The sequence below is a fragment of the Rhodococcus sp. 14-2496-1d genome, assembly GCF_002259365.1.
GTDB lineage: Bacteria > Actinomycetota > Actinomycetes > Mycobacteriales > Mycobacteriaceae > Rhodococcoides.
This window is the reverse complement of sequence record NZ_NPFV01000028.1, coordinates 1-55,580: the sequence shown is the minus strand read 5'-3', so window position 1 is coordinate 55,580 and position 55,580 is coordinate 1. Positions and strand designations below refer to the sequence as shown.

The 55,580-nt window shown below is 64.5% G+C and carries 63 protein-coding genes and 2 tRNA genes; 28 read left to right on the top strand and 37 right to left on the bottom strand.

From position 1 onward, the window contains the following. Positions 1-53 precede the first annotated feature (53 nt). The gene (locus tag CH296_RS20415; protein ID WP_094685646.1) at positions 54-578 is read left to right on the top strand and encodes a DUF1697 domain-containing protein; all 525 of its coding nucleotides are present in this window, start codon (positions 54-56) and stop codon (positions 576-578) included. Beyond that, a complete protein-coding gene (locus CH296_RS20410; protein WP_094685645.1) occupies positions 575-1,825 on the top strand; it encodes an SLC13 family permease in 1,251 nt (416 codons plus the stop codon). Before CH296_RS20415 ends, CH296_RS20410 begins: the two co-directional genes overlap by 4 nt. 7 nt (positions 1,826-1,832) lie before the next feature. On the opposite strand, the gene CH296_RS20405 is transcribed toward CH296_RS20410, so the two are convergent. Continuing rightward, positions 1,833-2,393, bottom strand: coding sequence for a hypothetical protein (locus tag CH296_RS20405; protein ID WP_179277789.1), 561 nt, complete (start codon positions 2,391-2,393; stop codon positions 1,833-1,835). Positions 2,394-2,525: 132 nt separating this feature from the next. After that, the gene (locus CH296_RS20400; protein WP_176459220.1) at positions 2,526-3,224 is read right to left on the bottom strand and encodes an SDR family NAD(P)-dependent oxidoreductase; all 699 of its coding nucleotides are present in this window, start codon (positions 3,222-3,224) and stop codon (positions 2,526-2,528) included. Here CH296_RS20400 and CH296_RS29615 point away from each other — a divergent pair. Both CH296_RS29615 and CH296_RS20395 read left to right on the top strand, forming a co-directional pair. Beyond that, complete coding sequence (locus CH296_RS29615; RefSeq protein ID WP_256980521.1) at positions 3,223-3,345, top strand: hypothetical protein; 123 nt, start codon at positions 3,223-3,225, stop codon at positions 3,343-3,345. The genes CH296_RS20400 and CH296_RS29615 overlap by 2 nt on opposite strands. Then, entirely contained in the window at positions 3,342-4,184 is an 843-nt protein-coding gene (locus CH296_RS20395) for a helix-turn-helix domain-containing protein (protein WP_094657665.1), read from the top strand. Before CH296_RS29615 ends, CH296_RS20395 begins: the two co-directional genes overlap by 4 nt. 17 nt (positions 4,185-4,201) lie before the next feature. Here the strand turns inward: CH296_RS20395 and CH296_RS20390 are convergent, their stop codons facing one another. The 4 genes from CH296_RS20390 to cobC form a co-directional block, all read right to left on the bottom strand. Then, positions 4,202-5,311 (bottom strand): bifunctional RNase H/acid phosphatase, encoded by a 1,110-nt coding sequence (locus CH296_RS20390; protein ID WP_094685642.1) that lies wholly within the window; start codon positions 5,309-5,311, stop codon positions 4,202-4,204. A gap of 5 nt (positions 5,312-5,316) precedes the next feature. Then, positions 5,317-6,054, bottom strand: a complete 738-nt coding sequence (locus CH296_RS20385) for a zinc ribbon domain-containing protein (RefSeq protein WP_094685641.1) — start codon at positions 6,052-6,054, stop codon at positions 5,317-5,319. Between the two features lie 104 nt (positions 6,055-6,158). Then, positions 6,159-7,280 (bottom strand): Nif3-like dinuclear metal center hexameric protein, encoded by a 1,122-nt coding sequence (locus CH296_RS20380; protein WP_094685712.1) that lies wholly within the window; start codon positions 7,278-7,280, stop codon positions 6,159-6,161. Positions 7,281-7,294: 14 nt separating this feature from the next. After that, entirely contained in the window at positions 7,295-8,332 is a 1,038-nt protein-coding gene (gene cobC / locus CH296_RS20375) for an Rv2231c family pyridoxal phosphate-dependent protein CobC (protein ID WP_094685711.1), read from the bottom strand. 55 nt (positions 8,333-8,387) lie between these two features. On the opposite strand from cobC, the gene CH296_RS20370 reads away from it, so the two are divergent. Genes CH296_RS20370 through CH296_RS20360 form a run of 3 tightly spaced genes read left to right on the top strand, consistent with a single transcriptional unit; the run spans position 8,388 to position 10,495 of the window. Further along, positions 8,388-9,080, top strand: a complete 693-nt coding sequence (locus CH296_RS20370; protein WP_094631646.1) for an HAD-IA family hydrolase — start codon at positions 8,388-8,390, stop codon at positions 9,078-9,080. Beyond that, positions 9,077-9,550: a low molecular weight protein-tyrosine-phosphatase gene (locus CH296_RS20365; protein ID WP_176459219.1), complete on the top strand. Its 474-nt coding sequence runs from the start codon at positions 9,077-9,079 to the stop codon at positions 9,548-9,550. The genes CH296_RS20370 and CH296_RS20365 overlap by 4 nt, the downstream gene beginning before the upstream one ends. Positions 9,551-9,568: 18 nt before the next feature. After that, entirely contained in the window at positions 9,569-10,495 is a 927-nt protein-coding gene (locus tag CH296_RS20360) for an SURF1 family protein (protein ID WP_094685640.1), read from the top strand. On the opposite strand, the gene CH296_RS20355 is transcribed toward CH296_RS20360, so the two are convergent. The 3 genes from CH296_RS20355 to CH296_RS20345 form a co-directional block, all read right to left on the bottom strand. After that, complete coding sequence (locus CH296_RS20355; protein WP_094685639.1) at positions 10,436-11,404, bottom strand: cobalamin biosynthesis protein; 969 nt, start codon at positions 11,402-11,404, stop codon at positions 10,436-10,438. The genes CH296_RS20360 and CH296_RS20355 overlap by 60 nt on opposite strands. Before the next feature lie 46 nt (positions 11,405-11,450). Continuing rightward, on the bottom strand, positions 11,451-11,576 hold the full coding sequence (locus tag CH296_RS29610) for a hypothetical protein (protein WP_256978899.1): 126 nt from the start codon (positions 11,574-11,576) through the stop codon (positions 11,451-11,453). A 191-nt stretch (positions 11,577-11,767) separates the two neighbouring features. Continuing rightward, positions 11,768-12,664, bottom strand: coding sequence for a LysR family transcriptional regulator (locus CH296_RS20345; RefSeq protein WP_094685638.1), 897 nt, complete (start codon positions 12,662-12,664; stop codon positions 11,768-11,770). Positions 12,665-12,776: 112 nt separating this feature from the next. Here CH296_RS20345 and CH296_RS20340 point away from each other — a divergent pair, with 112 nt between their 5' ends. Both CH296_RS20340 and CH296_RS20335 read left to right on the top strand, forming a co-directional pair. Further along, on the top strand, positions 12,777-14,270 hold the full coding sequence (locus CH296_RS20340) for a CoA-acylating methylmalonate-semialdehyde dehydrogenase (RefSeq protein ID WP_032394722.1): 1,494 nt from the start codon (positions 12,777-12,779) through the stop codon (positions 14,268-14,270). Positions 14,271-14,358: 88 nt separating this feature from the next. Next, complete coding sequence (locus tag CH296_RS20335) at positions 14,359-15,525, top strand: iron-containing alcohol dehydrogenase (protein ID WP_094685637.1); 1,167 nt, start codon at positions 14,359-14,361, stop codon at positions 15,523-15,525. Here CH296_RS20335 and CH296_RS20330 read toward each other — a convergent pair. Next, a complete protein-coding gene (locus tag CH296_RS20330; RefSeq protein WP_094682267.1) occupies positions 15,522-16,931 on the bottom strand; it encodes an amino acid permease in 1,410 nt (469 codons plus the stop codon). The two genes, CH296_RS20335 and CH296_RS20330, sit on opposite strands and share 4 nt — an antisense overlap. Before the next feature lie 104 nt (positions 16,932-17,035). Between CH296_RS20330 and CH296_RS20325 the strand changes: the two genes are divergently transcribed. Next, positions 17,036-17,977: an NAD(P)/FAD-dependent oxidoreductase gene (locus tag CH296_RS20325; RefSeq protein ID WP_094685636.1), complete on the top strand. Its 942-nt coding sequence runs from the start codon at positions 17,036-17,038 to the stop codon at positions 17,975-17,977. 44 nt (positions 17,978-18,021) lie between these two features. Continuing rightward, positions 18,022-18,450 (top strand): hypothetical protein, encoded by a 429-nt coding sequence (locus CH296_RS20320; protein WP_032394455.1) that lies wholly within the window; start codon positions 18,022-18,024, stop codon positions 18,448-18,450. Here CH296_RS20320 and CH296_RS20315 read toward each other — a convergent pair. The 4 genes from CH296_RS20315 to CH296_RS20300 all read right to left on the bottom strand — a co-directional run bounded on the left by CH296_RS20315 (position 18,447) and on the right by CH296_RS20300 (position 21,841). Then, positions 18,447-19,121: a nitroreductase gene (locus CH296_RS20315; RefSeq protein ID WP_094685635.1), complete on the bottom strand. Its 675-nt coding sequence runs from the start codon at positions 19,119-19,121 to the stop codon at positions 18,447-18,449. The two genes, CH296_RS20320 and CH296_RS20315, sit on opposite strands and share 4 nt — an antisense overlap. Positions 19,122-19,218: 97 nt before the next feature. Next, positions 19,219-20,106: a MetQ/NlpA family ABC transporter substrate-binding protein gene (locus CH296_RS20310; protein ID WP_094685634.1), complete on the bottom strand. Its 888-nt coding sequence runs from the start codon at positions 20,104-20,106 to the stop codon at positions 19,219-19,221. A 26-nt stretch (positions 20,107-20,132) separates the two neighbouring features. Then, positions 20,133-20,837: a methionine ABC transporter permease gene (locus tag CH296_RS20305; RefSeq protein WP_032394457.1), complete on the bottom strand. Its 705-nt coding sequence runs from the start codon at positions 20,835-20,837 to the stop codon at positions 20,133-20,135. Next, a complete protein-coding gene (locus CH296_RS20300) occupies positions 20,834-21,841 on the bottom strand; it encodes a methionine ABC transporter ATP-binding protein (protein WP_094631634.1) in 1,008 nt (335 codons plus the stop codon). Before CH296_RS20300 ends, CH296_RS20305 begins: the two co-directional genes overlap by 4 nt. Before the next feature lie 170 nt (positions 21,842-22,011). On the opposite strand from CH296_RS20300, the gene CH296_RS20295 reads away from it, so the two are divergent. The 3 genes from CH296_RS20295 to CH296_RS20285 all read left to right on the top strand — a co-directional run bounded on the left by CH296_RS20295 (position 22,012) and on the right by CH296_RS20285 (position 24,849). Beyond that, complete coding sequence (locus CH296_RS20295; protein WP_094685633.1) at positions 22,012-23,403, top strand: LLM class flavin-dependent oxidoreductase; 1,392 nt, start codon at positions 22,012-22,014, stop codon at positions 23,401-23,403. A 216-nt stretch (positions 23,404-23,619) separates the two neighbouring features. Next, positions 23,620-24,051 (top strand): nuclear transport factor 2 family protein, encoded by a 432-nt coding sequence (locus CH296_RS20290; RefSeq protein WP_094647608.1) that lies wholly within the window; start codon positions 23,620-23,622, stop codon positions 24,049-24,051. 27 nt (positions 24,052-24,078) lie between these two features. After that, positions 24,079-24,849 (top strand): SDR family NAD(P)-dependent oxidoreductase, encoded by a 771-nt coding sequence (locus CH296_RS20285; RefSeq protein ID WP_094685632.1) that lies wholly within the window; start codon positions 24,079-24,081, stop codon positions 24,847-24,849. Between the two features lie 62 nt (positions 24,850-24,911). Here CH296_RS20285 and CH296_RS20280 read toward each other — a convergent pair whose 3' ends face one another. The 4 genes from CH296_RS20280 to CH296_RS20265 form a co-directional block, all read right to left on the bottom strand. Then, complete coding sequence (locus CH296_RS20280; RefSeq protein WP_256980528.1) at positions 24,912-25,892, bottom strand: helix-turn-helix domain-containing protein; 981 nt, start codon at positions 25,890-25,892, stop codon at positions 24,912-24,914. A 256-nt stretch (positions 25,893-26,148) separates the two neighbouring features. After that, positions 26,149-26,220: transfer RNA gene (locus CH296_RS20275), tRNA-Val, on the bottom strand. A gap of 87 nt (positions 26,221-26,307) precedes the next feature. Further along, on the bottom strand, positions 26,308-26,769 hold the full coding sequence (locus CH296_RS20270) for a peroxiredoxin (RefSeq protein ID WP_032394459.1): 462 nt from the start codon (positions 26,767-26,769) through the stop codon (positions 26,308-26,310). A gap of 31 nt (positions 26,770-26,800) precedes the next feature. Beyond that, positions 26,801-27,223: a DUF3052 domain-containing protein gene (locus tag CH296_RS20265; protein WP_032394460.1), complete on the bottom strand. Its 423-nt coding sequence runs from the start codon at positions 27,221-27,223 to the stop codon at positions 26,801-26,803. Positions 27,224-27,478: 255 nt separating this feature from the next. On the opposite strand from CH296_RS20265, the gene aceE reads away from it, so the two are divergent. From aceE to CH296_RS20235, 6 genes are all read left to right on the top strand, one after another. Further along, a complete protein-coding gene (gene aceE / locus CH296_RS20260) occupies positions 27,479-30,298 on the top strand; it encodes a pyruvate dehydrogenase (acetyl-transferring), homodimeric type (protein ID WP_032394725.1) in 2,820 nt (939 codons plus the stop codon). Positions 30,299-30,385: 87 nt separating this feature from the next. Further along, positions 30,386-31,765, top strand: coding sequence for a CdaR family transcriptional regulator (locus tag CH296_RS20255; protein WP_230596653.1), 1,380 nt, complete (start codon positions 30,386-30,388; stop codon positions 31,763-31,765). A gap of 128 nt (positions 31,766-31,893) precedes the next feature. After that, positions 31,894-32,802 carry an ACP S-malonyltransferase gene (locus CH296_RS20250; RefSeq protein WP_094629931.1) on the top strand — a complete coding sequence of 303 codons (909 nt, stop codon included), beginning with the start codon at positions 31,894-31,896 and terminating at the stop codon, positions 32,800-32,802. Positions 32,803-32,889: 87 nt separating this feature from the next. Then, a complete protein-coding gene (gene acpM, locus CH296_RS20245) occupies positions 32,890-33,234 on the top strand; it encodes a meromycolate extension acyl carrier protein AcpM (RefSeq protein WP_045199610.1) in 345 nt (114 codons plus the stop codon). 8 nt (positions 33,235-33,242) lie between these two features. After that, positions 33,243-34,493 carry a KasA/KasB family beta-ketoacyl-ACP synthase gene (locus tag CH296_RS20240; RefSeq protein WP_094685630.1) on the top strand — a complete coding sequence of 417 codons (1,251 nt, stop codon included), beginning with the start codon at positions 33,243-33,245 and terminating at the stop codon, positions 34,491-34,493. A gap of 129 nt (positions 34,494-34,622) precedes the next feature. Then, positions 34,623-36,056: an acyl-CoA carboxylase subunit beta gene (locus CH296_RS20235; RefSeq protein WP_094685629.1), complete on the top strand. Its 1,434-nt coding sequence runs from the start codon at positions 34,623-34,625 to the stop codon at positions 36,054-36,056. Positions 36,057-36,252: 196 nt separating this feature from the next. Here CH296_RS20235 and CH296_RS20230 read toward each other — a convergent pair whose 3' ends face one another. The 3 genes from CH296_RS20230 to CH296_RS20220 all read right to left on the bottom strand — a co-directional run bounded on the left by CH296_RS20230 (position 36,253) and on the right by CH296_RS20220 (position 38,254). Beyond that, the gene (locus CH296_RS20230; protein WP_094629932.1) at positions 36,253-36,702 is read right to left on the bottom strand and encodes a cold-shock protein; all 450 of its coding nucleotides are present in this window, start codon (positions 36,700-36,702) and stop codon (positions 36,253-36,255) included. 91 nt (positions 36,703-36,793) lie between these two features. Next, complete coding sequence (locus CH296_RS20225) at positions 36,794-37,306, bottom strand: DUF3145 domain-containing protein (RefSeq protein ID WP_032394465.1); 513 nt, start codon at positions 37,304-37,306, stop codon at positions 36,794-36,796. A 144-nt stretch (positions 37,307-37,450) separates the two neighbouring features. Beyond that, positions 37,451-38,254 carry a serine hydrolase gene (locus tag CH296_RS20220; protein WP_094657773.1) on the bottom strand — a complete coding sequence of 268 codons (804 nt, stop codon included), beginning with the start codon at positions 38,252-38,254 and terminating at the stop codon, positions 37,451-37,453. An 85-nt stretch (positions 38,255-38,339) separates the two neighbouring features. Here CH296_RS20220 and CH296_RS20215 point away from each other — a divergent pair, with 85 nt between their 5' ends. The 3 genes from CH296_RS20215 to CH296_RS20205 all read left to right on the top strand — a co-directional run bounded on the left by CH296_RS20215 (position 38,340) and on the right by CH296_RS20205 (position 41,361). Beyond that, positions 38,340-40,475: a molybdopterin-dependent oxidoreductase gene (locus CH296_RS20215; protein ID WP_094685628.1), complete on the top strand. Its 2,136-nt coding sequence runs from the start codon at positions 38,340-38,342 to the stop codon at positions 40,473-40,475. A gap of 68 nt (positions 40,476-40,543) precedes the next feature. Further along, positions 40,544-40,617: transfer RNA gene (locus tag CH296_RS20210), tRNA-Ile, on the top strand. A gap of 126 nt (positions 40,618-40,743) precedes the next feature. Next, entirely contained in the window at positions 40,744-41,361 is a 618-nt protein-coding gene (locus CH296_RS20205; RefSeq protein ID WP_094658025.1) for a YdeI family protein, read from the top strand. Here the strand turns inward: CH296_RS20205 and CH296_RS20200 are convergent. From CH296_RS20200 to CH296_RS20185, 4 genes are all read right to left on the bottom strand, one after another. Further along, positions 41,302-41,940, bottom strand: a complete 639-nt coding sequence (locus CH296_RS20200; RefSeq protein ID WP_094685627.1) for an EI24 domain-containing protein — start codon at positions 41,938-41,940, stop codon at positions 41,302-41,304. The two genes, CH296_RS20205 and CH296_RS20200, sit on opposite strands and share 60 nt — an antisense overlap. 8 nt (positions 41,941-41,948) lie before the next feature. Next, positions 41,949-42,299 (bottom strand): hypothetical protein, encoded by a 351-nt coding sequence (locus tag CH296_RS20195; RefSeq protein WP_094685626.1) that lies wholly within the window; start codon positions 42,297-42,299, stop codon positions 41,949-41,951. Further along, the gene (locus tag CH296_RS20190) at positions 42,296-44,086 is read right to left on the bottom strand and encodes a TIGR03767 family metallophosphoesterase (protein WP_094685710.1); all 1,791 of its coding nucleotides are present in this window, start codon (positions 44,084-44,086) and stop codon (positions 42,296-42,298) included. Before CH296_RS20190 ends, CH296_RS20195 begins: the two co-directional genes overlap by 4 nt. 106 nt (positions 44,087-44,192) lie before the next feature. After that, positions 44,193-44,660, bottom strand: a complete 468-nt coding sequence (locus CH296_RS20185; RefSeq protein WP_032394471.1) for a universal stress protein — start codon at positions 44,658-44,660, stop codon at positions 44,193-44,195. A gap of 114 nt (positions 44,661-44,774) precedes the next feature. Between CH296_RS20185 and CH296_RS20180 the strand changes: the two genes are divergently transcribed. Beyond that, on the top strand, positions 44,775-45,530 hold the full coding sequence (locus CH296_RS20180) for a GAF and ANTAR domain-containing protein (RefSeq protein WP_032394472.1): 756 nt from the start codon (positions 44,775-44,777) through the stop codon (positions 45,528-45,530). Between the two features lie 9 nt (positions 45,531-45,539). Here CH296_RS20180 and CH296_RS20175 read toward each other — a convergent pair whose 3' ends face one another. The 3 genes from CH296_RS20175 to CH296_RS20165 all read right to left on the bottom strand — a co-directional run bounded on the left by CH296_RS20175 (position 45,540) and on the right by CH296_RS20165 (position 47,798). Beyond that, the gene (locus CH296_RS20175) at positions 45,540-47,006 is read right to left on the bottom strand and encodes an MFS transporter (protein ID WP_094685625.1); all 1,467 of its coding nucleotides are present in this window, start codon (positions 47,004-47,006) and stop codon (positions 45,540-45,542) included. Between the two features lie 52 nt (positions 47,007-47,058). Continuing rightward, positions 47,059-47,256 (bottom strand): hypothetical protein, encoded by a 198-nt coding sequence (locus tag CH296_RS20170; protein ID WP_032394474.1) that lies wholly within the window; start codon positions 47,254-47,256, stop codon positions 47,059-47,061. Positions 47,257-47,330: 74 nt separating this feature from the next. Continuing rightward, on the bottom strand, positions 47,331-47,798 hold the full coding sequence (locus CH296_RS20165; protein WP_094685624.1) for an NUDIX domain-containing protein: 468 nt from the start codon (positions 47,796-47,798) through the stop codon (positions 47,331-47,333). 82 nt (positions 47,799-47,880) lie between these two features. Here CH296_RS20165 and CH296_RS20160 point away from each other — a divergent pair, with 82 nt between their 5' ends. Further along, positions 47,881-48,522, top strand: coding sequence for a ScbR family autoregulator-binding transcription factor (locus CH296_RS20160; RefSeq protein WP_032394476.1), 642 nt, complete (start codon positions 47,881-47,883; stop codon positions 48,520-48,522). On the opposite strand, the gene CH296_RS20155 is transcribed toward CH296_RS20160, so the two are convergent. Further along, positions 48,500-49,414, bottom strand: coding sequence for a ScbA/BarX family gamma-butyrolactone biosynthesis protein (locus CH296_RS20155; RefSeq protein WP_045194788.1), 915 nt, complete (start codon positions 49,412-49,414; stop codon positions 48,500-48,502). The two genes, CH296_RS20160 and CH296_RS20155, sit on opposite strands and share 23 nt — an antisense overlap. A gap of 463 nt (positions 49,415-49,877) precedes the next feature. Between CH296_RS20155 and CH296_RS20150 the strand changes: the two genes are divergently transcribed. Next, the gene (locus CH296_RS20150; protein WP_256980520.1) at positions 49,878-50,744 is read left to right on the top strand and encodes a tyrosine-type recombinase/integrase; all 867 of its coding nucleotides are present in this window, start codon (positions 49,878-49,880) and stop codon (positions 50,742-50,744) included. Positions 50,745-50,756: 12 nt separating this feature from the next. Continuing rightward, positions 50,757-51,287 (top strand): DUF2637 domain-containing protein, encoded by a 531-nt coding sequence (locus CH296_RS20145; RefSeq protein WP_094685623.1) that lies wholly within the window; start codon positions 50,757-50,759, stop codon positions 51,285-51,287. 34 nt (positions 51,288-51,321) lie between these two features. Here the strand turns inward: CH296_RS20145 and CH296_RS20140 are convergent, their stop codons facing one another. The 3 genes from CH296_RS20140 to CH296_RS20130 form a co-directional block, all read right to left on the bottom strand. After that, positions 51,322-51,606 carry a hypothetical protein gene (locus CH296_RS20140; protein ID WP_143546405.1) on the bottom strand — a complete coding sequence of 95 codons (285 nt, stop codon included), beginning with the start codon at positions 51,604-51,606 and terminating at the stop codon, positions 51,322-51,324. A 206-nt stretch (positions 51,607-51,812) separates the two neighbouring features. Next, positions 51,813-52,730 carry a tyrosine-type recombinase/integrase gene (locus CH296_RS20135; protein ID WP_143546404.1) on the bottom strand — a complete coding sequence of 306 codons (918 nt, stop codon included), beginning with the start codon at positions 52,728-52,730 and terminating at the stop codon, positions 51,813-51,815. A 191-nt stretch (positions 52,731-52,921) separates the two neighbouring features. Then, positions 52,922-53,203 (bottom strand): hypothetical protein, encoded by a 282-nt coding sequence (locus CH296_RS20130; protein ID WP_143546403.1) that lies wholly within the window; start codon positions 53,201-53,203, stop codon positions 52,922-52,924. A 692-nt stretch (positions 53,204-53,895) separates the two neighbouring features. Between CH296_RS20130 and CH296_RS20125 the strand changes: the two genes are divergently transcribed. Then, positions 53,896-54,114 (top strand): hypothetical protein, encoded by a 219-nt coding sequence (locus tag CH296_RS20125; RefSeq protein ID WP_143546402.1) that lies wholly within the window; start codon positions 53,896-53,898, stop codon positions 54,112-54,114. Here the strand turns inward: CH296_RS20125 and CH296_RS20120 are convergent, their stop codons facing one another. From CH296_RS20120 to CH296_RS20105, 5 genes are read right to left on the bottom strand one after another with little or no spacing between them, the layout of a single operon-like run. Next, positions 54,115-54,405 (bottom strand): hypothetical protein, encoded by a 291-nt coding sequence (locus CH296_RS20120; RefSeq protein ID WP_143546401.1) that lies wholly within the window; start codon positions 54,403-54,405, stop codon positions 54,115-54,117. After that, on the bottom strand, positions 54,402-54,551 hold the full coding sequence (locus CH296_RS29040; protein WP_179277786.1) for a hypothetical protein: 150 nt from the start codon (positions 54,549-54,551) through the stop codon (positions 54,402-54,404). Before CH296_RS29040 ends, CH296_RS20120 begins: the two co-directional genes overlap by 4 nt. Beyond that, positions 54,548-54,964 carry a hypothetical protein gene (locus tag CH296_RS20115; RefSeq protein ID WP_094685617.1) on the bottom strand — a complete coding sequence of 139 codons (417 nt, stop codon included), beginning with the start codon at positions 54,962-54,964 and terminating at the stop codon, positions 54,548-54,550. The genes CH296_RS29040 and CH296_RS20115 overlap by 4 nt, the downstream gene beginning before the upstream one ends. A 20-nt stretch (positions 54,965-54,984) precedes the next feature. Next, a complete protein-coding gene (locus CH296_RS20110) occupies positions 54,985-55,182 on the bottom strand; it encodes a hypothetical protein (RefSeq protein ID WP_094649980.1) in 198 nt (65 codons plus the stop codon). Further along, the gene (locus CH296_RS20105; RefSeq protein ID WP_094685616.1) at positions 55,179-55,376 is read right to left on the bottom strand and encodes a hypothetical protein; all 198 of its coding nucleotides are present in this window, start codon (positions 55,374-55,376) and stop codon (positions 55,179-55,181) included. The genes CH296_RS20110 and CH296_RS20105 overlap by 4 nt, the downstream gene beginning before the upstream one ends. Positions 55,377-55,580: the final 204 nt, after the last annotated feature.

Sequence of the window (55,580 nt, the reverse complement as noted above, 5' to 3'; positions counted from 1 at the left end):
CGTACTCTACTCGGCGCTCCGCGGTCGCCGGAAACCGAACTACAGTTCCCTTCATGAGTGAGTGGGTCGTGTTGCTGCGTGGCATCAATGTCGGTGGCATCAACATCAAGATGGCCGATCTTCGTGCGGCCCTGACGTCGGCCGGCTTCACCGATGTCCGCACTGTTCTCGCGACCGGCAATGTCCTGCTGAACTCCCCGCTGACTTCCGTCGTCGTGAAGGAACAGGTGGAGAACACGCTTGCCCAGGCGTTCGGCTATCAGGCCTGGGTTGTCGTCCTGGACGTGCCGACACTTCGGGCGATCGTGGAGTGCTACCCGTTCGACGCCGAACGGCAAGGGTGGCATCCTTACGTGGTGTTCGGAACCGACTCCACCCATCTGACCGAATTGTCCGCTCTCGCAGACGAACTCGATGTCGAGCTCGAACGTGTCGCTGCCGGACGCGATGTCGTGTACTGGGAGGTCCGCGCGGGGAGCACGACGACGAGTCGCTTCGGGAAAGCGACGGCCAAGGCGAAATTCAAGCCGACGACCACCACTCGAAATCTGCGCACTCTCGTGAAGATTCTCGCGTGACCGTTCTCGCCGCGGCACTGGTCGCAGCTGTGCTCGTTTTCGCGATCGTCCGACCCCGGGGTCTGCCCGAGATCGTCGCCGCGCTGCCGGCTGCCGCGATCGTCCTGGTCGTCGGCCTCGTCAGCCTCGACGCCGCACGCGAGCAGGTACTCGAACTCGCTCCGACCGTCGTGTTTCTGGCGTTCATCCTGATCCTGGCGCATCTGTCGGACGCGCTCGGAGTGTTCACCTGGATCGCGGCGAAGCTGCGAGGAGGTGCGAAGGGCAGCCCCCGCAGACTGTTGACACTCGTGTTCGCAGCAGCCGCATCGACCACGGCAGTACTGAGCCTCGACGCCACCGTGGTGCTGTTGACGCCGGCCATCATCGGTGCTGCTCGCGTCCTGAGAATGTCGCCGCGTCCACACAGTTACGCCACGGCGCACCTGTCCAATTCGGCGTCGACGCTGCTGCCGGTATCGAACCTGACCAACCTGCTCGCATTCGCCGCGACCGGACTCACCTTCCTGCACTTCACCGCTCTGATGGCATTGCCCTGGATATTCGCGGTGGCCATCGAGTTGGCGGTGTTCCTGATCTTCTTCCGCAAGGATCTGACTCGCACCGCCACACCGCCGAAGAGCTCGACCCTGCAGAGCGCCGAGAACGTCCCTGCACCCCGGACCACGCTGGTCATCCTCGCCGCGACACTCGTCGGTTTCGCCGTGGCAGGGCTGTTCGACGTCGAACCGTTCTGGGTGGCCGCGGTGGGATCGGCGGCACTGGCCATCCCCGCGCTTCGAGGACGTCACACCAGTGCTCGCGCCATTCTGCGCGGTGCCGATCTACCGTTCTGTGGCTTCGTCTTCTTGCTCGGCATCGTCGTTCTCGGTGTCACCACAGGCCCGATCGGCGACTGGCTGTCCCGAATTCTGCCGTCCGACACCAGCTTCGCCTCGCTGCTGGCCGCGGCCGCCATCGCGGCGGTGGCGTCGAACATCGTCAACAACCTGCCCGCGACGCTGCTGCTGCTGGCCGCATTCGGGGCCGACGCTCCCCCGGCACTGTTGTTGGCCATGGTGATCGGGGTGAACCTCGGCCCCAATCTCACCTACGTCGGATCGCTGGCGATCATGCTCTGGCGACGCGTCGCATCGGCCAACGACGAGCCGGCCGATCTGAAGACGTTCACCATTCTTGGCGTCATCACGACTCCCCTAACCATCGTCGGTGCAGTGGCGGGCCTGTGGCTTGCATTGCAGGTTTGAGCCTCGGTCAGATCGAGCGCCGTACGCGGAGTGTCGTGACCGCCACACCCACAGCGAAGACCACGGTACCGACCACCGCCCCCACGACCGGCAAGAGCAGCCCGGCATGCACGGTGTCGAACAGGGGCGGTCCGCCGTAGATCTCCTGGCGTGCAGCGCCGGTCGGCCCGAGGTCATCGAAGTAAGGATCCGCGACCATCCTGATGCGGATCTCGGGAGGTCGACGTCGTGCCCACCATGCTGCCCCCGCGCCTACGAGGCCTCCCGCCACGAGTGGGGCCGCCATATGCAGTGCCCGGCCGTGAGATCGGCCGCGCAGAATCCATCCGACCGTGATCGAGACGACGGTCCCGACCAGAAGTGCCGCGACTGGAGCGACCAACGTTATCGGCCACCACGGCGGTCCCGACACGTACTGCACGTAGTCGTACACGCGAAAGTACCCGGAGTCGATCGGATTCACAGGTGGTGGGGCGTCGGCATCGATCCACATCCGGGGCACGCAGTATCGCCAGGTGAAGGCAACTGCCAGCCCGGCGGCGGCCGATGCCGGCGATGCGATTACCATCCAGCGCGCCGCCATGGGCTCGCGCACGGCGTCAGTGACCACGCAACGCATCATCCCCCACTCGACCCGAGCGACATGCCGGTCCGACGCCCCACCTGTCGGAAGGCGCTCAGTGCCTTCTCGGTCGATGACTCACCAGCGAAGCAGACCCTGACTGTTTCCTACGGTGCCGGTCGGTCCGTCCTCGGCAATCGTGGCGAGTCGAACGATCTCGTCGGTGCCCTGCGCGACGTCGTGTGCTCCCTTGCCGCCGTTCAGATCGGTACGGGTGTAGCCGGGGTCGGCAGCGTTGACTCGCATCGTGGGGAGTGCGTGCGCGTACTTCACCGTGAGCATGTTGAGTGCCGTCTTGGACGACGCGTAGATCGGCGGCACCACCTGCCAGTCGAACCAGCCCTGCTCGATGGTGTCGTGGATGGATCCGACACCCGAGGAGACGTTGACGATTCGTGCATTCTTCGAGATCTGCAGCAGTGGCACGAATGCGTTGGTCACTCGAACGACGCCGAAGACGTTGGTGTCGAAGACATCTCGGGCGTCGTCCGCCGATCCTTCCTCGAGCGGCACGAAGGCCCCGGTGATGCCGGCGTTGTTGATCAGGACGTCGAGCCGTCCGTGGTCCACACGCACCTGGTGTGCGGCAGCGTCGACGCTGCCCTGATCGGTGACGTCGAGTTGGACGAAGGTGACGCCGAGGTCGGCGGCAGCAGCACGACCGAGCTCACGGTTGCGGGCACCGATGATCACGGTGTGGCCGGCACGCTGCAGGCGCCGTGCTGTCTCGTGGCCGATTCCCTTGTTGCCGCCGGTGATCATCGTGATTGTGCTCATGACGTCGACGCTAGGGCTCGGCGATCCGATCGAGAAGATGCCGATTGTCGGTAGGTCTGCCGGTACCACCCACGTCGTCGTCGAGGAGACGAAGTGGCCGAGTGGCACAGTGGGGAGATGACCGTAGAGCAGCAGGGACGCCGACCGGCGGGTTTCTCGTCGGTGCTCCGTGGCTGGCGTGACCGCAGCGCACCCGTTCCGTCCGACTCGACCGTCAGACCTCGGCGTTCGTCGGGTCTGCGCCGCGAAGAACTCGCCACCCTCGCCGGAATCTCCGTGGACTATCTGGTTCAACTCGAGCAGGGCCGTGCGTCGAATCCGTCGGCGGCGGTGGTCGCTGCTCTGGCTCGGGCCTTGGGTCTCGACCTCGCCGATGCCGGGGTGTTGTATCGAGCTGCCGGACTCGCGGCACCGTCGTCGGCTGTCGATCGATCGGTACCGGACAGTGTCGATCGACTGCTGGCCCGAGCCGACCACTGGCCTTCGGCGGTGTACGCGGCGGATTGGTGGCTGCTGAGATGGAACGCGGCGTGGTCCGCGCTGATGGGCGATCCGATGGACCTGTCCGGACATTCACGCAACCAGGTCTGGTTCGAGATGACCGAGGACACGTCGTCGATGTGGGTCGATCCCGCACAACGAGAGCAGTATCGGGACGCTCTGGTCGGGGACCTCCGTGTGGCACAGATATCGCATCCCGACGACGCCGAGCTCGACAGTCTGGTCCGTGACCTTCGGGCCCGCAGCAACGAATTCTCCGATCGTTGGCGCTCTGCACGTCCGACCGTCTACCGGGGAGCACGCAAGAGCATCGACCATCCCCTGGTTGGGTCGATGGTCCTCGATGGGGACGTGTTTGAGCCTGCCGGCTCCGACGTGCGAGTGATCGTCTACACCGCAGCACCTGGTTCGCGAGACGAGTCGAGACTGTTGTCGCTGTTGTCGCCCGGATCCCGTTAACGGAACCGAGCCGCGATTCAGGCCGACGAGGCCAAGTGCGAGGTGTCGTTCACCAAGCGCACCGAGGCCCCGCCGTCGGGGTAGAACTCCGCGATGCTCAGCGACGCGAGGTCGAGGTGCAGTCGATACAGCAGCGACGGGCCGACGTCGAGTGCAAGTTGCAGCAGCATCTTGATCGGGGTGACATGGGTGACCACCAGGAGCGTTTTGCCGGCGTACTCGGTGAGCAACTGGTCGCGGGTCGCTTCGATGCGCACGCGCACCGCGTCGAAGCTCTCCCCGTTCGGCGGTGCGACGGAGGTGTCGCCGCGCCACGCCTTGTGGACCTCGGGGTGACGTTCCATGGCCTCGGTGAAGGTGAGCCCTTCCCAGTCGCCGAAGTCGGTTTCGATGAGACCGTCGACCGTGGTGACAGGCAAACCGAGACGGTCGGCTGTCGCCGCAGCAGTCTGTTGGGCGCGCGCGAGCGGCGAGGCAACGATGGCGTCGATATCCGTCCGTGCACCGAGAACCGTTGCGGCAGAATCTGCTTGGCGTCGACCCAGTTCGGTCAGGTCGGGATTGCCCCGGCCGGAGTATCGACGGTCGACCGACATGGGGGTCTGGCCGTGTCGCAACAGCAGCAGGCGGGTCGGCTCCCCCATCGCACCGGTCCATCCAGGCGACGCGGGCTTCGCTGCTACCGGCTCGGCGTCGGGCCGATCCGACAGGTCCACGCCCTCGGCCGCCGCGTCCATCGCCTCGTTGGCCAGCGCATCCGCGTGCGAGTTCTGTGCACGCGGAATCCACTCGTAGGTGACGGAATCGAAGCCGCGGGCGAGTTCGGCCGCTTGTCGCTGAAGCGGAATCATGTCCGGGTGCTTCACTTTCCAGCGTCCGGACATCTGTTCGACGACGAGTTTGGAGTCCATGCGGACGGCAACCTCACGGGCCCCGACATCGCGGGCCGCGGTCAGTGCGGCGATCAGTCCGTTGTACTCGGCCACGTTGTTGGTCGCCACGCCCAGCGACGCCCGACGCTCGGCGAGCACCTGCGAGCGATCTGCACTGAGCACCACCGCGCCGTAGCCGGCGGGCCCAGGATTTCCACGCGATCCACCGTCGGCCTCGGCAACGACTCTCGACACCTGACTCAAATTCCGGATTCCTTGGTGCGCACCAGGATTGCGTTGCACTCGGAGCAACGAATCAGAGCATCCGCGGGCTTGTTGGCAATGCTCGCGATCTCGTTGCGATCGAGTTCGATCCGGCACGCTCCACATCGACGAGCCTGCAGCAGTGCCGCACCGCGGCCGGTGAGCGCTCGCTGCTTCTCGTAGAGCGCAAGCAGATCCGCGGGCAATCCCGCGGCCAACGATTCGCGGCGCTCGGCGCTGCGCTTCTCGGCGACATCGAGGTCTGCGACGGCGTCGTCACGGCGGCGGCCGGCGTCGACCAACTCGTCCTCGATCTGCGTCAGTTGCGCACCGGCGTGCTCGTAGTCGCGCTCGCTGGCCTCACGCTGCTCCATGACCTCGAGCAGTTCCTCTTCGAGGATGCCCTGACGACGTTCGAGGCTGCCGAGCTCGTGCTGCAGTTCGGTCATCTGCTTCGGTGCGATGGTGCCGCTCTCGAGCATCTTCTTGTCGCGGGCTTCGCGTTGCCGAACCGCGTCGACCTCGCCTTCGAGTTTGCGAATGTCCCGGTCGAGGTCGTCCATCGAGATCTGCACCGTCACCGCGGCATCCTTGCGCGTGGTGCGCTCGGTCTCGAGCTTGTCCACCTCCTGCTGTTCGGGGAGGCTCTTGCGGCGGTGGGCGATCTGCGAGAGTTCGGTATCCACACCGGCCAATTCGAGCAGCGAGGCCTGGACTTTGGGATCGACGTTCACGCTTGATGACTCCTGCGACTATGGAAGTTGATTCGGATTACCCTACCGGCTGCAGGAAAATGAGTGAGCCGGATCCACTCGATGGCAGGTCGCGGGTTCGATGATCACAGTGTCCACGGGTCGGTACGCACCTCGGTGACCCAGCTGTTCCATCCCTCGGTGTCACCGAACGCGGCGTCGACGATGCCTCGCGCCTGTGCGCACCACGGGAACTCCGAGGCCCAGTGTGCGGTGTCGATCACCGCGGGGCCGCCGGCGCGCAGGTGCTCGTCGACCGGGTGGTGCCGCAGATCGGAGGTGACGTACACATCGGCGTCGGTGCGCGCCACCGCGGAGAGGAACGAGTCACCCGCTCCCCCGCACATCGCAACCACCGAAACCATGGCGGCGGGGTTTCCCGCTGCGCGTACTCCCCACGTCGTGGCGGGCAACGCCTCGCGGACGACCTCGGTGAACTCGGCCAATGTCATCGGATTCGGTAGTTTTCCGATGCGGCCCAGGCCGGTGCACGACGGTAGAGCCGCGGATTCGAATACGTCGAACGCGGGCTCCTCGTACGGGTGCGCCCGACGCATCGCCGAAAGTACCTGAGCACGTAGCCCTTTGGGGGCCACGACCTCGATGCGATCCTCCGCCTCGGTGTGCACCTCGCCGAGAACGCCGAGTGTCGGGTGTGCGTTCGGGCCCGGACGGAATCGGCCGAGACCCGCACTCTGCCAGCTCGCTTCGCTGTACTCGCCGATCTGCCCGGCTCCGGCGTCGAACAGGGCCTGTCGCACCGCCGCCGAGTCGGCGGTGGGCACGAAGACCACCCACTTGTCGTGTGCGGGAGACGGAATGGGATCGAGTGGCCGGGTGTCGATCACCCCGAGCGCGGATGCGAGTGCGTCGGAGACTCCGGGATCTGCGGAGTCGGCGTTGGTGTGGGCGGTGAACAGCGCGCAGTCGGCCTTGATCAGGCGGTGGATCACCGATCCTTTCGCGGTGTCGGCCGCGACGGTGTCGACGCCTTTGAGCAGCAAGGGATGGTGGGCGACGATGAGATCGGCACCGCGGGCGATGGCGTCGTCGACCACGGCGTCGGTGACGTCGACGGTGTACACGACTTGCTGCACAACAGCTTTCGGATCTCCGCACACCAGGCCCGCCGAGTCCCAGCTCTCCGCAAGACGGGGTGGGTACGCGTCGTCGAGCACCTCGATGACGTCGGCCAGTGTCACTGCCATGTTCGCTGCTCTCCTCACAGAACGGTCTTCAACGCGTCCACCAGTATGTCGACCCGCTGCGAGTCCCGTACCGCGACGCGCAGGTAGTGCCGGTCGAGCCCCGGGAACGTGTCCGCGCGCCGCACCGCGATACCCATCGTGCGCAGGCGTTCTCGAACGACGTCGGCTCCGTCGACGCGCAGCAGCAGAAACGGCGCACGGGCCGGGCCGGTGATGTCCAGGCCCAGCGCCTCGAGGCGCTGGGTCATCGTGGTGCGTTCGCGGTGGATGCGCTCCGATTCGACGCGTGCCCGATCGACGGCGAACGGTTCGGTGCAGGCGCGGATCGCTTCGATCTGCAGGCTCCCCAGGGGCCAGTGCGCACGGCCGTACTGCAGTCGCGCGAGGACGTCGGGGTGCCCCAGCGCGTATCCACACCGCAATCCCGCCAACGCCCACGTCTTGGTCAGACTGCGCAGAACCAGCACATCGTCCAGGCTCTGCGACGCCACCGATTCCCCCTCCCCGAGCACTGCGTCGGCGAAGGCCTCGTCGATCACCAGCATGCGTCCGGATCCACGCAGACTCAGGACCGCCTCACGGGGGTGCAGAACCGATGTGGGGTTGGTCGGGTTGCCGAGGATCACCATGTCGGCGGTGTCGGGTACGAGCGTCGGGTCGAGCTCGAAGGATGGCGGCAGGATCACTCGGTGCACCGCAATGCCTGCCTGCTCCAGCACCCAGTCGGGCTCGGTGAACGACGGGTGGATCGTCGCCACGAGCTGGGGCCGAAGCCGCGGCAGCATCGAGAAACCCTCGGCCCCGCCGCTGAGCAGCAGTACCTCGTCCGGTGAGCGGCCGTGGTGTTCGGCCACCTGTTCTCGCGCGGCCGTCTCGGCGGCCGTGCTCGGGTACGAACCCAACGAACTCAGTGCCGCGCCGAGCCGATCGCGAAGCCATGCCGGCGGTCCGTCGCCGCGTACGTTGACGGCGAAGTCGACGAATCCGGAATCGACCTCGACGTCTCCGTGGTGACGGAGGAGCGCATCGGGATCGGCAGCTGTGTCGGACATCGCGACGAGCGTAGCCGCGCCGTCACCGAACAGCCCGCACCGATAGGCTCCGACCATGTCTGTCGATGCTCCCGCGTCCGTTGTCCTGTTCGATCTCGATGGGACGTTGACCGATTCCGCACCGGGAATTCACGCCGGTTTTCGCCACGCACTGGCGTCGGTGGATGCACCCGAACCGACCGAGGAACAGCTGTCGATGGTCGTCGGACCACCCCTGATCGACACGTTGCGCGGCCTCGGCCTGGACGAGGATGCGGCGCAGCGTGCCCTGGCGGCGTACTTCCAGCGTTACGACGAGCGGGGCTGGGCCGAGAACACCGCGTTCGACGGCATCGAGTCGGTGTTGACGCGATTGCAGGATCGCGGCGTCCGACTCGGTGTGGCGACGTCGAAGTCGGAGCGATTCGCGGTCCGGATTCTGGACCACTTCGGTCTGTCGCGGTACTTCGAGTTCATCGGCGGTGCCAGCAACGACGGCACCCGACGGGCGAAGTCCGACGTGATCGCGCATTCGCTGACCAACCTCGGCATCGACCCGGTGGAGTCCGCGGACGGCGGCACCGCCGGGGTGATCATGATCGGTGATCGTGATCACGACGTGCACGGCGCCGCCCGATTCGGCATTCCCACGGTGTACGTCGAGTGGGGCTACGGCGTCGACGGCGAGAGCGACGACGCCGCGTTCACCGCGTCGAGCATGGACGAGCTGGCCGCCGTGCTCGAGCAGAACACGGCGGCCGTGCGATGACCGAGCCACTGCACGTGACGTTCGTGTGCACCGGCAACATCTGCCGATCGCCCATGGCCGAGAAGGTCTTCGCTGGTCATTTGCGCGACGCCGGCCTGAGCGAGGCGGTGCGCGTCTCGAGCGCCGGGACCGGCGGTTGGCATGTGGGCGACGGCGCGGATCCTCGAACCGTCGCCGAGCTCGATGCCCACGGATACGACAGCGAGCACGCGGCGGCGCAGGTCGGGCCGGATCATCTGGCAGCGGATCTGATCGTCGCACTCGATACCGGCCATGCTCGCGCCCTGCTGCAGCTCGGTGCTCCGGCCGATCGTGTCGCCTTGCTGCGGTCGTTCGACCCCGATGCCGACGACTCGTCGGTGGCCGATCCGTACTACTCATCCGATTCGGCATTCACCGAGGTGCGCGAGCAGATCGAAGGTGCCGTGCCCGGCTTGCTGGACTGGGCACGGTCTCGGCTCCCTCGCTGACCCGGCTACCGTGGTGGCGTGGACAAGTTAGCGTTCTTGCTGCGACCCAAGTGGTTGGTGCTGGCTGCGGTGGTGCTGGCCTTCGCGTTCCTGTGCTTCAGCGTGCTCGCTCCGTGGCAGTTGGGAAAGAACACCTCGACGTCCGAGCGCAACGATCTGATCACCCGATCCGTCGACGCGGATCCGGTACCGATCTCGGACGTTCTCACCGCTGACGGGTTTCCGGCCGAGGACGAGTGGCGTCGGGTCATCGCCCCCGGGTCCTACGTCGCAGATTCCGACGTGCTGGTGCGGCTGCGCAGCATCCGTGATCAGCCCGCATACGAGGTCATCACCCCGTTCGTGATCGACGGCGGGCCCACCGTGCTCGTCAACCGCGGATACGTACTGCCGGTGGAAGGAACCAGAGCGCCCGAGTTCGAGGCGGCCCCCACCGGTGACGTGACACTGAACGCGCGGGTACGACAAGCCGAGGGCACCTCGCGCGAGCCCGTCGAGGACGACGGTCGACTGCAGGTCTACAACATCAACCCGGAACAGATCGGCGCGGCGGTAGGAGTCGACGCCATCGACGGATACCTCCAGCTCGACGACGGTCAGCCGGGCGGTCTCGGCTTGATCGAACTGCCGCAGACCGACGCAGGCCCCTATCTGTCCTACGGTCTGCAGTGGCTGGCGTTCGGCATCATGGCACCGTTGGGTCTGGCGTATTTCGCTCGCGCGGAGATACGGGAACGCCGCAATGCACGTGCACAACTCGCGGACGCGATGTCCGGCGAGCCGGATACCGAGGGCGAGGCCGGTCCGGATCAGGCCGGTCCGGACGAGGAAGAAGAGTTCACGCTGCCCACGCGTCGCGAGAAGCGAGCGAGGGCACGCGCGGCGTCACGCCCGACGACGCCGTCGAATCCTCGCCTGGCCGATCGCTACGGAAAGAATCGCTGACGCGACCGCAGACAGTTCTTGCACTCGGCTCGACAGTGCGACCGATCGGCGAAGATCACGTGCGGTCGGCGCGTGTCCGTCACCGAGTGTCGGCCTGATCTCGACGCCGTGTCGGTACTGCGTTCTACCGCCGAGCTGCAGCCCCAGTGCCCCGGCAGCCGACGCCTCCGCGACACCTGCGTTGGGGCTGGGGTGCTGCGCGGCGTCGCGTCGCCACATCTTCAGGGCTCGGGTGGGCGAACCCTGCACCGACGGAGCTGCGACGACCGTCGCCAGGCCGGTGACGCGGGCCGGCAGCAGGTTAAGAACGTCGTCGATTCGCGCTGCGGCCCAACCGAAGCGCAGATACTTCGGCGAGCGGTAGCCGACCATCGCGTCGAGCGTGTTGCTCGCTCGGTAGGCCAGAATTCCCGGCACCCCGGCCAGCGCTCCCCACACCAACACGCCGACCGTCGCATCGGAGGTGTTCTCCGCGATGGACTCGAGGGCGGCGCGTGCGAGGCCGTCGGAGTCGAGTGGTTCCGGATCTCGACCGCACAGTGACGGCAGCAGTGCGCGTGCACTCTCGAGGTCGTCGTTGTCGAGATGGTCGGCCATCTGCCGGCCCACCTTCGACAGTGACGTGCCTCCGAGCGCGGCCCAGGTAGCCGCCGCCACCAGAGCGACTTCAGCAGGTGCACCCACACGGGCGGCCACGCGACTCGACGCGACGCCGAGTGCGGTCATCGAGCCGATCAGCGCGGCCGCATGGACGACGCCCGAGGCTCGACTGTCGCGGTAGAGGGCGCGTTCGACGCGCAGTGCCGTGGTCCCGAATCCTGCGACCGGGTGCCAGCGTCTCGGGTCTGCGAACACTCGATCGAGGCCGTAGCCGACCAGTAAGCCGATCGCTCGGGGGTGTGTCCACATCCCACGAATCTTGCCAACTGCACACCGGGCTCAGGACACCGGACTGTCAGGCCCAGCGGTGACGGTACGCACCTGCCAGTTGACGGTTGCGGAAGTCGATGTCGCTTCCGTCGTTGAGCAAGGCGATTGCCATTCCTACGAAGCCGACTGCTGCCATTACGAACATCGTCATGATTCCCCCAGAATCTCGTGTGGATCCGCCGAGCGGATGTGGGCGTAACAGATTGTTACCCGCGAGTAAGGCGATTCCCACGCCTTTGAGGTCGGCGTCACGTGTGTCCGTGGTCACGAGACGTCGGTCTCATCGGATCGTCCAAATATCAACGGCCACCGACACTCTCGGGATGTGCGTTTGTCCCGTCGTTACTGCGGCACAGGAAACAGATGCTGTTCGTCGGTCACGACCGACCGGAGAAATTCGTCGACGGCTTTCACCCGCGCGAGTCCGGTCAGCTCTCGCGGTACCACCGTCCAATACGTGCGCTCGACCGAGACGACACCGGGCAGCACCGACACGAGGGCCCCGTCCGGCTCACCGATATAGCTGGGCAGGGGCGCAATCCCCACACCGGATCTCGCCGCGATCCACTGCCCGGTGATGTTGTTGGTCTGAATCTGAGCGTGGCCCTCCGGCAGGATCGCATCCAGGATGCGCAGCGGTGCCACATCGAGCAGCGCGTCCACGTACGAGATCAGTGTGTGTTCACGCAGCTCGTCGACGGTCCTGATCGGTGCCATCGCGGCGAGGTACTCGGCGGACGCATAGAGCTCGAGGGAGTACGTCGCCAACCTGCGGGTCACGACGAACCTCGGTGACGGCCGCTCCAACGTGATTGCGATGTCGAACTCCCTGGTGGCCAGCGAGTTGTGCTCGGTGGCGGTGACCAGTTCGATGTCGAGATCGGGGTGCTTGTCTCGGAGTACTCCCAGTTTCGGTGTCAGCACGAACGCTCCGAAACCGTCCGGGGCCGCGATCCGCACGGTTCCTCGCAGGGAGCCGGTGTCCGAGGTCTGATCCTCGAACGCCGCGATGAGTGTCGACTCGACGGTCTCTGCGTATGCGACGAGGCGTCGACCCGCCTCGGTCAGTCGCCAACCCGACGGCGTTCTGTCGAACAGGCGCTGCCCGGCCGACTTCTCGAGAGCCGTGATGCGCCGACCGACGGTGGTGTGGTCGACACCGAGAGTGTGCGAGGCGTCGGTCAAACGCCCGGTCCTCGACACTTCGAGGAAGTAGCGGAGATGGTCTGCGTTGAACACCTACCGAGACTATCGCCGGTGTGCATTTCTGCACAGCGATCTGCGGTTTTGGCCTTTGACATGTGCATCCGTACAAGTGAGACTCGAGACACACCGATGGAAGGATCGAACGTTGACCGACGTCATCACGCACTGGCTCGATGGAAAGACCTATTCCGGCGTCTCCGACCGGACCGCCCCCGTCACCAACCCCGCCACCGGCGAGGTCACCGGAACGCTCACCCTGGCCGACACAGACGATGCCCGTGCGGTCATCGACGCCGCCGCAGCCGCATTCCCGGCGTGGCGCGACACCTCACTGGCCAAGCGCACCTCCATCCTGTTCTCCTTCCGAGAGCTGTTGAACGCCAAGAAGAACGAGCTCGCCGCCATCATCACCGCCGAACACGGCAAGGTTCTCTCCGACGCCCTGGGTGAGATCGGCCGCGGCCAGGAGGTCGTCGAATTCGCCTGCGGCATGGCACATCTGCTCAAGGGCGGATACACCGAGAACGCGTCGACCGGCGTCGACGTCTACTCCATCCGTCAACCGCTCGGACCGGTCGGCATCATCTCGCCCTTCAACTTCCCCGCCATGGTCCCGATGTGGTTCTTCCCCATCGCCATCGCGGCAGGCAACACCGTCGTCCTCAAACCGTCCGAAAAGGACCCGAGCGCCAGTATCTGGCTCGCCGAGCTCTGGGCCGAGGCAGGCCTACCCGATGGCGTCTTCAACGTCCTGCAGGGCGACAAGGTTGCCGTCGACGAGCTCCTCGAGAACAAGAAGATCAAGTCGATCTCCTTCGTCGGCTCCACCCCCATCGCCCAGTACGTCTACGCCACCGGCACCGCCCACGGAAAACGCGTCCAGGCCCTGGGCGGAGCCAAGAATCACGCCGTCGTCCTCCCCGATGCAGATCTCGATCTCGCCGCCGACGCCATGGTCAACGCGGGCTTCGGCTCCGCAGGCGAACGCTGCATGGCCATCTCCGCCCTCGTCGCCGTCGGCAGCATCGCCGACGAACTCGTCGCCAAGATCGCCGAGCGGACAACACCGTTGGTCACCGGCGACGGCACCCGAGGGGCGGACATGGGTCCGCTCGTCACCAAGGCACACCGTGACAAGGTCGCCTCGTACGTCGATGCAGGCGAAGCGGCAGGTGCCACCCTCGTCGTCGACGGCCGCACCGTCCAGCCCGACGGTGGCACCGACGGATTCTGGCTCGGCCCCACCCTGATCGACCACGTGACTCCCGACATGAGCATCTACACCGACGAGATCTTCGGACCCGTCCTGTCGGTCGTTCGCGTCGACACCTACGACGACGCACTGCAGCTGATCAACGACAATCCCTACGGCAACGGCACCGCCATCTTCACCAACGACGGCGGCGCGGCCCGACGCTTCCAGAACGAGGTCGAGGTCGGCATGATCGGCATCAACGTCCCCATCCCGGTTCCGATGTCCTACTACAGCTTCGGCGGTTGGAAGAACTCGCTCTTCGGCGACAGCCACGCCCACGGCACCGAGGGAGTGCACTTCTTCACCCGAGGAAAGGCCGTCACCAGCCGCTGGCTCGACCCGAGCCACGGCGGCATCAACCTCGGCTTCCCTGAGAACAGCTGAGTTCCGAAAACAGCCAGCCCATGTGCGCGGAACTTCGTAGCAGGTTACGAAGTTCCGCGCACATGGTCACCTCGCGAAGGAGAACACCATGGTTTCCAACATCTCGTTTCCTCGGTTCCTCAAGCTGGGCGGCGGTGCCGTCGAAGAGCTGGGGACGGTGCTGACCGATCTCGACGTGTCACGGCCGTTGCTCGTCACCGATGCGTTCATGGCCGGTAACGGCTCGGCGGATCGTTTGATGAAGATCATGACCGAGGCCGGGAAGACGCCGGCTCTGTTCTCGGGCACCGTTCCGGATCCGACGACCGATTCGTTGGTTGCGGGCCTCGACGCGGTGCAGCAGCATTCGGCCGATTCGATCATCGGGTTCGGCGGCGGCAGTCCGATGGACACGGCCAAGGCGCTGGCCATTCTCGCGGTGCAGGGCGGCACGATGCGGGACTTCAAGGCTCCGGTGCTGTCGACCGGCCCCGCGCTACCGATCATCGCTGTCCCTACCACGGCCGGAAGTGGTTCGGAGGCAACTCAGTTCACCATCATCACCGACGTGGCATCGGACGAGAAGATGTTGTGCCCCGGGCTGTCGTTCCTGCCGATTGCTTCGATCATCGACTTCGAGTTGACGATGTCGATGCCGGCGCGCTTGACGGCCGATACCGGCGTCGATGCGCTCACTCATGCCATCGAGGCGTACGTGAGCAAGAAGGCCAACCCCATTTCCGACGGTTTGGCCCTCAGTGCGATTCGCACGATCGGGACGTCGTTGCTGCGGGCCTATCGGGACGGCGACGACCGGCAGGCGCGCGAGGCGATGATGCATGCCTCGACGCAGGCGGGAATGGCTTTCTCCAATGCGAGCGTCTGCCTGGTGCACGGTATGAGTCGACCCATCGGCGCGCATTTCCATGTGGCACACGGGCTTTCCAACGCGATGCTGTTGCCTGCCGTCACGGCATTCTCGATCGACGGGGCCCAGGCGCGTTACGCCGATTGCGCCCGCGCACTGGGCGCGGCGTCGGAAAGCGATTCGGATCAGCTTGCCGGTGGCAAGTTGCAGGATGCGATCGTCACGCTGTGCCGTGAGGTGGAGGTTCCGACGCCGGAGACCTTCGGGATCGAGAAGGCGAAGTGGGACCAGCTGTTGCCGCTGATGGCCGAGCAGGCGCTCGCCTCGGGTAGCCCCGGCAACAATCCGGTGGTGCCGACAGCCGAGCAGATCGTCGACCTGTACCGGCAGGTGTACGCGGGAATCTAGTCGGGAGAACCGGATGCGCGGGCGGCCACGGTGTCGCGCCGCGTATTTCGGCGTTGCACCGCAATTCCACCGATCACGGTCACGGCCGCCAGCACTGCCGACAGCAGAATGGACGACCGCTGCTCCGGCCGCACCACCATCATCACCAGCACGAAGACGATGAACCCGATGGCAAGGTACGTCAGCCACGGGTAGAGCCACATCCGAACGGCGGGGCGTTCGCCGTCGCGGTCGAGGTGACGCCGCAGCACCAGCTGGCTACTGGCGATGGCCAGGTAGACGAACAGCGCGACGGCGCCGGTGGTCGCCAGCAGGTAGGTGAAGAGCTTCTCGGGCAGGATGTAGTTTCCGACCACCGCGAGGAACCCGAGCACCATCGAGGCGATCACCGCAACCCACGGCACCCCGTTCGTCGTGATCTTCTTGACCGCCCTCGGTGCGTCACCTCGATCGCCGAGCGAATACAGCATGCGCGACGCGGTGTAGAGCGCCGAATTCAGGCACGACGCGACCGCGGTCAGAATGACGATGTCCATGATGGTCTCGGCGTGCGGGATCCCCATCTTGGACAGGACGAATTGGTACGAGCCCGTGTTGGGATCCAGTTCGTTCCAGGGCACCAATGCGACGATGACGAAGATGGAACCGAAGTAGAAGATCGAGATTCGCCAGATCACCGAGTTGGTGGCGCGGGTGATTCCCTTGGCCGGATCCTTGGATTCGGCAGCGGCGATGGTGACGATCTCCGAGCCCATGAACGAGAACATCGTCGTCAGCATGGCCGCGATCACCGCGCCGAAGCCCAGCGGCATGAAACCACCCGAGGCCCAGAGTTGGTCGACACCACTGACTTCCGAGTCGGGTAGCAACCCGAAGATCGCCGCGATCCCGAGGCCGATGAACGCGATGATGGCCACGACCTTCACCAGGGCGAACCAGAACTCGAACTCGCCGTAGTTGCCGACGCTGATCAGGTTGGTCGCGGTGAGGGCAACGACGATGAGCAGTGCCCACATCCATTGCGCGCCGCCGAGCCAGTTCGTGAGAATGGATGCAGCCGCGGTGGCTTCGACCGGGATCACCAACACCCAGAACCACCAGTACAGCCATCCGACCGAGAATCCGGCCCAATGCCCCAGGGCGCGAGTGGCATAGGTGGAGAACGAGCCGGTGTCGGGATTGGCCGTCGCCATCTCCCCCAGCATGCGCATCACCAGGATCACGAGTGTTCCCGCGAACAGGTACGCCAGCAGCACCGCTGGGCCTGCCGTCGCGATGGCGTTGGCCGAACCCACGAACAGACCTGCGCCGATGACTCCGGCTATCGAGATCATCGTCACGTGCCGTGGCTTGAGGCTGGTGCCGAGTCCGTTCTCGCCGGTATCCGGCTTCTCCGTAATGGCCATCCCTGTAGTCGAACACAAAGTGAACGCAGACGCAGCGGGTGACCGATATGTCCAGACAGCCGGTGGTACAGAGATATTCGGACGAATCCCGGCATACTGGACGGATGAACTCCGAAGCGGGCATCATCTCCGATCCGGTCACCATCATCGGTGCCGGCATAGCAGGCGCGGCCTGCGCGCGGGTTCTCCGCGACGCAGACGTACCGTTTCGCATCGTCGACCGAGGCCGCGCTCCGGGTGGGCGGATGTCCTCGCCCGAGTTGCACGGCCGTCGCGTCGATCTGGGGGCGGGCTACTTCACCGTCCGAGATCAAGAATTTGCGACGGTCGTGGCCGACTGGGAGTCGGGTGGATTGGCGCGTCAGTGGGCCAACACGTTCGGCATTCTCAAACCCGAAACGGTTCCGTGCACGACGACCGGCCCGGTTCGCTGGGCGACCCCGAACGGGCTTCGATCCTTGGTGCGAAACATGCTCGACGGCTTCGACATCGAACATTCCATGGAGCTGACCGACCTTCCCGACGGCCACGTCGTGGTGGCGATGCCGGATCCGCAGGCGACGCGACTGACCGCCGTTCCCGATGCCGTCGACTACGACCCGGTCATCGCGGTGGCGTGTGGATTCGACGGACTCGACATTCCCTTTCGAGACGCAGCGTTCGTCAACGATCATCCCGATATCGACTTCGTCGTCGACGACGGTGCCCGGCGCGGCGACGGCGCTCCGGTTCTCGTGGTGCACACGACGTCGCGGCGCGCGCAGCAGCATCTGGACAACCCCGACGGGGCGATCGCCCCGGTTCTCGACGCGCTACGCGAATTGTCCGTCGTCTCGGCGGACCCCGCGTGGACCCACGCCCACAGGTGGACATTCGCCAAGCCTGCGGCGCAACACGATTCCAACTTCCAGCTCCAGCACCAGGATGGACGACTCGTCGGACTGGCCGGCGATCAGTGGTGCGAATCCGGAGTGCCCCGGGTCGAGAGCGCCTGGCGTTCGGGAACGGACGTGGGCAGAGAACTCGTGCGACGCCATTCGCACTGACGTTTGCCCGGCGTCGAACCACGAGCCGGATTAGGATCGCCCGCGTGCTGTCCGTGAAGTCGTACTCCCGCGAATACATCGACGCCTGCCGTGCGCGCCTCGATTCTCAGCTCGCCGCATACCGTGCGGTCGCGTCGAATCGAACGACGACGACTGCCGTGGACGAGGCATTCGACGTCGCCTTCTTCAACAATCTCGTCCTGACGCTCGAGGTCTATTTTTTGCACCGCATGCGCGGCCAGGAGAAGAAGAACGGCAATCCACTCAACGAGGTCCGAGTCCTGGCGGCGTCGATGACGACTGCCGACGACATCATGACCAGCGATCCGACCATAAATCTCGATCCTGCGAAAAGCATTCTCGGATACGCCGTCGGCGATCGAATCGCGCTCGACGAGAAGCAGTTCGTCGCATTGGCCGATGCGTTCTTCGCCGAGATCGAGACGAAGTTCGGCCCGCAACTCGCTCCCTAGCTGCTGACGAATGTCACCGTCTCGTCCAGAGGCGCTCGGCTGGTACGGAATCCGTTGATCGGATGTGTCTCGTCGGGGTAACCGAAGGAGATGCCGGCCACCACTTTTCGGGTGTCCGGGATGTCGAACCATTCGTGCAGAAACGGTGAGTACGCGGCCAGTGCTGCCTGCGCGATGGCGCCGAGACCGAGACTCTGCGCGGCAAGCAGAAAGGTTTGGAGGTACAACCCGCAGTCGACGGCCCCGTACGTGCCCAGATCGGCGTCGGTGGTGATGATGGCCGCGTGCGGTGCGTCGAACAGCTCGTAGTTGCGGATGAACTGACGCGTCGTTGCCTCGGTGTCGGATTTGACCACCCCGATGCTCTCGTAGAGTGCGCCACCGCATTCGCGTCGTCTGGCTCGGTGCAGAGCGTTGTAGTTCGCCGGGAACGAGAAGTCCGGTTGCGGTGCCCCGGACGCCACGTGCTCGACCAAGGCCTCGGAGAACTTTCGGGTGGCATCGCCCTCGGTGACGATGATCTGCCACGACTGGGTGTTGGACCAGGAGGGAGTTCGCTGGGCGGCCGTGAGTAGCTGCTCGAGGACCTCGTGAGGGACCGGCTTCGGCAGGAACTGCCGGCACGAGTACCGCTCGTCGAGTAGTTCTGTCAGCGCGTCGTACCGGGTCACGTCGTCCGCCTCGTGTCAGTGCTGTCGGGTGCGGGTCGAAGGTAACACCACGGCTGCGCCCGACGGTCATGTGCTGGACCGTCGGGCGCAGCCCGGTCTACTGGAGAGGAAGCAGGATGTCCTTCACACGCGGGTCGGTCGCCAGGAATTCCTGCACCGCCGGGTCCTTGAATGCGGCGACGAGATTCTTGATGTTGTCCGTATCTGCCCACCGGCTACCGATGGTCAGCTGGCCTGCGAACTCGTCCGGTGCCGGCGGGGCGAAGATCTGCTTTTCGACGGGAATGCCTGCGGCGAGGTAGTACTCGGTGTAGCCCACCGCCGCATCGAGATCCGGCAGTGCCCTCGATTGCGCAGCGAAGTCCAGCAGCGTGAACTTCAGATTCTTCGGGTTTCCGACGATGTCCTTCTGCGTGGCCGTCGACTTGTCGACAGCGGGATCGAGCGTGATCAGGCCGGCTCGCTCGAGTACCCACAGGCCTTGGGCCTCGTTGGCCGGGTCGGAGTACAGCGAAACCGTTGCGCCGTCCGGCAATTGAGCTGGGTCCGAGTACTTGTCGGACCACAGGCCGAATCCCCACCGGAACACCGGCGTTGCGGCCTCCTCCTGGAAGTCGGGGTTCGATTCGAGGACCTGACCGAGCCACAGCTTGTGTTGGTAGACGGTTGCGGCCACCTCACCTTCGCTGACGGCGCGGTTGATGGTGTTGCTGTCTGCGAGTCCGCGGAATGCGACCGTGATGCCGTATTTGGGGGCAACCTGGTCTGCGACGAATTCGACGAGCGCCTGTTCGGACGCATTGCCCTCTGCCGTGGCGACGACGAGTGTTGCTCCCTCGGTGTCGTTGGCCGATGCGGTGTCGCCGAAGAACGCGATGCGGACGATCACGGCGAGGGCGATCAGCACGACGACTGCGGCGATGATCCAGGGCGCTTTCCGACGGTTCTTCAGCTCGAAGCCGTGCGCTTCGGTGGACGTTGTCATGGTGGATGGAACCTTTCGGGTGTGGTTCAGGCAGTGCGCACAGCGCGCTGATGAGGTGTGGTGAAGCGAACGAGTGCATCGCCGACGAGCTGTACGACGGCGACGGTGAGAATCAGGATGACGATCGTGGCGATCATGACGGTGTGATCGAATCGCTGGTATCCGTATGTAACTGCGACATAACCGATTCCGCCTGCGCCGATGGTGCCGGCGATGGCCGAGTATTCGATCATGGCAATGACGTTGATGGTCAGCCCGCCGATGATCGACGGAACCGCCTCGGACAGCTGCGTGGTGGTGACCTGCAGTGTGGAACCACCGGATGCCCGAGCGACGTCGACCACCGACGTCGGAACCGAGCGCAGAGAGTTCTCCACGATGCGGGTGAAGAAGGCGATGCCTGCCAACGACATCGGTACCACTGCCGCTGCGATGCCGATGTTGGTTCCGGTGATCCATCGGGTCACCGGAACCAGCGCGGCCATCAGGATCAGGAACGGCAACGATCGTCCGATGCTGACGATCCAGCTGACCGGCGTGTGCAGCACCGGGTTCTCGAACAGTCCGCCGGGACCGAGGTTGAACAGCACCGCTCCGAGTGGAACACCGACGATCACCACGATGGACATCACGATCCCGACCATCGTGAGGGTGTCGCCCAACGCGGGCAACAGTAGAGCCGGCAGTTCGTCGACCGGAACCTTGTTTCCTGCCGCGAGTACCGCGATCACGACGCGACTTCCAATACCGGATGATTCCCGTCGACGGAGCCGGACAACCCCAGCGCCGTGAGTGCATCAGGGACGCGTGCACTCAGGTGGCCACCGACGCCGATCGACGCGCTGCCGACCGTCACTCCGGCCACAACCTGCACGGACGCGCCCAACAACGCGACCTGCACGCCCAGATCCTGACCCAGCCTCCCGATCCAGTCCTGCGGAACATCGGGCGAATCGTAGGTGACCTTCCAGTGCACGTCGCCGGCTGCAGCCTGTGCGTCGTCACGCCGAGGGCGCAGCTCGTTGCCGAGCCGCGAGCGGTGGTCGGTCAACAGATCGACCAGCTTCCCCGATTCGACGATACGACCGTGATCGAGCCTGGCCACCGAATCCGCAGCTCGCAGAACGGTATCCATTTCGTGGGTGATGAACACGATGGCGAGGTCGAGATCACGACGCAGTTCACGCAGCAACTCGACCACCGATTCGGTGGTCTGCGGATCCAAGCCGGATGTCGCCTCGTCGGACAGCAACACCGACGGCCTGAGCGCCAGTGCGCGCGCGATTCCCACTCTTTGGCGTTGCCCGCCCGAGAGTTGAAACGGATAGCGAGCGGCTTTGTCGGACAGCCCTACTCGGTCGAGAAGCTCACCCACCCTTCGGGCCGTCTCGGCTTTAGTCGCCCCCAGGAAGTCGAGGGGCAATGCGACGTTCTCGGCCACGGTTCGGCGCGAGAGCAGACTCGACGACTGAAACACGGTGCCGATGCGCCGGCGCGCAACCCGAAGCTGCTTGGCGTTCAACTGCGCGAGATCGTCCCCGTTGACGATCACCGAGCCCGAGGTGGGCCGCGTCAAGAGGTTGATACATTGGGCCAGCGTGCTTTTGCCGGCACCACTGGGGCCGACGACGGCCAGGATCTCGCCGGACTGCACCGTGAAATCCAGCCGGTCGAGGACGACGGTCGTGTTCTCCCCCGTCCCGTACGTCTTGGTCAATTGCGCTATTTCGATCATGCTCCGACGCTCTTTTCGCTGATGTGACGGCGCAACGATGAGCTACCGGCGACTCGATGACCAGCTATCGACTCATCACGATCCGAACTGTTCCCACCGGCCTAGGTCGTCGGTAGCGTCGCACCGCTGTCGATATCGAAGACAGATCGTCCCGCCGAAGGAGTTCCCCCGTGTCACGCGAGATCCGTTTCAATGCCTTCGACATGAACTGCGTCGCGCATCAGTCCCCCGGTCTCTGGCGTCATCCGCTGGATCAATCGTGGCGATACAAGGAACTCGGCTACTGGACCGATCTGGCGAAGCTGTTGGAGCGCGGCCTGTTCGACGGTCTGTTCGTCGCCGACGTCCTCGGCACGTACGACGTGTACGGCGGTAATCACGACGCCGCCATTCGGCACGGCGCGCAGATTCCGGTGTCGGACCCACTATTGCTCGTCAGTGCGCAGGCCGCGGTCACCGAGCATCTGGGCTTCGGGATCACTGCGGGTACCGGATTCGAGCATCCGTATCCGTTCGCGCGACGGCTCTCCACGCTCGATCACCTCACCAACGGCCGGATCGGATGGAACGTGGTGACCGGCTATCTACCGTCGGCGGCGCAGAACATGGGACACGACGATCAGCTGAAGCACGACGATCGTTACGACCACGCCGACGAATATCTCGAGGTGCTCTACAAGCTGTGGGAGGCGTCGTGGGACGACGACGCGGTGGTCCGCGATCGTGAGACCGGTGTATTCACCGATCCCACCAAGGTGCATCGAATCAAACACCGCGGCAAGCACTTCACGGTGCCGGGCATTCATCTGGCCGAGCCGTCGCCGCAGCGGACGCCGGTGATCTTCCAGGCCGGCGCGTCGCCGCGTGGCGTACGGTTCGCGGCGCAGAACGCCGAAGCGATCTTCGTCGGTGCACCCACCAAGGAGATTCTGGCGCAGACGGTTTCGAATATTCGTCGAGCATTGCGAGATGCCGGCCGCGATCCGTACTCGGCGCGCATCTATCAGTTGCTCACCATCGTCACCGATGAGACATCCGAACTCGCCCATGCCAAGCACGACGAGTATCGGTCGTATGCCAGTGCCGAGGGTGCGTTGGTGTTCATGTCGGGCTGGATGGGCGTCGACCTGTCGCGGTACGCGCTCGACGAGCCGCTCGGCAATGTCGAGAGCAATGCGATTCAGTCGTTCGTCTCGTCGTTCCAGTCCATCGGTGCCGATGGCAAGGAGTGGACGGTGCGCGATATCGCCGAGTGGGGCGGCATCGGTGGTGCCGGTCCGCGCATCGTCGGCTCCCCCGGCGAAGTCGCGGATCAACTGCAGGAGTGGGCGGACGAGACCGACGTCGACGGCTTCAATCTCGCGTACGCCATCACCCCGGGAACGTTCGAGGACGTCGTTCGATTCGTCGTCCCCGAATTGCAGCGGCGGGGTGTCTATCGCACCGAATACACGCCGGGCACGTTGCGGCACAAGCTCTTCGGTAACGGTGATCGACTGCCCGAGGAGCATCGGGCGCAGCAGATCGTACGGGGAGTCAGGAGTCGTCGCGCGCAGGCGTGACCCACGACCGGACGCGTCGGGATGTGTGCGCATCCGTACCAGAACATCTGCACGCTCGTTCGATGCTGTTCGCCGATCTCGCGCTTGGATGAATTCTGTCGCCCCACTCGGACGAGAACGACTCTCGCTCGTGGGGGTACCTCGCGAGGTCACTGTCGCCCTCCGAGTCTCAGTGCCGCCGCGCATCGGCGGCTCAGCCATTTCGACAGGAGCGCCATGACCGTTTCATCGGTAGAAGACGTGCACGCCATCCAAGAACTGAACGCTCGGTACAACTTTGCGGTGGACGAAACCGACGGTCCTGCCTGGGCAGACTGTTTCACCGCCACGGGCGTGTTCAACGCCCTCCTTCCGGGCCAGACCCCCACTGGCACGGAGGAATTGCTCGGTTTCATGCCGATCGTCACCGAGGCATTCGGACGAATGCACCACCTCACGACCAACGAGATCATCACGGTGAACGGCAACGAAGCCACTCAGAAGTGCTATCTCCTCTTCTTCTCGGCGAAAGACGGACGCACCGAAGGGACGATCTGCGAGTACAACGACGCACTGGAAAAGACGGACAGCGGGTGGAAGTACTCGCGCAGAGACGTCACCGCGCACACCAAGATCGCTGACTTCACCGCCGTCACAGAAAACGTCTGACCACTCGCGAAACGAAGAGGGACAATCATGGATTTCGAAGACAAGGTCGTTCTGATCACCGGTGCAGCCGGCGGCATCGGCCATGCTGCGACAAAGGCGTTCGCCGAACAGGGCGCGACGCTGGTGTTGGTGGATCTGTCCCTGTCGGCGCTGGAGAAGATCGCCGCCGATCTGGGCCTCCCCGAGAACCGATTGCTACTCGTGGCAGCCGATGTCAGGAGCGAAAAAGAGGTCGAAGGATACGTCGCCAGTGCCATGACGCGGTTCGGCAGGATTGACGTCTTCTTCAACAATGCGGGCGTGGAAGGTAAGACCGGAGCCTTGGTCGATACCGACGCCGAGACCGTGGACACGATCCTCGACGTGAACGTGAAGGGATCGTTCTTCGGCATCAAACACGTCCTGTCGACGATGATCACACAGAAGTCGGGTGCCATCGTCAATACGTCCTCGATGGCAGGGTTGATCGGCTTTCCCGCCCTCGGCGTCTACACCGCCTCGAAGCACGCTGTCATCGGCCTGACGCGCGTGGCCGCGTTGGAAGCTGCAGACAGCGGTGTCCGAGTGAACGCAGTGTGTCCCGGTCCGGTGAACACTCGGATGATGCGAGGAATCGAAAACGGCATGTCGGCCGGCAACCCCGAGGCAGCGAAGTCTCAGTTCGCCGACAGCACCGCGATCAAGCGGTACGCCGAGCCCGAGGAGATCGCACATGTCGTGCTCTTCCTGGCCTCGTACAAGGCGTCGTATGTCACCGGCAGCATCTTCACTGCGGATGGCGGCATGACCGGGATGTAGCCGACGGACACTCACCGCCCTGCAGGGCATGCTGTACCGGGCGGTGAGCACGTCCGCCGACGTCAGGACGACGCAGACGTGATCCTTCGACTGAGGTATTCCGAAGGCAGGCAACCTTTCTGCGTTCTGAAGACGCGATTGAGATGCGACAGGTCTGCGAAGCCCCACCGAGCTGCAAGGGTGGACATCGACGTCGGCCGGGTCGCCGAGTCGAGATCTGCTGCGCACGCCTCGACTCGCGACTTCATGACGGTTCGGGCGTACGAGAGTTCGGTCTCCTCGTACAGCTGGTGGAGCTTGCGTACCGAGATGGAAAAACGCCGCGCAGTTTGCTCGGCAGGCACCGACCCACATCGAATCTGTTCTGCCACATAGGCGTTGATCGCGGCTCTCATCTCGGCCCGAAGGCTTCGGCTGTCGCAGGTCCGTTCGTTCTCGCTCGATCCGGCCGCTGATGCGATCAGTGTGAGCAAGGCCGAATTGGTGGCGAGGACATCCGCGCGCTCCATTCGATCGGCCCGTTGCCACACTGCACTCATCGCGGCACTGGCAACATGCGCGGACGCATTGGTCGGCGAGAACGATACTGCGGTTCTCCCGTCCGAATCCGTGATCAGTGGCGTCAACATGCCGTTGGGGACCTTCATCGACAGCACTCGCCATGTGCTCCGGTAATCGAGTCCGAACGGTCGAGTCGCATCGAACAACGCGAAGTCGCCCGCGTTCACGACACACGTCCGGCCTGCTTGCCGCCCGACGCAGGTGCCTTCGAGGACCAAGTTCACGAACGTCACGTCCTCCGTGGTTCTTGCTACCTCCGATCGGCCGTGAAGATGGAGCTGGGGCTCCGACGCGATTTCCGCGAGCCGGATGGAACCCACCGGTGCAGCGCGAACCCATCCGGTCATCCCGCCCGGTGACGACGCCGTGGCGTGTGCGGCGGGGCGGCGGGGAAACAACGGTGTGAACGCGTCGCAGATCGCGTCGCGCCAGTAGCCGAATTGATCCGGCACCGGCAGATCTTCGGTCGTCCAATGCTCCATGGTCAAGCCCCGCCGGTATCGAAGTTCGCGCTGGTCCCACCGATGATGCTGCGCAGTCGTTTCCGGACCGTTGCACGTGATGCGTCGACGCGTAACCGTCACCTCACGGCGATGACGAACGGGCTGTGAACCATAGCGAGAGTGGACGGGCAAGCCAGAAGAGCGCATGCCGAACATGAACGAAATTCACCGTTACCGATGACGACCGGCCGGCCGAATCAGGGCACCGAGACACCTGTGGCAGTTGAATCGAGGGTGGGCGCAGAGGGGTTCGAACCCCCGACCGCTGGTGTGTAAAACCAGAGCTCTACCGCTGAGCTATACGCCCCAGTACCGGTGGCCTGGGTACAACCCCGGGCCACCGGAACGCTTGGAGAAATTTATCGTGTCTGATCTCTAACTACAATTCCGCAGGTCAGCTCACTTGTGCGAGAGCCTCGGCCCACGATGAACTGTCGCGAGCCTCACCGGGTCCGTTCATTTCGGCGAACCGGATGATTCCGGATTTGTCGACCACGAACGTTCCACGATTGGCGAAGCCGGCGCTGTCGTTGAACACGCCGTACGCCTGAGCAACCTCGCCGTGCGGCCAGAAGTCCGACAGCAGCGGAAAGGTGTAACCCTGCTCTGCAGCCCAGATCTTGTGGGTCGGAGGCGGACCCACCGAGATTGCCAAGATCGCAGTCTCGTCGTTCTCGAAGGTCGGTAACTCGTCGCGCACTTTGCACAGCTCGCCCTGGCACGTGCCGGTGAAGGCCAGTGGATAGAACACGAGCAGAACGTTTTTCACGTTCCTGTACGACGACAACGTGACCAGTTGGTTGTTCTGATCCTTCAGAGTGAAGTCGGGCGCAACCGCGCCAACCTCGATCGGCATCTAGAACCGTCTTCCTGTATCGAGCATCGACCTACCGCTTGGTGGCAGGGGTCTTGGGCTGAACCAGACGACTTCCGATCCAGTCACCGAGGTTTGCCGCAGAGGTCTGCGTCAATCCTGCGGTCGGGGCGGACTCGGCGATCTCGCTGGGTTCGACGTGACCGGACAGGCCGGTCTTGGGGCTGAGGACCCACACGATTCCATCGTCCGAGAGTGGCCCGATGGCATCCATGAGTGCGTCGACCAGGTCACCGTCTCCGTCGCGCCACCACAGCAGTACGACATCGATCACCTCGTCGGAATCCTCGTCGAGGGTCTCGCCACCGATCGCATCTTCTACGTCGGCGCGCAGATCATCGTCGGTGTCCTCGTCCCAGCCCAGCTCCTGTACGACCATGTCGCGAGTGATGCCAAGTTTCTGAGCGTAGTTCTGAGCGTCCGCCGCGGCGACCACGGTGGTGACCTCCTTGAATTGTGGGTGCAGTAGACAAAGCGAACAGGGTCGGAGCCGTTCGCGCAAGCTGACCGCGCCGAAATTGCGTACATAAATTTCTACTGGTGGGTATCGGACCTCTGTACTACCAGAACCGAGAAGATGTAGCAGGATTGGGAGGAATCACGAGAACGAGGAAAGTAGAGCGCCGTCACAGGGGCGCGCTACCGGACCGGACGCCACACCGAGCGTCCGCCACATTGAGGAGTGCACACGTTGTCCGAAGTGAACAGCGGCGAACGGCAGAACACATCGTCTGCAGGCAAGAAGGGCTCTGACGGCCGGGTCCGCGTCATCCGCGAGGGTGTCGCGTCGTACCTGCCCGATATCGACAACGACGAGACCAACGAATGGATCGAGTCGTTCGACGGCTTGTTGGAGAGGTCCGGCCCCAACCGCGCTCGCTACCTGATGCTCAGGTTGCTCGAGCGCGCCGGTGAGCGCCGCGTCGCGCTGCCGTCGCTGACGTCGACGGATTACGTCAACACCATTCCCACCGAAAACGAGCCGTGGTTCCCCGGCGACGAGTCGATGGAACGTCGCTACCGCGCCTGGATCCGCTGGAACGCAGCCATCATGGTGCACCGCGCGCAGCGCCCCGGCGTCGGCGTCGGTGGCCACATCTCCACGTACGCCTCGTCGGCTGCGCTGTACGAGGTCGGCTTCAACCACTTCTTCCGCGGCAAGGACCACCCGGGCGGCGGCGACCACATCTTCATCCAGGGTCACGCCTCCCCCGGCATCTACGCCCGCGCCTTCCTCGAGGGCCGCATCCCGGCCGAGCGCATGGACGGCTTCCGTCAGGAGGCCAGTCACGTGAACGAGGGCGGCGGACTGCCGTCGTACCCGCACCCCCGCCTGATGCAGGACTTCTGGGAGTTCCCGACGGTGTCGATGGGTCTCGGCCCGATGAACGCCATCTACCAGGCCCGCTTCAACCACTATCTCAACGACCGCGGCGTCAAGGACACCTCCGATCAGCATGTCTGGGCATTCCTGGGCGATGGCGAGATGGACGAGCCGGAGTCGCGTGGACTCGCGCACGTGGCCGCCACCGAGGGTCTGGACAACCTGACGTTCGTCGTCAACTGCAACCTGCAGCGCCTCGACGGCCCGGTCCGCGGCAACGGCAAGATCATTCAGGAGCTGGAGTCGTTCTTCCGCGGCGCGGGCTGGAACGTCATCAAGGTCGTCTGGGGCCGCGAGTGGGATTCACTGCTGCACGCAGACCGCGACGGCGCGCTCGTGAACCTGATGAACACCACTCCCGACGGTGACTTCCAGACGTACAAGGCCAACGACGGCGGGTACGTCCGCGATCACTTCTTCGGTCGCGATCCGCGCACCAAGGAACTGGTCAAGGATCTGTCCGACGACGAGATCTGGAACCTCAAGCGCGGCGGCCACGACTACCGCAAGGTGCACGCTGCCTACGCGGCGGCGATGTCGCACAAGGGCCAGCCGACGGTCATCCTGGCGCACACCATCAAGGGCTACACCCTCGGCAAGCACTTCGAGGGCCGCAATGCCACGCACCAGATGAAGAAGCTCACGCTCGACGATCTCAAGACGTTCCGCGATCTCCAGCACATCCCGATCTCGGACGAAGAGCTCGAGAAGGATCCGTACATGCCGCCGTACTACCACCCCGGCCCGGATGCTCCCGAGATCCAGTACATGCTCGATCGCCGCAACAAGCTCGGCGGATTCGTCCCCGAGCGGCGGGTCGACGTCAAGCCGCTCCCGCAGCCCGGCGACGACACGTACAAGACGCTCCGCAAGGGCTCCGGCAAGCAGGAAGTCGCCACCACCATGGCGCTCGTGCGCGTCATGAAGGAGTTGTTGCGAGACAAGGAGATCGGCCACCGAATCGTGCCGATCATCCCCGACGAGGCCCGCACGTTCGGTATGGACTCGTGGTTCCCGTCGCTGAAGATCTACAACCGCAACGGCCAGCTGTACACCTCGGTGGACTCGGAGCTGATGCTCGCCTACAAGGAGAGCTCGGTCGGCCAGATCCTGCACGAGGGCATCAACGAGGCCGGTTCGACGTCGTCGTTCACCGCGGTCGGTACCTCGTACGCCACGCACGGCGAGGTCATGATCCCGCTGTACATCTTCTACTCGATGTTCGGCTTCCAGCGCACCGGCGACGGTCTCTGGGCGGCAGCAGACCAGATGGCTCGCGGATTCGTGCTCGGTGCCACCGCAGGTCGCACCACGCTCACCGGTGAGGGTCTGCAGCACGCCGACGGTCATTCGCTGCTGTTGGCCTCGACCAACCCGGCGGCCGTGGCCTACGACCCGGCGTTCTCGTACGAGATCGCGCACATCGTCAAGGACGGTCTGCGACGGATGTACGGCGGAACCGAAGGTGTCGAGGGCTTCGGCGGCGAGAACATCTTCTACTACATCACCCTCTACAACGAGCCGTACGTACAGCCGGCCGAGCCGGAGAACCTCGACGTCGAGGGTCTGCTCAAGGGCATCTACCGGTTCGCCGAGCCGCAGGAGGGCGACGGACCCGAGGCGCAGCTGCTGGCGTCCGGCGTCGGCATCGTCTCGGCCCGTAAGGCCCGCGAATTGCTGTTCGAGGAGTGGGGCGTTCGTTCGGCCGTCTGGTCGGTGACCTCGTGGGGCGAACTGCGCCGCGACGGTGTCGAGGCCGAGCAGGAGTCCCTGCGCAATCCCGGTGCCGACAAGCGCGTTCCGTTCGTCACCTCGGCGCTGGCCGACGCCAACGGCCCGGTCATCGCGTCCTCGGATTGGATGCGTGCGGTTCCGGACCAGATCCGTCAGTGGGTTCCGGGCGATTACGTCACTCTCGGTACCGACGGATTCGGATTCTCGGATACCCGTCCGGCCGCGCGCCGGGTGTTCAACGTCGACGCCGAGTCGATCGTCGTCGCCACGTTGTCGGCTCTGGCGGCATCCGGTGAGGTCGACCGCTCCAAGGCCGTCGAGGCCGCGGAGAAGTACAAGATCGACGACGTCACCGCCGCTCCCACGTCGTACGCCGATACCGGTTCGGCGTAGGTTCGACCCCTGATCGCCCGACCCCCGTTCCACCTCGCGCGGCACGTCCAGCGCGAGGTGGGCGGGGGTCGGGCGTAGGTTCTCCTTATGTCCGATGCGAAGCCCGGTTCCCCGGACAGTGCGTCCACACGCGAAGTGTCCCGACGCGACGCCTATCGTGAGGCGTTGCGTGAGTCGTTGACCTCGGACAACGAAGTGCATCTTCCGGTCGCCTCACTGGCTCCCTCACGCCAGAAGCGCGATCCCCTGCCCGATGCCCTGCTGCGGCGGGTCAAACAGTTCTCCGGCCGACTCTCGACAGAAGCCGTCACCACGATGCAGGGCCAGTTGCCGTTCTTCGGCGATCTCGACGCGGCCCAACGCGCAAGCGTGCAGTTGTTGATTCAGACAGCCGTCGACAACTTTCTCGAATGGCTCAAGAACCCCAACAGCGATATCCGCTTCAGCCTCGACGCATTCCAGGTCATCCCCCAAGACCTGGCCCGCCGCCTCACTCTGCGCCAGACCGTCGACATGGTCCGGGTGGCGATGGAGTTCTTCGAGCAGTGGCTTCCGGCGCTGGCTCGCAACGATCAGCAGCTGGTGGCCCTGACCGAGGCCGTCCTACGGTACGGCCGCGAGCTCGGCTTCGCGGCCGCGTCGGTCTACGCCAGTGCGGCCGAATCTCGCGGTGCCTGGGACACCCGCCTCGAAGCTCTCGTCGTCGATGCCGTCGTGCGTGGGGACACCGGCTCGGACATGCTCTCGCGTGCCGCAACGCTGAACTGGGACGCCACGGCCCCCGCGACGGTGTTGGTCGGTACTCCCCCGGACGATCGGGGCGTGTCGGTGGTCGGAACAGTGCACGCCGTGGCGCAGAAGCACGGCCGCGCGGCACTCGCCGTGGTGCAAGGCACTCGGCTGGTGATGGTGGTCAGCGGCCAGATCGAGGACACGCCGGCCCACCACGCGTTCATCGAGGACATGTTGCAGAACTTCTCCGACGGGCCCGTGGTCATCGGCCCGACCACTCGCACCCTGGGCGCGGCGCACTCGAGCGCGGTGGAAGCCTTCGCCGGCATGCAGGCCGTCGCCGGCTGGCGTGGTGCACCGCGTCCGGTGCACGCAGGCGAGTTGTTGCCCGAACGCGCACTGCTCAACGACAGTGCGGCGATATCGGCGTTGAACGATCACGTGGTCGTTCCATTGGCGGCGGCGGGTTCTGGACTTGCCGACACCCTCGATGCGTATCTCGACTGTGGCGGAGCCGTCGAAACCTGCGCACGGCAGCTGTTTGTTCATCCAAATACCGTTCGGTATCGGCTCAAGCGCATCGCAGAGGTCACCGGTCGCGACCCCACTCACCCGCGCGACGCGTACGTGCTCAGGGTCGCGGCAACGGTAGGTAGGTTGGCTCGAACGCATCACGAACCGGCACATCCAGCCCCATATGTCACACAGGTCACATTCGGAGAAGTGGTTACGTAACGCTCCACCACCCTCCGGCGATAGCGAGTCCCCACGAGGCGATTTGTAGGGTTCCCACAAATTGCCTGTCGAGAGTTCATCGAGCGCGACATCACTCATTCGGCACCCGACAGTGTTCTCTTAACCCTGTGATTGCGTTGCTTGCGCCCGGTCAGGGCTCTCAGACTCCCGGCATGCTGTTGCCTTGGCTCGAATTGCCAGGTGCGGCAGACCGACTCGCACTGTGGTCGAAGGCCTCCGGTCTCGACCTCGTCCGCCTCGGCACCACAGCAACCGCCGAGGAGATCACCGACACCGCGGTGACCCAGCCCCTGGTCGTGGCGTCGGCCCTGCTCGCCTTCGAGGAGATCGCATCGCGGGGCCTGTTCCCCGAGGACGCCGTCGTCGCCGGACACTCCGTGGGCGAACTCGCCGCCGCTGCCATCGCCGGCGTCATCTCCTCCGACGACGCCGTGTCACTCGCCGCCGTCCGTGGCGCAGCAATGGCCAAGGCGTGTGCACTCGAACCGACCGGCATGTCCGCCGTGCTCGGCGGAGACGAAGCTGCCGTCCTGGCCCGCCTCGACGAACTCGACCTCGCGCCGGCCAACGTCAACGCTGCAGGCCAGATCGTCGCGGCCGGCCTGCTCACCAAACTTGCCGAGCTGGCCGAGAGCGCGCCCGAGAAGGCTCGGGTTCGCGCACTGCCGGTCGCAGGCGCGTTCCACACCAGATACATGGCGTCTGCCGGCGACACCGTTGCCGCAGCCGCTGCCGCGATCACTCCGTCGGAGCCGACGCGAACGCTGCTGTCCAACTCGGACGGTCAGCCGGTCGCCTCGGGTGCCGACGCACTGAACAAGCTTGCTGCTCAGGTCACTCGCCCCGTGCGATGGGATCTGTGCACTGCCTACCTGCGTACCGCGCAGGTCACCGGACTTGTGGAACTGCCCCCGGCAGGCGCACTGGTCGGCATCGCCAAACGCGAACTGCGTGGCGTTGCCAACCTCGGCCTGAAGACACCGGCGGACATCTCCGCAATGGCCGAGCTCGGTTAGCTCGCCCCACACACTCCGCCGTCACGCACTGCGGATCGCACTTCCACTCCCCGAGTGGCAGAAATGCACAATCGCGTCTCGAAGCACATGACTTCGGCGTTCTACACAGAAGAGAAGGGAGCCACAACAGTGGCCAGCCAGGAAGACCTCATCGCCGGACTTGCAGAGATCATCGAGGAGGTCACGGGCATCGAACCGTCCGAGGTGACCATCGAGAAGTCCTTCGTGGACGACCTCGACATCGACTCGCTCTCCATGGTCGAGATCGCAGTGCAGACCGAGGACAAGTACGGCGTGAAGATCCCCGACGAGGACCTCGCAGGTCTGCGCACCGTCGGTGACGCCGTCAACTACATCCAGAAGCTCGAAGCGGAGAACCCCGAAGCCGCAGAAGCTATCAAGGCCAAGCTCGACGACTCCGCGAGCGAGTGACAGGGCCCATGACCAACCCATCCACCGCCAACGGACGCTTCCCCAGTGTCGTCGTCACCAGCCTCGCTGCGACCACGTCACTTGCGGGTGACGTCGATGCCACGTGGAAGGGTCTGCTGAACGGCGACAGCGGAATCGCGAAGCTCGAAGACGAGTTCGTCGCCGAGTACGACCTGCCTGTGCGGATCGGCGGACACCTCGCGGTGAACCCGCAGAGCCTGCTCTCGCGGGTCGAGATTCGTCGCCTGAGTTATGTCGAGCAACTGTCGACGGTCCTCGGCCGCGAGGTCTGGAAGAACGCCGGAACCCCCGACGTCGATCCCCTTCGCCTCGGTGTGTCGATCGGTACCGGCCTCGGTGGCGGAGATTCGCTGATCGACGCCAACGACAAGATGAAGGCAGGCGGCTACCGCAAGGTGTCTCCGCTCGCCGTTCAGATGGTCATGCCGAACGGCCCCGCAGCGGTCGTCGGACTCGAGCTCAAAGCACAGGCCGGTGTCATCACTCCCGTCTCCGCCTGCTCCTCGGGATCGGAAGCCATCGCACACGCGTGGCGGATGATCGTGATGGGCGATGCGGACATGGTCGTCACCGGCGGCGTCGAGGGCTACATCGACGCAGTTCCGATCGCCAGCTTCTCCATGATGCGGGCGATGAGCACCAACAACGACAACCCGAAGGGTGCGTCACGTCCGTTCGACAAGGACCGTGACGGCTTCGTCTTCGGTGAAGCGGGTGCGCTCATGGTCATCGAGACCGAAGAGCACGCCAAGGCTCGCGGCGCAACGATTCATGCCCGCCTGCTCGGTGCCGGAATCACCTCCGACGGGTTCCACCTGGTGGCTCCCGATCCGGAGGGCAAGGGTGCCGCGCGTGCGATGCAGCGCGCCATCGAGACCGCAGGCCTGCAGAAGTCCGACATCACCCACGTGAACGCCCACGCAACGGCAACTCCCATCGGAGACACCGCCGAGGCGCTGGCGATCAACAAGGCAGTCGGAAATCACGCAGCGGTGTACGCACCGAAATCCGCTCTGGGCCACTCGATCGGTGCCGTCGGCGCTCTCGAGTCGGTACTGACGGTGCTGGCAGTGCGTGAGGGAATCATCCCTCCCACACTGAATTTGGAGAACCAGGATCCCGAGATCGATCTCGACGTCGTCAAGGGCGAGCCCCGCGTCGGACAGATCGATTACGCGATCAACAACTCGTTCGGATTCGGTGGGCACAACGTAGCGCTCGCCTTCGGAAAGGCGTGATTCACTGAGTCGTTTCTTCGACTCAGCCGATCTCGCTCTCGCAGTGCATGATCCGGACCGGGGCCGTTTCCCAGGGAACGGTTCCGGTTCGGGCCTCGCCCCCTCAGGGGCCCTGAAGAAGGACAAGCGATGACTATTCTGGCCCCTGTCACACGATCCGGTACCTCGACCGATCCCCGCGATCCACTCGCCCGCCTCGAGAATCTGTTCGACGCCGGAACCACTGTCCCGCTGCACGATCGGGACAAATCCGGCATCCTCGCAGCGTCCGGCGAGATCGACGGCGTCCACACCATCGCGTACTGCTCCGACGCCACCGTCATGGGCGGTGCCATGGGGGTCGACGGCTGCAAGCACATCGTCGCCGCCATCGACACGGCCATCGAGCAGCGCGCTCCGCTCGTCGGCGTCTGGCACTCCGGAGGCGCTCGCCTCGCCGAGGGCGTCGAAGCTCTCCACGCCGTCGGACTCGTCTTCGAGGCCATGGTCCGAGCGTCCGGCCTCGTCCCCCAAGTTTCCGTCGTTCTCGGCTTCGCAGCCGGCGGCGCCGCCTACGGTCCTGCGTTGACCGACGTCGTCATCATGGCTCCCGAGGGACGTGTCTTCGTCACCGGTCCCGACGTCGTCCGCAGCGTCACCGGCGAGCAGGTCGACATGGCCTCGCTCGGCGGCCCCGACACCCACCACAAGAAGTCCGGCGTGTGCCACATCGTCGCCGACAGCGAGATGGACGCGTTCACCCGCGCCCGCCGTCTGGTGTCCATGTTCTGCGAGCAGGGCGACTTCGATATCGCCGCTGCCGAACACGGTGACACCGACCTCCGGGCTCTGATGCCCGAATCGAACCGTCGCGCATACGACGTCCACCCGATCGTGCACGAGTTGCTCGACAACGTCGAAGGCGAATCGACGTTCGAGGAATTCCAGGGCGGCTGGGCTCGCAGCATCGTGATCGGCCTCGGCCGTATCAGTGGCCGCACCGTCGGGGTCATCGCCAACAACCCCATCCGACTCGGCGGCTGCCTCAACTCCGAAAGTGCAGAGAAGGCAGCACGTTTCGTTCGGTTGTGCGATTCGTTCGGCATCCCGCTCGTCGTGGTGGTCGACGTTCCCGGATACCTCCCCGGCGTCAGCATGGAATGGGAAGGTGTCGTGCGTCGTGGCGCAAAGCTGTTGCACGCCTTCGCCGAAGCCACGGTCCCCCGCGTCACCCTCGTGACCCGCAAGATCTACGGCGGCGCGTACATCGCAATGAACGCTCGCGCGCTCGGTGCCACTGCGGTCTACGCCTGGCCCGGCTCCGAGGTCGCCGTGATGGGCGCGAAGGCAGCCGTCGGCATCCTGCACAAGAAGGCTCTCGCGGCCGCTCCCGAGGAGGAGCGCGAGGCACTGCACGATCGGCTTACAGTCGAGCACGAAAGCATCGCAGGTGGCGTCGAGCGTGCTGTGGCCATCGGTGTCGTCGACGAGGTCATCGAACCGAGCAAGACCCGCAGCACCGTCGCCAAGGCTCTCGCGGCCGCGCCCGCGGCACGCGGAAACCACAAGAACATTCCGCTCTGATCAACCGCCCTCGCTTGCGGCCCTGACTCAGCCCCCGCCCCCGTCCTCCCCCGGCCGCGTGAATGGACCCTTGCAGCGCCCAGACGTATGTAATGGTCCATTCACGGTGTGGATCAGTAGCGCTCCGAGTGCAACGAAGCCACATTCATCCGGAACCGAGCGGGCTGCAGGGCGGGATGAAGGGGATACGCGTCGGTCAGTTCTCGATCCACTTGTGATCGTGAGCCACTCGCAGCATCGCTGATCGGATGTCGAGAATCTGCGCTGCCGTCACGGTTCCGTTGGACGTCAGCAGTGCCTCGGTCACCTCGGCAGTGAAGTCCGCCTCGGACAGGACGTCGCAGATGACGTCTTCGAGGTTCTGATGGTCGGTCACCGGCACGGTGTGGTGGTACGGCACGTCGGGCTTGTGTCGGGTCACCAGCGCGGTCGATGCCGGACCGTCGATTATCTGTACCTGGGTGGCCTTGAGCCCTCGGTCACCGTCGACGGCGACGTACTCGACGCGAACACCCGGTGCCAACAGCCTCTTGTCGAAATCCAGATCGTTGACGTGAATGAACACGTCCTCGCCGCCCTCGTCCGGCGCTACGAATCCGTACCCCTTGAATTCGTCGAATCGAATCACTTTTCCGGTCGACAACATCGAACTCACCACTCCACGGTCGTTCCCACATGCCTACCCCAGGCACGCCCGCGAAACTACCGCGACACCGAACCCCCAGCAACTCTCACCACTAGCCCACGTTGCGGCTCAACCACGTCACTTCGGCTCCGGCTCCCCCGGTGCGGTACGGCTCGAGGGCGGCGTCCCAGTCCGACCCGAGAGCGTGCTCCACGGCCGCGGTGAGGTTGCCCTGGTTGTTCTCCATGAGGGCGCGCAAACGCATCTCGCCGAGGACCACGTCACCGTTCGCGCTCGTCGATCCACGCCACAGCCCCAGACCGGGTACGTGCGAGAATCGTTCGCCGTCGACGCCTTCGCTGGGGTCTTCGGTCACCTCGAAGCGCAGCATCTGCCACGAGCGCAGGATGCCGGCGAGGGTCGCTCCGGTGCCGACCGGGCCTACCCAGTCGGTGGTGGCGCGCAGCTGCCCGTCGGAGGCCGGCTGCGCAGACCACTTCAAATTCGCACGGCAATCGAGGGCGTCGGACAACGCCCATTCGACATGCGGGCACAACGCAGCGGGCGACGAGTGGATGTACACGACACCCGACGTCGCTTCTGCGAATTGATTCGATCCACGCATTGCACTACCTCCAGCTTCGACGAGGGACGTCTTCCCCAACGACCTCGACATGCTTCGGCTGGCTGCAGTCAATCAACACGTATGTGTACTAGTGTGCCCCGAGTTACCCCTGTTGCGCCAGTGCAATCTGTGAACGATCGGCATTCACCCTGCAAGAACGGCATCGGAGAGTTCCGGCCACAGCGGTTTCGCCCAGTCTCCGAAGGCCCGGTCGGTCAACACCACGCATGCCGTGCGCACGGACGGGTCCACCCACAGGAACGTTCCGGCCTGACCGAAGTGACCGAACGTGGCCGACGAGTTGCCGCTTCCGGTCCAGTGCGGGCTCTTCTCACCCCGCAGCTCGAACCCGAGTCCCCAGTCGCACGGCCTGTGCGATCCGTACCCGGGCACGATGCCGTTGAGGCCGGGGAACTGCACGGCCGTCGCCGACGAGAGGGTCTGCGACGCGAGGAGCGTGGGTTCCAACAACTCCGCCGCGAACTTCTTCAGGTCCGCCAGGGTGGAGCTGGCACCGTGGCCTGCCGATCCCGGTAGCGCGGTATTCGTCATCTGCAGTGGCCTGCACACGGCCTCGTCGAGGTAGTCCGGGAAGGCGATGCCCGCTTCGGTCTCGATCAGTTCGGCCAGTACTTCGAACCCGGTGCTCGAGTAGATCCGCTTGGTGCCGGCCGGTGCCTGGACCGTGCGGTCGCCGAACGCCAGGCCCGACGCGTGTGCCAGCAGGTGACGCACCGTCGACCCTTCCGGCCCTGCGGGTTGATCGAGCTCCACCGCACCTTCCTCGACGGCGACGAGGACTGCGTAGGCACTGAGCAGTTTGGTGACCGAGGCCAACTCGTAGACGCGATCGGTGTCGCCGACCTGCTCACGAACTCCGGAGTCGGTGACGACTGCTGCACTGACGTGGTCGACGGGCCAGGAGGACGTGAGATCGAGGGTGGTCACGATTCACGAGCCTAATTGTCGGTCGATGACGGTGCCCCGGTCCCCCGCCGGGCTACGCTCGCAGCACATGAGTGGGAGGAATGCGATGTCGGTTGTGTATGGCTCGTGCAATCTGTGCGAAGCGATCTGTGGGCTCGAGTTCACGGTGGAGAACGATGCGGTCACGTCCGTCCGCGGTGACGAGAAGGACCCGCTCTCGCGCGGTCACATCTGCCCGAAGGCTCTGTCGCTGATCGACCTGCACGCCGATACCGATCGACTCACCACACCGGTCAAACGTGTGGGTGAGAAGTGGGAGAAGATCGGCTGGGACGAGGCATACGACCTCGTGATCGACGGCCTGATCTCGACGCGCAAGAAGTACGGGCGCAACGCGGTCGGTCTCTATCAGGGCAACCCCAACGTCCATTCGATGGGTGCGATGACCCACGGCATTCCCTTCACCTCGCTCCTGCGAACGCGTAATCGATACTCCGCCACCTCGCTGGATCAGCTCCCGCATCAGCTCGTCGATCACCTGCTGTACGGGCATCAACTGCTGCTGCCTATCCCCGACATCGACCGCACCGACTTCTTTCTCGTACTCGGCGGCAATCCGATGGCGTCGAACGGCTCCATGATGACCGTCCCCGATTTCGCCAAGAGAGCGCGGGCACTGCGTAAACGCGGCGGACGCCTGGTCGTGGTCGATCCGCGCAAGACCGAGACCGCCGACATCGCCGACACGCACTTCTTCGTGCGTCCCGGCACCGATGCATTGCTCCTGCTCGCGATGATCCACGTCATCGTCGCCGACGGCACCGTGCGCGTGGCCGACTACATCGACGGTGCCGATCGCCTCGCCGACCTCGTCGCCGAATTCACCCCCGAATCCGTTGCTCCGGTCGTGGGGATCGCCGCGGAGGACATCTCGGCCCTGGCACGTGATTTCGCGTCGGCGAAGTCCGCGGTGGCATACGGCCGAATGGGGGTCTCGACCCAGCAGTTCGGCACCGTGTGCCAGTGGGCGATTCAGGTACTGAACATCATCACCGGCAATCTCGACCGCCCCGGCGGTGCCATGGTGACCGATCCCGCGATCGATCTGATCAAGCAGGGCATCGTCGGCCGCGGACATTTCGACAAGTGGCGCAGCCGCGTTCGCGACCTGCCCGAGTTCGCAGGCGAATACCCCTGCTCGACGCTCGTCGACGAGATCACCACCGAGGGCAAGGACCAGATCCGCGCGATGGCGGTTCTGTCCGGCAATCCGGTGCTGTCGATGCCCGGCGGTACCACCCTGAACGACGCGTTCGCGGGTCTCGATTTCATGGTGTCGTTCGACTTCTACATCAACGAGACCTCGCGTCATGCACACGTGATTCTGCCGCCGACGATGTCTCTCGAACGCGACCACTACGACCTGATCTTCAATTCCTTCGCGGTACACAACACTGCCAAGTACATGCCGGCGGTCCTGCCCAAGAAGGCCGACGCAAAGCATGATTGGGAGATATTCCGAGACCTGTCACTCCGCTACAAGAGCGCGATGACCGGTTCGACGATCGGTCGAGTGAAGTCGCGATTGACTCCGAAGAGCGTGATCAGCGAGGCGCGCCTGCGCCTGTCCCCCGCGCGCACCCTGGACATCCTGCTCCGCAGCCAACGAAAAGGGTTGTCGCTCAAGAAGCTTCGAGCCAACCCCCACGGTGTCGATCTCGGACCCCTGCGGCCCGGCTTCCCGCAGAAGCTGAAGACGCGGGACAAGCGGGTACAGCTGATTCAGGACATCGTTGTTGCCGAACTTCCCGCGTTGGTGGACCTGATGCACTCGAGCGCCGTTGCGACCGGTGACGAGTTGTTGCTGATCGGTCGGCGACACCTGCGCAGCAACAACTCCTGGATGCACAACACCGCCCGGCTCACCAAAGGCAAAGCGAGACATCAGCTTCTGGCCCACCCGGACGACCTGGAACACCGCGGCATCGAGGACGGGGCGATGGTGTCGGTGACCTCCGCCGCCGGAACCGTCGACATCGAGGTGGCGGCATCGGACAAGATGATGCCGGGCGTGGTGAGCATGCCGCACGGCTTCGGGCATCAGCGCCCCGGCGTGGAGCTGTCCGTTGCCACGACGGTGACGGGCCCCAGTGTCAACGACATCACCGACCCGGGCCGAGTCGACGCCGTCTCGGCCAATGCGATCCTGAACGGGGTCCCGGTGCAGGTGAGGGCGAAATAGCGCCCCGATGAACCGTCGAGGCGACGCGATTCTGTACGATTCTGCAGGCTCGTACCTGGTACGGGCATGGGGCGGTAGCTCAGTCGGTTAGAGCCGTGGACTCATAATCCATTGGTCGCGGGTTCGAGCCCCGCCCGCCCCACGACGAGGTCCGGTGTTCGCGATCTTCACCCGACAATGGGACAGCAGATTTCCTCGACGGCGAGCACACTGAAGCAATGTGGAACCGCGGCGAGGTGGCACCGGCAGCAGTAGATTGCGCGAGCACGTGACGTCACCGGAGCCGCCGACGGCATCCGACCACCCGCCGACGTGGAAGTTCGAGTACCCGATTTTTCACGCCGAGACTCGGACACAGTGGCGTACTTGGCTCGAGCTCCATCATGCATCCACCCGTGGCGTGTGGCTGTGTTCGTGGCGCAACACCACCACCCGGCCACGGTGCCCGTACCCGGACGCCGTCGAGGAAGCCATCTGCTTCGGTTGGATCGATTCCACCGGCAGCAACCTCGACGACGAGCGCAGCGTGCAGATGTTCACGCCACGCAGGCCCAAGAGTCCGTGGACCCGGCTCAACCGAGAACGCGCAGCCGATATGGAAGACAGCGGCCTCATGACCGAAGCAGGCCGACGTGCCATCGCTGCCGCGAAGGCCAACGGCTGGTGGACGATTGCCGATCAGGTCGAAGACCTCGAGGAACCACTCGAACTGGCAACTGCCCTGAACCGAGACCCGAACGCCCGGAGCACCTGGGACGGTTTTCCGCCCAGTGCCCGCAAACAGATGCTGTGGTGGGTCGTCAGCGCTGCGCGAGACGCCACTCGCTCAGCTCGAATCGCGCACATCGTCGCCGAGGCCGCGGCCGGTCGGCGAGCCCGCGGCTGAGTGCAGTCGAAGCATCGCCGCCCTTCGATACAGCCGCGACCAAAGGATTAGCAACGCAGCGGTATTCGCCCCGAACCACAGCCACGTGACGAACGCGGCCACAACACCGGTGACGAAGAAGCCCAGTACCAGTGCCACGACCCAGGCGAGGACGTAGGCAACAATCGTGACGACTGCGGCGATTGCGCACCGCCCCGGGGACTGCCGGACAGTCGCCGACGCTGCGCGGAACGGATTTTGTTGCCCGTCGGCCACGGCCGGAAGCACCAGCAGCGCAACCAGAATCACGATGATCGGAAGCAGTGGGAACAGAATCGCCAGCGCAACGGCCACCAGAGTCAACGCCACGCACCACATCAGGACACGCGGCCGTCGCCACGCCCGACCCAGTGCATCGGACGCTTTGCCGTCCGCCACGTCGAGTGCCGTCGATGCGGTGATCCACAGTGCGATCACCAGTGCCGCGGCGGAGGCCGCAACCAGCCCCGCGAAACCGAGGGACGACATCGGAACCGGATCCCCCAGTACGGTCAGCGCCTGAACCAGTGCCGACACGACCACCACGGCAGCGAGAACCACACTCCCCCTCACGGTGCACCGACCGTCGAATTGCGATCGAGCACGTCCTGCACCGACCCCGAGTAGAGGACCTCCGTACCGACCTTGACCTCGACGGTGCTCGCGTCGTCCGAGGTGGCCGAACCGGTGATCGCCTCGTTGTCGGTTGTCTCCCCGGCACATTCGATATCGGCTCCGGTACCCGAGCACACCGGTGCGACCAGGATCTCGATCCCCTTCTCGAACAAGACGTCGTTCACTGCGTAGCGGAGGTCACCGAGCTCGGCACCACCGACCGGGGCGAGTGCGGCGGTCTGCGAGCACCCCGCGCACGCCACCAGCACAGACAACAGCAGGATCGTCCTGCCAACACTGTTCATCGGCCCTGCCTCGTCTCGTAGGCGATCAGTCTCGCGTGCTCGTCCAGGTGTTGCTGCTCGAGCGCGGCATCGGTGATGCTGCTCAGATCGAACGGTGCAGGCAGGAGCAGCTCGGTGTTGCGATCGAGGCGCGAACCCCTCCGCATCAGCGGATTCTCGGCCCAGTCGTTGGCCGCCAACTCACGGCTACGGGACGCCAGATCCAGGTAGCTGCCACTGTTTCCGGGCGTGACCGGAGATGCGTGATCGAGAACGGTGGTGAACAGCGACAGTGTCCCGTCTCGGTTGTCGACGATCTCGACCACCTGCTGCTGCTGCGGGAAATCGATGCACGACGCGGTCGTGATCTCCCAGAATCCTCGTCCGTCTCGCGAGTGCGCCAGAATTTGGTTCTGGTGGGTGTGGCCGTTGAGCCAACCGATCACCACCGGATACTTCAGCAGCAGATCGACGAATTCGTCTGCGCCGTAGAGCTTCACCGATTGCCCTGGCCGCTGTGCTCGGTTCTCCAGTGTCAGGCTGTTGTGGTGCGTGTAGATCAGTACGAGCTTGTTCTCGGCCTGCGCCCGCTCCAATTGCTGGGTGAGCCACGCGAATTGGTTCTCCGGAACCGCACCGTCGGGACCGGCGACGGCATTGCACGTGTCGAGCCCGAACGTGCGAATGTTCGGTGTGGGGTCTGCGGTCCACCAGGTCTCGCCGGAGTCGAGGTTGTGTTGGGTGAAGCCGTGACCGATCGGACCCGGCGTCGGGGTGGTCTCGAAGTGCTCCGCCATGAACTCGCGTTGCTCGAACAGATATCGAGCCGGATCGGCGGACACCGCGCGAAACCCCGGTCGCGCACCGGATCCCACGCCGAGCGCATCGACCATTCGTTGCAGCGGACTCGCAGTCGAGGCATAGCCGGCCAGTGCCGAGGTGGCTGTCGCCTCGAGCGTGTACGCCTTGCGACCACCGACAGCGAGCGCGTGCAGTTGCGAGGACAGATCGAAGGTGCCGAGCAACAGGGTGTCGTGGTTGCCGTACACCGAGTACCACGGCACGGGTAGACCCACCGATTCGACGGTGCCCGATATCGCCTGGTCGAGGAGGTCGGGAAGCGTCGGGAATCCGTAGTCGCCGAACGATCCTCCCGACGGGTCACCGGGCCGATAGGCCCACTGCGCCTCCGGCCAGGCCTGAACACCCTCGAAGACGTTCGCGGCCCCGCTCGTCGGCCGAACCGGGACTCCGTCGAGAACGTCTATGTACCAGCGTAGTTCGAGATGAGAATGCATGTCGGCACTGTCCCCGGTGACCACGGCCGCTCCCATCGGTGCGCCGGTGACCGGGCTGATCCGCGCATCCGCGAACGCCTTCACCATCGCCGCGGTGACGTGCACGGTCAGCGGATCCTGCGGATGGAACGCCGAGCCCCAGGCGGCATGGTCGGAGACGATCATCGGCTCGATCCGTCCGGGCGACTGCGCATCGATGACGTGCATGTCCGAGAGGTGTCCGAGGTAGAGCAACGACCGCCGGGACTGCACCCTCGACGGACTCGGCGCTCGTCCGAGGACGTCCAGGCGAGCGACGTAGGGCTCTCCCGGTCCGGTACCGAGTACGCGGTACTTGCCCGGCCCGGTCGAGGTTCGCAGGATCGTCTGCGCCAGTGTTCCGGTCCCGTCCGCCTCCACAGGTTGGGCGCGCGCAACGAGAGCCTGACCCAGCACGTGGGGTGCAATTCCCCAGGCCGCCGCGAGCGCGCCCACCCGAGCGATGAAGTGTCGACGCGACAGCCCAGCCATGGAACTCCTCGGATCCTCGAGAACGGCACCACGTCCGCCTCGCATCCGACGAGGTGACTGCCTATTTTTACAGGGCCGACGGCAGACAGGCTCGATTTCGGATCGTTCAGGGCACCACGGTCACCGGCCAGCGGCCCGCCTTGACCAACCGCACCGCCACCGAACCTGCGATTCGGTGGCCCGCAGTCTCGGACGCCCCCACTACGACCGCGTCGGTGCGCAGTTGCTCTGCCACGGCGATCAGCCCGTTGTACGGGTCGCCCTGCGCGGTCCGGAACTCCCACCGCACGTGTTCCCGATCCCCGAATCGTGCAGCGGAGGCACGGACGTACTCGAGCAACTCGTCGGCGATCTGCTGGCCGGTTTCGACGAGAGAGATGCCGGCCTGGCCCCACGACGCCGTCGCAATGGGTTGCACGTACACCAGCACCAGCAGAGACCGCTGTCTACGAGCGAGCCCTGCCGCATAGGCGGCGGCGCGCCAGGAGGAATCGGAACCGTCGACACCCACCACGATCGACTTCGGACCGTCGTGGCCGTACTCGAAACCGGTGGATCCTTGTGCGTCGCTCACCAGTCGAGGCTACTGCCGAGACCCGTCCTATCGGCCACCCGATCCGGTGACGGTACGGTTGATGCACTCCGAGTCCCGGTCACTCGATGCTCACACACTGGACGGAAGTAACCAATGAACGACGAATCGCAGCCGAGCGGACCTCCAGCCGTTCCTGCAGGCTCCACCGACGGCCCGGTGACCGACCCGGCCACCGTGTTCGCCGCACTGGCCGACATCGTGTACCGAGGCAGCAGCGCGGAAGAGATCTACACCGCGATCTGCAATGCCGCCGTGCTGATCGTTCCCCACTGTGATCACGCCAGCCTGATGCTGATGCGTCACGGAAAGCCCGTCACCGTCGCGGCCTCCGACGACGTCGCTCGTGTCATCGACGACATCGAGCGCGCCACCGGCGAAGGCCCGTGTCTGGACGCGATCACCAGCGAGGCGGCGCAGCTCGAGGCCGACTTCCGGACACCGACGCAGTGGCCCGCGATGGCTCGCGGTGTGTTGAACCGCACGCCGGTGCGAGGGGCCATGGGATTTCGCCTGAAGGTGGACGATCAGAAGGTGGGCGCGCTCAACCTGTTCACCGACGAGCCGGGTGTGTTCGACGCCGACAGCGCGAGCAAGGCGATCATTCTGACGGCGTTCACGGCCGTCGCCGTTGCTGCGGTCATGAACGGTCAGGAGGCGTCGACTCTGCGTGACGGACTCGAGAGCAACCGTGAGATCGGCAAGGCGATCGGCCTGATCATGGCTCTGCACGATGTGTCCGGCGACGAGGCGTTCGCCCTGTTGCGTAAGTCCTCTCAGGACCTGAACGTCAAGATCGCCGACCTCGCAGCAACCGTGGTCGATCGGCACAGCAAGGGCTTGAAGTCCTGAGCTGTGCGCTCAGTGCCCACTCTGGACCTTCTTGGGGAGCGCGAACACCAACGCCAGTGCCACGAGACTGAACGCGGCACTCACGGCCATCGCCATGGCCGCGCCGTGCAGAAAGCCGGAGCCGACGGTATCGGGGCCGGTGATGGTCAGAGATCCGAACAGCACACTACCGATGACGGCGATGCCGATCGCGGAGCCGACGCGCTGCATGGTGGAGATGACCCCGCTCGCGGCTCCCGCGTCGTCGCGATCGACGGTCGCGACGATGAACTGCGCGTTGGGTGCGATGAACGCGCCGTTGCCCAGACCTGCGATGAACAGTGGAACCAACAGCGTCCAGTGCGAGATCGCGTCGGCGGAGCTGGTCGCAAGGATGATCCACAGCCAGATCAGCCCGATCGAGACGAGCGAGGCCCCGAGTACGAGAACGGTACGACCGAGCCGGATCGTCAGCCTGTTGCTCTGCGAGGCGGCAATGATGCTGCCGATGGCGAACGGTATGGACACCAGTCCCGATGCCAGTGCCGTGTTGCCCAGCCCGGTCTGCCACAGCAGCGAGATGGTGAAGAAGATGCTCGTGAAGGCGGCGAAGTAGACGAGCGCGAGGATCACACCTCCGGTGAACGCGGGACGGGTGAACAATCGAGGCGGCACCAACGGATTCTGTCCGCGGCCGCTCCGGATCACTTCCCACCGGCCGAACAGCGCGATGAGGCCGAGGCCTGCGGCGATCGTCAGGTAGGTCCACATCGGCCAGCCCGATTCCTGGCCCTCGATCAGCGGAACGAGCAGTGCGATGAGTCCTGCCGAGATGAGCAACAGTCCGAGCCAGTCGATTCCTGGGCGGGCCGTCGGTTCGGTGTCGGTCTTGCTCGGGAGCAGCACTGCAGCCGCGACGAGACCGACGATTCCGATCGGTAGGTTGACCCAGAAGACCAGCCGCCAGCCGTTCTCGTCGCCGAAAGCCTGGATGATGAGGCCGCCCGCGATCGGTCCGAGCGCAGTCGAGACGCCGATGACCGCACCCATGATGGCGAATGCCTTGCCTCGCACCGGACCTGGAAACAGCAGTTGAATGAACGCCGTGACCGCGGGGACGAACATACCGCCGGCCAGACCCTGCACGACTCGCGCGACGACCAGCTGCAGGTCGTCCTGAGCCAGCCCACACGCGAAACTCGCGAGGGTGAAGAGGGCGAGCCCGGTGAAGAAGACCCACTTGTGGCCGATCCGGTCGCCCACCTTGCCTGCCGGGATGAGAGCCAGGCCGAAGGCGAGTGCGTACCCCGAGATGATCCACGACAGAACCGATTCCGACGCTTCCAACGTGGTGCTGATCGTCGGGAGCGCCACGTTGACGATGGTGGTGTCGAGCAACGCCATGAACATTCCGAGCAGAAGGACCACGAGCGCCTGCCAGGCGCGTTTGGGAACCTCTGTTGCCGGTGGGGTTGCAGAGGCGATGCCGTCGGTCACTGTGTTGTCCTTCGTCGTTGTCGCCGGGCGGTATCGGCCGACCGATCCTCGGTCACTGGCCGATCATTGCCGTTGCGACGAAGACCCACGACAGTCCGCCGGCCAGAACCACGAACGCCGATGCGACGATTCGGCCACCCCACTGAGTCTCCACGAGGGATGTCTCCACGACCGATGTATCCACGACCGAAGTCTCGGCACGAGTTCCCTCCGAGACGGTTTTCGCGCCCGCCGTATCCATCGTCGTCATGATTCGATTCCCACCCTGCATCCGCGACCCTCGTCATTTCCGGCCGGTGGATACCCTGGGAACCCGCGCCGAAACTACCGTGCCGCGACAACTGCCTCCAGCGCGTCCAGAAATGGGTGCTGCGAGGCGAGCAACTTCGCTCTCGCCTGAGCCAGTGGAAACCACTCGACGCGGTCGACCTCGGGAAACGATGTCATGATGCCGGATTTCGGAGGCCATTCGATCTCGAATGTGTTGCTCACCGCATTCGACACATCCAGATCGGACTCGACGCCGAACGCGGTGACGATCTTCCCGCCGCGCTGCGTGACCGTGCCGAGTTCGATGTGATCTCCCGCGGGAACGTCGATCCCGACTTCCTCGCGAAATTCTCGCTGCGCCGCCGTCCACGGGTCTTCGCCGTCGGTGGTCAGACCTTTGACGATCGACCAGGCTCCGTCGTCCTTGCGAGCCCAGAAAGGTCCGCCGGGGTGAGCGATCAGCACATCCGGACCGTCGACTCCGACGCGGTACAACAGAATTCCTGCGCTCGTATCGACCATGGTCTCAGCCTGCCATCAATCCGGAGGAGAATGTCTTGCTGCACGCCGTGCCGCGAACCCGGGTAACAGTTATTGTCGACCGATGCAGGAGCGTGCAGCGTCCACCAGGCAGGCCGTACTCGAAGGTGCTGCCGCCAGTTTCGAGAAGTTCGGTTACGGCACAGCAAGTTTGAGCACCATCATCGCCCATGCCGGGGTCAGCAAAGGCGCGATGTATTTCCATTTCTCGTCCAAGGAAGATCTGGCGCAGGCCGTGATCGACGCGCAACTGGCCATGGCGGCGAGTGCGAGCGCCATCGTCATCGAGCGGACGCCGAAAGCGTTGGACGCCTTGATCCTGGTGAGCAAGGAGTTGGGACGCCAACTGCAGACCGAATCGATCGCCCGCGGGGGTATGCGGTTGACTTTGGAGTCGGCCATCGTGGGCAGTCCCAATGCGCAAGCGTTCGAGGACTGGGTCGGCAAGATGGGCGATCTGGCCGCACGCGCTCAGGCCGAGGGCGACATCGTCGACGGTATGGACGCACTCACGCTCGGCCGCTACATCGTTGCGTCGTTCACCGGCGTGCAGACGGTCTCGGAGATGCTGACCGGACGTGCCGATCTACAGCAGCGGCTGACCGAGATGTGGCAGATGTTGCTGCCCGCTGTGGTGCCGCGCCGACGCCTCCCGCGGGCGATGTCAGTTGCCGAGGACGCCCTTATCGACTGGAGCGATCGGTAGGAGCCAACCACGGTTCGGACGTCGCCGTGACGGACATCGCCGACAGCACCGCGCCGTCGTGCTCGAACTGAATACGGAAGACGCCGTCGGTGGAGTCCGTGTCGACGATCACCGAGCACGGGTTGGTCCACTCGGCGAATCCCATGAACCTCACCTCGCAGGAGGTGAAATCCAGTGCCGGTGTTCCGGTGGCCAAGCGTAGAGCCTGACGGGCTGCCTCGAGCATCGTGACGCCCGGCAGGTACTCGACCGAATGGTCGAACATCGCCAGGTTGCGCGGATCCGGCGCGACGACGATGGTTCCGTCGGATGTGTGCCGCGCCAGCACCACGTCGGACGGATCGAGGCGTCCGACGGAGGACGGCGGGACCACCTCGGTTCCGGCCGGCAGGAAACGGAAGTGGGGGTCGGCAACGGTCGACTTCCGAACCTGCGAATACACCTCGGGTCCGATGGTCCGGACCGACGCCGTCCCCGACGCGACGAGGTGGGTGCCGTTCAGGAGTCGGGCCGAGAGCTTCATGTTGTCCAGCGACTCGTTCTCGAACGTCACGTCGGTCGTGATCGACTCTGCGACAAGCGAGTCTTCGATGTCGTCGACCGACAGCGGGTCCAGGATCTCGAAGCGAGAGTGCTCGATGAACACCACGTGATCGAGTGGCACGCCGTGGTTGACGTGGGAGAAGAGGCTGATTGCCTGGCGTAGAGCCTCGGCCACCATCAACGAGTCGTGGGTTCGGCGAACCGGCGCGAACATGCGATGCGACGTGGGGAACTGGACCGCCGCCCGATGGGTGCCGTCGACGGTCTCGTAATCGGTCAACAGAACGTCGGCCGGAGACCGCCGATGCACGAGGTGTCGTGGAACGGTTGCTGCGTAACTCAAACTCATGAAGCCCCTTAAAACCGACCGACCCGGTTTTTAACAGCACTGTCGAGCCACCGGGATCGCTCGTTCAGTATGTCGCGGACGACCGACAAAACTGACATCGGTCGACGGGATTCATTCATTCGATATACAGAAATAACCGTCACGATCTGTTATCTAGCTCGAACTCGCGGTACCACATGTCCGGTACGTTCCTGCGCCGCGCCTTGGCTCCGGTGGCCTACCCCCGACAGCAAAAATCCCCACCCGGCGAACCGGACGGGGACTGCGCTCCCCCACCTGGACTCGAACCAGGAACCCTTCGATTACCAGTCGGACAACGTCCTGACCTTGGCGTTTCCCCAGGCAGCGTGAGGTAACCTTGACGGTGACACACCTGCATTCGACGCTAGATCGACTCGACGGTTCTGGGACGGGTGTCCAGAAACCCAACCACGCTGCCCGTTATCTGCGTCACAGTCACAGAATGCACAAGCAAATGTATTCCTTGCCGACAGAGTGGGAAGACGCCGTTATCCGATGGGTCGAGTGGCTCATCTCGGCAGGTGCCCCCGCCACCACCATCCGCACCCGCCGCAGTCACGTTCGGGGTGTCGCCCGGAAACTGGGGTCCGACTCTCCTGCCACCGTGACCGCCGACGACATCGTCCACGTCACCGCGCATCAGAACTGGTCGAAAGATCATCGGCGCGGATTGAAGTCGTCGCTGATCAAGTTCTTCGACTGGGCCATCACAGTCGGTATCGCCACCACGAACCCGGCGATCGATCTCCCTAAGGTCTCCGAGTCGAGGCCACGACCACGACCGGTCCCCGACAACATGTGGGCCCAGCTGATCGTCAACGCGGATCCGCGTGAGCTCATGGCTGCACGGCTCGCCGACGAGGTCGGCATGCGGCGTGAGGAAGTCGCCAAATGCCACACCGACGACGTACTCGAGTCGTTCGACGGCTACGAGCTCGTCGTGCACGGCAAGGGAGGAAAGCAGCGGACCGTCCCGATCACCGACAAGCTGGCGAAGGACATCCTGCGGGGACCGGGCGGACACACGTACGGCCTCGGCCGACACGGCTACCTCTTCCCCGGTGCTGTCGACGGCCACATCTCGGCGCACTACGTCGGCAAGCTCGTCGGCGATCTCCTCCCCGTCGGGTGGACCATGCACAAGCTCCGCCACCGCTTCGCCACACGGATGTACCGGGCGTGCGGGCGCGACATCATGATCGTCTGCCGCCTCCTCGGCCACTCCAACGTCGCCACCACCCAGCGCTACCTCGCCACCAGTAACGAAGACCTCCGCGCGGCAGTCAACGCACTCGCCGACGCGGCCTGAACAGGAGAAACCATGTCTCGCTTCCGCCCTGCCGACGCAACAGCAAAGGTCGGCACCACGCTCATCGCGTTCGGCGCGTTCTGGCTCAGCTTCACCGCACTCCGGGATCTCGCTGTGAGGTCCGGCGTCCCCTCCGGGCAAGCCTGGGTGTGGCCACTGATCGTCGACGGTCTGGTGCTCGTCGCCACCGTCGCTGTCGTCGCCCTCGACCACCACCGCTGGTATGCCTGGACCCTGCTCGGGATCGGCGCGAGCCTGTCACTGGCCGGCAACTCACTGCACGCGACGTACACCGGGGAGTTGCCCGTCGCAGTCCGAATCCTCGTCGCCGCAGTACCGCCGCTGTCACTGCTGGCCGTCACCCACCTGACGTACCTGCTCGCTTGCAGACCTTCGGTACACGGCGTCGCGGACATTGCCACGGGCGGAGAGATCGTGCACGTCGCGCAGCGCGTCCAACCCTTGATCACACACACCCGACAGCCCGACGGCGAGGTCGCCGATCTCGGAGCTCAGTTTCGTCAGGCGCGTCAAACGGCATGAGCGCACGCTATCGACTACAGCGGAGGGCGCTGCTTCAGTCGTCCACCGTGACGTCGTCAGCTGTGACGTATGGAGATGTGATGCCTCGGCAGACGAAGTTCATTCGGACGACCGCCCCGAAGCTGTTCTGTCCGTCGACGTAACCAGAAACGTTGTACACGCCGTCACTGACTTCAGAGGCACCGACGCGTGTGAACGAAGCGGTCGCCGGCGATTTCAACTGCGTAGCTACAGCATTCTGGCAGGCTTCGATCGACATGTCCTCGGGATCGTCAGCAAAGACGAGGCTGAAGATTGCGACGGCCGCAATCACGACCACGAGAACTGCGACCAGAATCGGCCACGTCCGCTTCGTTGGTCGGCTCGCAGCCTGGCCAGGGTTCGTCGTCATGGGGTGATTCATACCAGAGTACGGCGATCCGTGAGTCGTTACATGGCGAGTGACTGCGGGTCGTCGACACCGTCGCAGTGCCGACGACCCGCACCGTCGTACGTTCAACATGCGTCCCGTGCCGGTCCGTCCGGCTATGCCACCGCGCCGAGGTACGCCGCCAACGTGTGCGATGCGTGAGTGTCGAGGTTGCGACGGCCTCGGTCGTAGATCCCAATCGTCGTCGAGATGTCCGCGTGCCGGGCAGCGAGCTGCACCTCACGCAGTGGAACTCCGGCGTCGATTGCGTTGACGATCATGCTGTGCCGGAACGTATGTGGTGACACCTTCATCGTGATACCGGTTGCCCGGGCGACACGTTTGCAGACGCGGTCGGCCGAGCGACGAGTCATGCGCGTCCCGTCGCTACGCAGCAGCAACGGCCCCTCCGAACGGTCGGCGACGACAGCATCGATGGCACGCATGACCACCGGTGGCTGAGGGACGATTGCCTGTGCACCGCCCTTTTGCACAAAGCGCATGATGCGATGGCCCCGCGAGTACGACATCACGTCGCCGACGTCGAGACTGCACACCTCGGAGACCCGTAAGCCGTTGTAGCCCATGATCACCACGAGCGCGTAGTCGACAGGTGAGGAGTCGTATGCCGTTCTGCACACAGCCTGCAGCTCGCTGCGGTCGAGGTGTACCTTCTCGTTGACCGCTCGCTGAATCTTCGGCATCTTCAGCAGGCGCGCAGGGTTTTTCGTGATCAGATCGTCGTCGAGTGCGAGCTCGTAGAAGAGCTTCAGTGTGCCGAGGCGGTGGTGCACCGTCGACGGGCAGTTGCCGCGTTCGTCGGCGAGGTACCGCATGTACATTTCGAGGTGCTGTCGGCGGAGTCCGAGAACGTCGAATCCTTCTGTGTCGCACCATGACAGGAACATCATGAGGTCGGCGCGATAGCTGATCCGTGTGTTTCCGTCCCAGCGTTGCAGGAAAGACTCGACGTAGAATTCGCGGTCGATTACGGCCATAGGCTGCGCAGCGGAAAGCTGCACGGTACCGTTCATCACGGTCACGCTCCAATGTATCGATTGGTGGGTGGCAAGGCCTCGATCGGTGTTAGCGCACCGGCCGGGGCCGCTTCTAATTCTCGCCACAGTACGCCCGAAACGGGCGGACCGGTACTGATTTTGGACACGAAAAAGCCCCACCCGGAACGGATTCCGGGTGGGGCTTTGTTCACACCGACCTGATCAGGTCAGAGCGTGGTCTCGTCGGTCTGCACTGCCTCGGTCTGACCCGAGTCGTTCACACCGGACTCACCGGGTTCGAGGTTGCCGCCGGCGTCACCGCCACCGTTGTCGAGCGCGGCGTCAGGCACGATGCCCTTGACGGGGTCGAGCAAGGTACGAATCTCGGCGGCGGTGTCCGCGTCTGCTCCGGTGGCCTCGATGATCTTCGTCGCGGCCTGATCGACCTCGATCGCGATGGCCTCGCGGACCTCGGCGATGGCCTTGGCGGATTCTGCTCCTACTGCCATGATGGTGCTCCTTCTCGTGAATTCATTCGATGCGAGCACGACCGCGAGTGCGACCGCTCCGCCTATCTGCCACCACACAGGGCGACACCTCCTCCTGTTGAGAAGCTTTGCGATCGGGCAATACTCACCGATCAGTTCTTGGGCCACCGCCGAGGCGCACGCGGCTCTTGCAGTCCGGCACCAGCACAGTCCGGGCATGTATGACTGGGCCAGGCCGTCACATGTTTGCCGGCGCGCACTTCACCTGCGGGAATCCGGCCGACGCCTCGACACCACACGCACGGCAGTTCCGCCACAGCAACACCTCGCAGAGTTGGTCGCACACCCGTTCGAGTGACTGCTATGGTCAAGACAGCGGGGTGAGGTTCGGAAGGGAAGCCGGACCGAGCCCCGCGCTCACGTTCGGGAGGCACCTGTGGAGCTGTACCGGGTCGGCGACCAATGGGCTGAGCCAGCGCCCAGCCATTGCCCAGTTGGGCACAAATTAGGCGGTAGCCGCGTCCTCGTCGGATCGCAGGTCTGCTCCTGCGAGATCCACCACCACCGGACGCATGCGTGCCGGCAGTGTGGCCGGGTGGTCTACACACCGCCGATGACAGTCGAGTGCACCGACAGCAGCTTCGACGGCCGGGCCCGCTAGTCGACCGCGAGTGTTAAAGGGGACGGTGCATCGTGCCGCCTACAATCACTTCATGGCATCCGTGTACCTGGTCGACACACTCAGCTACGAAGCCTCGGGTGGCAGGGCCGAACCTTTCGCCACACTCAAGGCCGCGATGGCCAGCCGCTCATGGGTCACGGAATGGGTGCACGAGCGCGATGCCGATACCGGCCACGAAACGTGGACTCAGGCCGGCAGGAACTCAATCGAGGACATCGAAGAGATCCGCCTGGTCGAGATCGGGCCCTGACTACATCGACAGGTCGGCAATGATGTCGCGGGACCGCGAGACGGCTTTCATCTGATCGATCACCCACTGAGCCTGTCGTGCCTGCTCGGCCTGCACAGCCTCGATCGCGCGGCGCGTGAGCTCCAACGCACCACGCGATTCCTGATGACAGAGCTCCACGTAGAAGTGATTGTTCTCGTCCCGGTACTCCACGCGATACTCGTGAAGCCCGTCCGGCCCATTCAGAATCCGTGTGACGTGCATCGAACCGATCGCGTCCGAGTTGATGTGCATATCGACGTGAAGTGTCACAGCTGACCTTCTTTCACCATGCGGGCATCGTGGATGATCACATCATCGGAGCCTTCGTATCGGTAGCCGTAGCGGCCGTCCGGGAGCAGCACCCACCCGGCTTGTCCTTCGTCGGCGGGCGGAATAAAGGTTGGCTCGCTGGTCATGAGGTCGTCCGACTGGACCATGCCGGGATTTGCACCCACTCCCCAACTGTGGGCTGCACTGCCGACTCGACTTCCAGCGCCGTCAGGGGGTGATCCTCGGAATCGAGGTCGACGTCATACCGGGCACTCTCGATCCATGACCATCGGAAAGCTGGGTTGTCGACGTCCCTGTCTACGAGGAAGTGGATCGGCGCGTCCATCAGGATCGACCGGCGGTCAACAGTGGCGAATATCGATCTCGGCGTCCACTTCGACGGCTGCCACGAGTCAAATCCGCCGTACTCGTTGAAAGTTGCGACGTCAGTGCAACGCCAGTACTTCTGTTTCGTATCCCGCAGGGCTCGCAGGTACGGCCCCGCTAGCTGATCGACGATTTCCTCAGTCAGTGTTATCTCGACTCGCTGCAGGTTCATCGGCCAATGATACGGCCACGTCAGTCTCCTTCGTTGGTGAAGTGCTGCCGGTCGCAACCGGGATCGGTGCAGTCGTGACGGAAGTCCTGGCGATGGTTGAACGAGACGTCCTCGGTCGCGTCGTAGCAGCTGTACCGGTGACCGGGATAGTCGGTGCAGTGCGCGGCGTAGGGGCCGGGATCACCGCACTCGCCGTTCCGGATCTTGGTCAGGTTCATTGCAGATCCGACAACTCGAACGGCACGACCTGGCCCCAGAACGGACCCGACTCCACCTTCACGATCGCGCCCGGAACCAGCGGCTCCTGAACGAACATGGTGCGGATCGACGTGATCTCGGTGATGACGCCGACGCTGTCGACACAGCCGGGCCAACTGCGGCAGACCCTGTCCCCCACTCGGAGCTCACCCATAGCCGATCTCCTCCTCTGGTAGCTGTGCCGAAGGTGTTGCAAACGCAAGAATAATATTGCTGGACGAGCAATATTATGCGTGCGCTTGCAACACTCGCCTTGGAACATAAATGCTCGCGCTGATGTCGCGTCAGCCGCGACGCTTCGGTCGTTCGATGATGGGAAGACTGGCGAGTGAGTAGTCCCCCGGAGGCACTTCGGGGA

Coding starts and splice junctions, on each gene's coding strand:
- CH296_RS20415 (WP_094685646.1), top strand. CDS start 54: ATGAGTGAGTGGGTCGTGTTGCTGCGTGGCATCAATGTCGGTGGCATC.
- CH296_RS20405 (WP_179277789.1), bottom strand. CDS start 2,393: ATGGTAATCGCATCGCCGGCATCGGCCGCCGCCGGGCTGGCAGTTGCC.
- CH296_RS29615 (WP_256980521.1), top strand. CDS start 3,223: ATGACGTCGACGCTAGGGCTCGGCGATCCGATCGAGAAGATGCCGATT.
- CH296_RS20400 (WP_176459220.1), bottom strand. CDS start 3,224: ATGAGCACAATCACGATGATCACCGGCGGCAACAAGGGAATCGGCCAC.
- CH296_RS20395 (WP_094657665.1), top strand. CDS start 3,342: ATGACCGTAGAGCAGCAGGGACGCCGACCGGCGGGTTTCTCGTCGGTG.
- CH296_RS20380 (WP_094685712.1), bottom strand. CDS start 7,280: ATGGCAGTGACACTGGCCGACGTCATCGAGGTGCTCGACGACGCGTAC.
- cobC (WP_094685711.1), bottom strand. CDS start 8,332: ATGTCCGACACAGCTGCCGATCCCGATGCGCTCCTCCGTCACCACGGA.
- CH296_RS20370 (WP_094631646.1), top strand. CDS start 8,388: ATGTCTGTCGATGCTCCCGCGTCCGTTGTCCTGTTCGATCTCGATGGG.
- CH296_RS20365 (WP_176459219.1), top strand. CDS start 9,077: ATGACCGAGCCACTGCACGTGACGTTCGTGTGCACCGGCAACATCTGC.
- CH296_RS20355 (WP_094685639.1), bottom strand. CDS start 11,404: ATGTGGACACACCCCCGAGCGATCGGCTTACTGGTCGGCTACGGCCTC.
- CH296_RS29610 (WP_256978899.1), bottom strand. CDS start 11,576: ATGACGATGTTCGTAATGGCAGCAGTCGGCTTCGTAGGAATGGCAATC.
- CH296_RS20335 (WP_094685637.1), top strand. CDS start 14,359: ATGGTTTCCAACATCTCGTTTCCTCGGTTCCTCAAGCTGGGCGGCGGT.
- CH296_RS20330 (WP_094682267.1), bottom strand. CDS start 16,931: ATGGCCATTACGGAGAAGCCGGATACCGGCGAGAACGGACTCGGCACC.
- CH296_RS20325 (WP_094685636.1), top strand. CDS start 17,036: ATGAACTCCGAAGCGGGCATCATCTCCGATCCGGTCACCATCATCGGT.
- CH296_RS20310 (WP_094685634.1), bottom strand. CDS start 20,106: ATGACAACGTCCACCGAAGCGCACGGCTTCGAGCTGAAGAACCGTCGG.
- CH296_RS20300 (WP_094631634.1), bottom strand. CDS start 21,841: ATGATCGAAATAGCGCAATTGACCAAGACGTACGGGACGGGGGAGAAC.
- CH296_RS20290 (WP_094647608.1), top strand. CDS start 23,620: ATGACCGTTTCATCGGTAGAAGACGTGCACGCCATCCAAGAACTGAAC.
- CH296_RS20285 (WP_094685632.1), top strand. CDS start 24,079: ATGGATTTCGAAGACAAGGTCGTTCTGATCACCGGTGCAGCCGGCGGC.
- CH296_RS20280 (WP_256980528.1), bottom strand. CDS start 25,892: ATGGAGCATTGGACGACCGAAGATCTGCCGGTGCCGGATCAATTCGGC.
- CH296_RS20270 (WP_032394459.1), bottom strand. CDS start 26,769: ATGCCGATCGAGGTTGGCGCGGTTGCGCCCGACTTCACTCTGAAGGAT.
- CH296_RS20255 (WP_230596653.1), top strand. CDS start 30,386: ATGTCCGATGCGAAGCCCGGTTCCCCGGACAGTGCGTCCACACGCGAA.
- acpM (WP_045199610.1), top strand. CDS start 32,890: ATGACTTCGGCGTTCTACACAGAAGAGAAGGGAGCCACAACAGTGGCC.
- CH296_RS20240 (WP_094685630.1), top strand. CDS start 33,243: ATGACCAACCCATCCACCGCCAACGGACGCTTCCCCAGTGTCGTCGTC.
- CH296_RS20235 (WP_094685629.1), top strand. CDS start 34,623: ATGACTATTCTGGCCCCTGTCACACGATCCGGTACCTCGACCGATCCC.
- CH296_RS20230 (WP_094629932.1), bottom strand. CDS start 36,702: ATGTTGTCGACCGGAAAAGTGATTCGATTCGACGAATTCAAGGGGTAC.
- CH296_RS20225 (WP_032394465.1), bottom strand. CDS start 37,306: ATGCGTGGATCGAATCAATTCGCAGAAGCGACGTCGGGTGTCGTGTAC.
- CH296_RS20215 (WP_094685628.1), top strand. CDS start 38,340: ATGTCGGTTGTGTATGGCTCGTGCAATCTGTGCGAAGCGATCTGTGGG.
- CH296_RS20195 (WP_094685626.1), bottom strand. CDS start 42,299: ATGAACAGTGTTGGCAGGACGATCCTGCTGTTGTCTGTGCTGGTGGCG.
- CH296_RS20190 (WP_094685710.1), bottom strand. CDS start 44,086: ATGGCTGGGCTGTCGCGTCGACACTTCATCGCTCGGGTGGGCGCGCTC.
- CH296_RS20180 (WP_032394472.1), top strand. CDS start 44,775: ATGAACGACGAATCGCAGCCGAGCGGACCTCCAGCCGTTCCTGCAGGC.
- CH296_RS20170 (WP_032394474.1), bottom strand. CDS start 47,256: ATGACGACGATGGATACGGCGGGCGCGAAAACCGTCTCGGAGGGAACT.
- CH296_RS20165 (WP_094685624.1), bottom strand. CDS start 47,798: ATGGTCGATACGAGCGCAGGAATTCTGTTGTACCGCGTCGGAGTCGAC.
- CH296_RS20160 (WP_032394476.1), top strand. CDS start 47,881: ATGCAGGAGCGTGCAGCGTCCACCAGGCAGGCCGTACTCGAAGGTGCT.
- CH296_RS20155 (WP_045194788.1), bottom strand. CDS start 49,414: ATGAGTTTGAGTTACGCAGCAACCGTTCCACGACACCTCGTGCATCGG.
- CH296_RS20150 (WP_256980520.1), top strand. CDS start 49,878: ATGCACAAGCAAATGTATTCCTTGCCGACAGAGTGGGAAGACGCCGTT.
- CH296_RS20145 (WP_094685623.1), top strand. CDS start 50,757: ATGTCTCGCTTCCGCCCTGCCGACGCAACAGCAAAGGTCGGCACCACG.
- CH296_RS20135 (WP_143546404.1), bottom strand. CDS start 52,730: ATGAACGGTACCGTGCAGCTTTCCGCTGCGCAGCCTATGGCCGTAATC.
- CH296_RS20130 (WP_143546403.1), bottom strand. CDS start 53,203: ATGGCAGTAGGAGCAGAATCCGCCAAGGCCATCGCCGAGGTCCGCGAG.
- CH296_RS20125 (WP_143546402.1), top strand. CDS start 53,896: ATGGCATCCGTGTACCTGGTCGACACACTCAGCTACGAAGCCTCGGGT.
- CH296_RS29040 (WP_179277786.1), bottom strand. CDS start 54,551: ATGACCAGCGAGCCAACCTTTATTCCGCCCGCCGACGAAGGACAAGCC.
- CH296_RS20115 (WP_094685617.1), bottom strand. CDS start 54,964: ATGAACCTGCAGCGAGTCGAGATAACACTGACTGAGGAAATCGTCGAT.
- CH296_RS20110 (WP_094649980.1), bottom strand. CDS start 55,182: ATGAACCTGACCAAGATCCGGAACGGCGAGTGCGGTGATCCCGGCCCC.
- CH296_RS20105 (WP_094685616.1), bottom strand. CDS start 55,376: ATGGGTGAGCTCCGAGTGGGGGACAGGGTCTGCCGCAGTTGGCCCGGC.